Source organism: Streptomyces sp. NPDC001156 (genome assembly GCF_053598275.1).
This window is the reverse complement of the sequence record NZ_JBSFJX010000016.1, coordinates 1-56453: the sequence shown is the minus strand read 5'-3', so window position 1 is coordinate 56453 and position 56453 is coordinate 1. Positions and strand designations below refer to the sequence as shown.

The following is a 56453-nucleotide window of genomic DNA, read 5'->3' as shown; positions in this document are numbered from 1 at the left end:
GGATCTCCTTCGCCTCCTCGACGGCCGCGACCTTCGGGGCGACGTCCTTCTTGATCCGGGACTCCTTCTGGAGCCTCGGGAGGACCTTCTCGATCGTCTGGAGGTCGGCGAGGATCAGCTCGGTGTTGATCGTCTCGATGTCGTCCTTCGGCGAGACCTTGCCGTCCACATGCACGACGTTCTCGTCCTTGAAGGCGCGGATGACCTGGCAGATCGCGTCCGATTCGCGGATGTTCGCGAGGAACTTGTTGCCCAGGCCCTCGCCCTCGCTGGCGCCGCGCACGATGCCCGCGATGTCGACGAAGTCCACGGTGGCCGGAAGGACCCGCTCCGACTTGAAGATCCCGGCCAGCTTGGCGAGCCGCGCGTCGGGGACGCCGACGACACCGACGTTCGGCTCGATCGTGGCGAACGGGTAGTTGGCCGCGAGCACGTCGTTCTTGGTCAGGGCGTTGAACAGGGTCGACTTGCCGACGTTGGGCAGACCGACGATTCCGATCGTGAGCGACACGTTGCGACTTCCCGTACGTGAGGTGGAGGACTGGACTGGGGCTGTCCGGGCCCGGGTCCGTAGGAGCGTGTGCGGGCCGATCCACCAGTCTACGGTGTGCCCGACCCCGGCCCGGCGACGTATCGAACGCTTGGCCAAGGTCTCGCCAACGGCGTGTCTGTGGGGTCATTTCACACATAAACCGACCTAAGTTGGTCCAGTGGAGCAACACAGGACGCGACCTGCGCAACACGGACCGCGACGCGGCGCCCCCCTGCCCCCTCAGGGGCGGAGGGGTGCGGCCACGCCCGTACGTCCCGAGACGACGGCCCGGCCCACCCGGCCCGGCACCCCCGGCCGCCCCGAGGCACGCGGTGCTACCGCCGGGGCACGGCCGGCGAACCAAGGCAACGGCGGCCCCCAGCGCCGCCCCGCGGCCGAGCGACGGAGTGCCACAGCGCTGGTCCAGAAGGGCAGGCGGCTGCCCGCTCCCCGGCTCACGGGCCTGGGCGGTGGGCTGTTCTGCGGTGCCGTGATGCTCGCTGCCGGATTTCTCGACCAGCTGCTGTTCGACTCGTCCCTGACGGTGTACGGCGCGCTGTTCCTGCCCGTGTGCCTGCTGACCGCGCTGTGGGTGCGGCCCGGTGACCTGGTGGTCGCGCCCGTCGCGGTGCCGATCGCCTTCGCCGCCGGCCTGCTGACCATGACCGACGGCGGTGAGGGGCTCGGCGGGCGTCTGGTCGGGCTGGTCACCGCGCTGGCGACCCAGGCGGGCTGGTTGTACGGCGGCACACTCATCGCAGGCCTCATCGCGACCGTACGCAGGGTGCGGGTGATGCGACGCCGGGCGGCACAGCGCCGCCGTACCACCACCTGAGCTCTTCGGCCGTCCCTACGCCTCGGCGGCCCTCATCGCGGCGCCCACGATCCCGGCGTTGTTCTGCAACTGGGCAGGGACGATCTCGGCTCTGACGTCCTGGATCAGGGGCAGAAACTTCTCGGACTTGCGGCTCACGCCCCCGCCGACGATGAACAACTCCGGGGAGAACAGCATCTCCACATGGGCGAGGTACTTCTGCACCCGGCGGGCCCAGTGCTCCCACGTCAGGTCGTGGTCCTCCTTGGCCTTGGTGGACGCGCGCTTCTCCGCGTCGTGGCCGCTCAGCTCCAGGTGGCCCAGCTCCGTGTTCGGGACGAGAGTGCCGTCGACGAACAGGGCGCTGCCGATGCCCGTGCCGAACGTCAGCATGATGACCGTGCCCCGACGGTCACGGCCGGCGCCGAACTGCATCTCGGCGACGCCCGCCGCGTCCGCGTCGTTCAGCAGGGTGACCGGGAGCCCGTCCAGCCGCCCGCTGAGCAGGGCGCGCGCGTCCGTGCCGATCCAGCCCTTGTCGACGTTGGCCGCCGTAAGGATCGTGGAACCGTCGCTGACGACGCCGGGGAACGTTATGCCGACGGGGCCGGTCCAGCCGAAGTGGCCGACGACCTCCTTCACGCCGTCGGCCACGAGGTCGGGCGTCGCCGGATGGGGAGTGAGCACCTTGAAGCGCTCCTCCGTCAGATCGCCCCGCTCCAGGTCCACGGGTGCGCCCTTGATACCGGATCCGCCGATGTCCACACCGAAGATCTTCATGGTCACCACGGTACGGCGTCGGACCGGCAACCCTCTTGCCGACGCCGTGACGGAGGCGGACCCGTCAGCTCTCCGAAGTACGCTCCGCGATCAGCGTCGCCGCCTCCTCGCGCAGGTCGCGGCGCAGTTCCTTGGGCAGCGAGAAAGTAATGGACTCCTCGGCCGCCTTGACGATCTCGACGTCCTCGAAGCCGCGCCCCGCGAGCCACTCCAGAACCTGCTCGACCAGGACATCCGGGACGGAGGCGCCCGAGGTCACGCCGACGGTCGTCACACCCTCCAGCCAGGCCTCGTCGATCTCGTCGGCGAAGTCCACGAGGTAGGCCTCGCGCGCGCCGGCGAGCTTGGCGACCTCGACCAGCCGCTTGGAGTTCGAGGAGTTCCGGGAGCCGACCACGATGACCAGGTCCGCCTCGGCGCCCATCTGCTTCACCGCCAGCTGGCGGTTCTGCGTCGCGTAGCAGATGTCGTCGCTGGGCGGGGAGATCAGCTGGGGGAACTTCTCCTTGAGGGCGTCGACGGTCTCCATCGTCTCGTCGACCGAGAGGGTCGTCTGGGAGAGCCACACGACCTTCGACGGGTCGCGGACCTCGACCTTGGCGACGTCCTCGGGGCCGTCGACGAGCTGGATGTGGTCGGGGGCCTCACCGGACGTGCCGATGACCTCTTCGTGGCCCTCGTGCCCGATCAGGAGGATGTCGAAGTCCTCATTGGCGAAGCGGACGGCTTCCTTGTGGACCTTGGTGACCAGCGGGCAGGTCGCGTCGATGGTGGCGAGCCGGCCCTGCTTGGCCTCTTCGTGGACCGTGGGCGCGACACCATGCGCGGAGAACATGACGATGTTCCCCGGCGGGACCTCCTCCGTCCGCTCGACGAAGATGGCGCCCTTCTTCTCCAGGGTCTGCACGACGTACTTGTTGTGGACGATCTCATGGCGCACGTAGATCGGGGCCCCGTACTGCTCCAGGGCCTTCTCGACGGCGATGACGGCACGGTCGACACCCGCGCAGTAGCCCCTGGGGGCGGCGAGCAGAACACGGCGGCCAGGCGAAGCAGTCATGCGAACCATCGTAAGGCCGTGTCCCGGGTCGTAGATCGCCTCCCAGGGGGAGAGCGGGTGACGATCCGGAACAGTCGTGGGGCTCATCGGGGACCGCGAGGCGCCTGGGACGCGCGGGGCGCGCAGGCAGGCCGGGGGGTCGGTCGCGCGGAGCGGCGATGTCGGTCCCGGCCGTTACGCTCGGCGCATGGCTGTCAACACGTCCGCGGAGTCACCGATGCCCGTCGGTGAGGTGTCGCGGCTCATCGGCGGATGGATCGACCGGCTCGGGGCCGTGTGGGTCGAGGGGCAGATCACGCAGCTGTCGCGGCGCCCCGGGGCCGGCGTCGTCTTTCTGACGCTGCGCGATCCGTCGTACGACATCTCCGTCGGGGTCACCTGCTACCGCCAGGTGTTCGACGCCGTCGCCGACGTCGTGAGCGAGGGCGCCCGGGTCGTCGTCCATGCCAAGCCGGAGTGGTACGCCCCGCGCGGCCAGCTCTCCCTGCGCGCCGCCGAGATACGGCCGGTGGGCGTCGGCGAACTGCTCGCGCGGCTCGAACAGCTGAAGAAGTCGCTCGCGGCCGAGGGGCTGTTCGCCGCCGACCGCAAGAAACCGCTGCCCTTCCTGCCGCAGCTCGTCGGACTCGTCTGCGGCCGGGCCTCGGCGGCCGAGCGCGACGTGTTGGAGAATGCGCGCCACCGCTGGCCCGCCGTCCGCTTCGAGGTGCGCAACGTCGCCGTGCAGGGCGTGCACGCGGTGCCCCAGGTCGTGCAGGCCGTGAAGGAACTGGACGCGCTGGACGACGTGGATGTGATCATCGTGGCGCGCGGCGGCGGCAGCGTGGAGGACCTGCTGCCGTTCTCCGACGAGCAGCTCGTACGGGCGGTGGCGGGATGCCGTACGCCCGTCGTCTCGGCCATCGGGCACGAACCGGACAATCCGCTGCTCGACTACGTCGCGGACCTGCGGGCCTCCACTCCGACCGACGCGGCCAAGAAGGTCGTGCCGGACGTCGGCGAGGAGTTGCAGCGCGTCCAGATGCTGCGGGACCGGGCCCGGCGGTGTGTGCTGTCGCTCGTCGAACGCGAGGAGCGGGGGCTCGCGCACGCGCTGGCGCGGCCCTGCATAGAGGATCCACACCGGATGGTCGACGAGCGGGCCGAGCAGATCACCTCGCTGGTTGACCGCAGCCGCCGTACGCTCCGCCATCTGCTCGACCGTGCCGAGTCGGAGCTCACCCACACGCACGCGCGGGTGGTGGCCCTCTCGCCGGCCGCGACGCTGCAGCGGGGGTATGCCGTGCTCCAGAGGGCCGACGGGCACGTGGTGCGGGGGCCGGAGGAGGTGGCGCCGGGTGAGGCGCTGCGAGCGCGGGTCGCCGAGGGCGAGTTCACGGTACGGGCCGACAACCAGGGATCTTAGGGTGGGCGCATGACCAGCAAGACGGACGAGGCACTCGGGTACGAGCAGGCGCGGGACGAGTTGATCGAGGTCGTACGGCGTCTGGAGGCCGGGGGCACGACCCTCGAGGAGTCCCTCGCGCTGTGGGAACGCGGTGAGCGGCTGGCCAAGGTGTGCCGGACGTGGCTGGAGGGGGCCCGCAAGCGTCTCGACGCCGCGCTCGCCGAGGAGCAGGAGGACGAGGAGGGCGCGGGCGCCGCGGGTTCCGACTGATCCGGCGGCGGGCGTCGGCATCGGACGCGCGTGAGCCGTGGCGGACGCCGGTGGCGGGCCTCAGCACTCGACGCGCGTGAGCCGGAGGCGGGCCTCTGTGGCGGGCGCCGCCGGTGGGCTGTCGTCCGTGCGGTCTCGCACCCTTGAGACAGGGAAGCCGATGCCGCTTCGCCATCCCTTCCGGGGTGTGAAGCCGATCACCGCGAGCCCGCTTTAGTTGAAGATTGAACCTCCTGGGCCTACTGTCGATGCAGTCGGCCGAACCAGCCAGATCACGGCGGGCCTCGCGGCTCAGGACGTCGTCTTCGGCATTGGCTCGGCGAGGGTGGGCAGCGTGCCCCTCGTTGCCGCCCTCAAGGCCGCGCCAGGGATCTGGGTCCATCTGGCGCGACCCATGGGAAAGGCCCCCGCCAATGACGCCGGGGGCCTTTCCCGTGGACCGGTCGGCTCTCCTGAGCCGGCCCTCGCTTCTGAGCCGGTCGGCTCACGTGATCCGGGTCGTCGCACGGCACATTCATGACGGCCGACCCGGGCCCGTGTCACTGCGTCCGCAGCGCCTGCGCCATCTTCGCCAGCTGGGCGAACGACGCCGTGCCGGCCACCACGGTCGTGGAGCCCTTGTCCTTGAGCACGAGCGCGTCGTAACGGCCACCCGTGTAGCGCTGCCAGACACGGCCGCCGATCTCCTGGGTGGCCTTCGTCTCGTGCGCGCCCTGGCTCGCCTCGTCGATGAACGCGGACGGCTTCTGAGTCGACTGCTCGATCGCCACGTACTGTCCGGCGGGGTCCTGGAAGCCGAGGTGCCACGCATCGGACTCGTCACCCTGGAAGCGCACCGAGGTGGCCTTCCAGGTGTCGGGCAGGCCTTCGGGCGCCGCCACCGGGTAGCTTGCGGCCCGGCGCGCCGTGAGCAGCTCGACGCGGTAGTCCACCCGCTTGAGATCGGGAGCGTGGTCGTCGTGCGGGATGAAGAGGTAGATCACGCCCGCCATCAGACCGATCAGGCCCAGGGAGAGGATCATGTCCCGGACCGTCTTCTGCTTGCCTTTCGTACCTGCCACCCCGCTATCGTCGCAGGTGCGAGCCTCCGCTCATCCGTGGGGCCCCCTGCTCATTTTGTCTGCTCGGCGATAGAGTCTTGGGCACCACCCTCATCCGGCCGTCGTCGTATCAGAAAGGTGCGCTCCGATGACCGAGAATCATCATCTGCCGTCCGAACTCGAAGTTCCCTCCGAGGCACCGGACCGGAACCTCGCCCTGGAACTCGTCCGGGTCACCGAAGCCGCCGCCATGGCCGCGGGCCGCTGGGTCGGCCGCGGTGACAAGAACGGCGCCGACGGTGCCGCCGTGCGCGCCATGCGAAGCCTCGTCTCCACCGTGTCGATGAACGGCGTCGTCGTCATCGGCGAAGGAGAGAAGGACGAGGCGCCGATGCTCTTCAACGGAGAGCGGATCGGCGACGGGACCGGGCCCGAGTGCGACATCGCCGTCGACCCGATCGACGGCACCACGCTCACCGCCAAGGGCATGCCGAACGCCATCGCGGTACTGGCCGCCGCCGACCGCGGCACGATGTTCGACCCGTCCGCCGTCTTCTACATGGACAAGCTGGTCACCGGCCCCGAGGCCGCCGACTTCGTCGACATCGACGCGCCCGTCTCGGTCAATATCCGCCGGGTCGCCAAGGCCAAGCGGTCCACGCCCGAGGACGTCACCGTCGTCATCCTCGACCGGCCGCGCCACGAGGACCTCATCAACGAGGTCCGGGAGACCGGCGCGCGCATCAAGCTGATCTCGGACGGCGACGTGGCCGGTTCGATCCTGGCACTGAGCGAGAACACCGGCATCGATCTGTTGCTCGGCGTCGGCGGCACGCCCGAGGGCATCATCTCCGCCTGCGCCGTGAAGTGCCTCGGCGGCACCATCCAGGGCAAGCTGTGGCCCAAGGACGACGAGGAGCGACAGCGGGCCATCGACGCGGGCCACGACCTCGACCGGGTGCTGACCACGGACGACCTCGTCTCCGGCGAGAACGTCTTCTTCGTCGCCACCGGCATCACCGACGGCGAACTGCTGCGCGGGGTGCGCTACCGCTCCGAGACCGCCACCACGGCCTCGATCGTGATGCGCTCCAAGTCCGGCACTGTCCGCCGGATCGAGTCCGTGCACCGGCTGAGCAAGCTGCGTGCATACAGCGCGATCGACTTCGACCGAGCCAAGTAGCCGGAGACCGGTCCGCCTCGGGGCGTCAGCCCCTCGGCCCGGTCACCGGAACCCCGGGGCGCCCTCTGTGCGGAGAGGGCGCCCTTCTCGTGGGTCCCGTCAGCCGGCCGCGGCTATCGTCCCCCGCGCGGCCTTCTTGAGCTCCATCTCCCGGCGCCGGCGCCGGGCGAGCACCACACGGCGCTCGGCGGCCGTGAGGCCGCCCCAGACCCCGTACGGCTCGGGCTGGAGCAGCGCGTGCTCCCGGCACTCCACCATCACCGGGCAGCGCCCACAGACCCGCTTCGCCGCCTCCTCACGGGACAGCCGGGCCGCGGTGGGTTCCTTGGAGGGCGCGAAGAACAGGCCAGCCTCGTCGCGCCGGCACACCGCCTCCGTGGGCCACGGGGCGTCCTGATCCCTGTCGCGCACTGGCACCCGCTGGTGCGGAACGTCAGCGACCTGCAGGGACGAATGCGGCGGTTGCAGCACGGTCTACTCCTGACGACGGCTTCGCGAGCGAGAGACGATGCAGCAAGGCCTACCCGCTGTGCGCGCGCCTATGCACTGCGTCCCCGGCCGCCGGGCACCCAGGGAGTGCCGACGCCGCTCCAACCGGACCCTTTCGCTTCGGATGCGACAGGATTCACAAGCGTCAACGGTCCAGATGTTTGCGCAAAGCGCGGTCGACCTTGTCCGAGACACGGTCGAGAATGTCGGCCACCCGCTTGCCCCGCTTCGGCCGGGCTTCGACGTTCCCGAGGACGGCCAGGCCGTCCACGTAGACGACGGGCGCTTCCTGGTCCGCCGAATCCAGCGGGCTCACCTCGAAGTTGCCGAGCACACCGCCACCGGTGCCGCGCAGCGAGACGTTCTCCGGGACGCGGATCTGGACGTCACCGAAGACCGAGACCGCCTTGATCACGATCTGCTGGTACTCGAAGATGGCCTCGCTCAGGTCGATCTCGACGCTGCCGAAGATCGCGTACGCGTGCGTACGGCGGCCGGGGCGCCAGCGGCCCCTGCGCATGGCGGAGCTGAAGACCGCCACCACGTTCTCGTCAGGCTCGACCGGGATCGCGCCCGGGGTGGGGCGGCCCGGCGCCGGCGAGTCCGCCGCGGCGACACGGTGCGAATGGGCCGCGGGCAGATCCCGGACGAATCGGTCCAGCTCGCCGACCGTCTTGGCGTTGAGCACGCCCTCGACGCGCTCGGCGTGCTCCTCCGCCGTGAGACGGCCCTCGGCCAGGGCGTCGCGCAGGATGTCGGCGATGCGGTCACGGTCGGCGTCGGAGCAGCGCAGCTCGGCCGGGGGCACGGGCTGCCGGTCCGTCAGAACGGGGCTCTTGTGAAGGTCCACGGCAGCAGCGTACCGAAACGCGATAGATCGCGACTACCCCCCGGATCCGGACTGTGGAAAACCGCGCGCCAGGACCGGGTGCTCGAGCGCGCCCGACTGAGCCCTACCTCACAGGCTCGCCGTCGGCGCCAGGTTCTACGCTGGTGGACGCTGCCAACGGAGGCCAGCCCCGGCGAGTGAGCCGAAGGGGCGCGCCTGTGCGGGGAGACCGAGCACGATCGGCCCCCGGCACAGCATGTCGCGCCCCGGAGGTCGACGAGCCAGGAAATGACGGCCTGTCTAGTGAGGAATGGGCGAGATGCCTGAGTTCGCGTACACCGATCTGCTCCCGACAGGAGAGGACACCACCCCCTACAGGCTGGTGACCTCCGAGGGTGTCTCCACCTTCGAGGCCGACGGGCGTACGTTCCTCAAGGTCGAGCCAGAGGCGCTGCGCAAGCTCGCCGAAGAGGCGATCCACGACATCCAGCACTACCTCCGTCCCGCGCACCTCGCCCAGCTGCGGCGCATCATCGACGACCCGGAGGCCTCGGCGAACGACAAGTTCGTCGCGCTGGACCTGCTGAAGAACGCGAACATCGCGGCGGCGGGCGTGCTCCCCATGTGCCAGGACACCGGTACGGCGATCGTCATGGGCAAGCGCGGCCAGAACGTCCTCACCGAGGGCGGGGACGAGAAGGCGCTCTCCCATGGCATCTACGACGCGTACACCAAGCTGAACCTGCGCTACTCGCAGATGGCTCCGCTCACCATGTGGGAGGAGAAGAACACCGGCTCGAACCTGCCGGCGCAGATCGAGCTCTACGCGACGGACGGCGGCGCCTACAAGTTCCTGTTCATGGCGAAGGGCGGCGGCAGCGCCAACAAGTCCTTCCTCTACCAGGAGACGAAGGCCGTCCTGAACGAGGCCTCCATGATGAAGTTCCTGGAGGAGAAGATCCGTTCGCTCGGCACGGCCGCCTGCCCGCCGTACCACCTGGCGATCGTCGTCGGCGGCACGAGCGCCGAGTACGCGCTCAAGACCGCCAAGTACGCCTCCGCGCACTACCTGGACGAGCTGCCCTCTGAGGGCTCCGAGCTGGGCCACGGCTTCCGGGACAAGGAGCTGGAGGAGAAGGTCTTCGAGCTGACGCAGAAGATCGGGATCGGGGCGCAGTTCGGCGGCAAGTACTTCTGCCACGACGTCCGCGTGGTCCGCCTCCCCCGGCACGGGGCGTCCTGCCCGGTCGCCATCGCGGTCTCGTGCTCGGCCGACCGCCAGGCCGTGGCGAAGATCACCGCCGAGGGCGTGTTCCTGGAGCAGCTGGAGACGGACCCGGCGCGGTTCCTGCCGGAGACGACGGACGAGCACTTGGAGCAGGGCGGCGACGTCGTGCGCGTCGACCTGAACCAGCCCATGGACGACATCCTCGCGGAGCTGAGCAAGTACCCGGTGAAGACGCGGCTTTCGTTGTCCGGTCCGCTGGTCGTGGCGCGCGACATCGCGCACGCCAAGATCAAGGAGCGGCTGGACCGCGGCGAGGAGATGCCGCAGTACCTCAAGGACCACCCGGTCTACTACGCCGGCCCGGCCAAGACGCCCGAGGGCTACGCGTCCGGCTCCTTCGGCCCGACGACGGCGGGCCGCATGGACTCCTACGTGGAGCAGTTCCAGGCGGCGGGCGGCTCCAAGGTGATGCTGGCGAAGGGCAACCGGAGCAAGCAGGTCACGGACGCGTGCGCGTCGCACGGCGGCTTCTACCTCGGCTCGATCGGCGGCCCGGCCGCCCGTCTCGCCCAGGACTGCATCAAGAAGGTCGAGGTCGTCGAGTACGAGGAGCTCGGGATGGAGGCGGTCTGGAAGATCGAGGTCGAGGACTTCCCGGCGTTCATCGTGGTGGACGACAAGGGCAACGACTTCTTCAAGGACCCGGCACCGCAGCCGACGTTCACGTCGATTCCGGTGCGGGGGCCGGGGCTGGCGTAGCGCCTTCGGGGCGGCGGGGAGGCATCGCCCCCCCGCCCCATCCGCAGGGGCTCTGCCTCTGCACCCTGCCGGGGCTCCGCCCCGGACCCCCTTGCGACGCGACGGCCTCGTCCTCGAACGCCGGGCGGGCCGAGTTATCGCCGTCGGACCGAATGGCTCGAACGTCGGACAAATTGGTCGAGCGTCGGACGAACAAGTCGAACGACCACTTCAAAAATCCCCCCGCCGATCCGGCGCCTCAGCCGACGTTCCCGGGGCCGCTTCCCCGGCCCGGGAGCCGTCCCCCATTCGGCCCATCCTCCGGAACAACCGCACCCGCCCCCGCGCTGTACCCGGTATGAGCGAATACCGCATCGAGCACGACTCCATGGGCGAAGTGAAGGTACCCGTCGACGCCAAGTGGCGGGCGCAGACGCAGCGCGCCGTGGAGAACTTCCCCGTCTCCGGACAGCGCATCGAACGTGCGCACATCGAGGCGCTGGCGCGGATCAAGGGCGCCGCCGCCAAGGTCAACGCGGAGCTGGGGGTGCTCGACAAGGACGTCGCCCAGGCCATCCAGGAGGCCGCCGACGAGGTCGCCGAGGGACGGTGGGACGAACACTTCCCCGTGGACGTGTTCCAGACCGGGTCCGGCACCTCGTCCAACATGAACACCAACGAGGTCATCGCCACTCTCGCCAGTGAGCGGCTCGGCCGGAACGTGCACCCCAACGACCATGTGAACGCCTCCCAGTCGTCCAATGACGTCTTCCCCTCCTCCCTCCACATCGCCGCCACCGGCGCCGTCAGCCGCGACCTGATCCCCGCCCTCGAGCACCTCGCGGCCTCTCTCGAACGCAAGGCCGACGAGTTCGCGGATGTAGTGAAGGCGGGGCGGACCCACCTCATGGACGCCACGCCCGTGACCCTGGGCCAGGAGTTTGGCGGCTACGCCGCCCAGGTGCGGTACGGCGTCGAGCGGCTGAACGCCTCGCTGCCGCGGCTCGCCGAGCTGCCGCTGGGCGGTACCGCGGTCGGTACCGGCATCAACACGCCGGCCGGCTTCTCCGCCGCGGTCATCGCCGAGGTCGCCCGCACCACCGGGCTGCCGCTCACCGAGGCCCGCAACCACTTCGAGGCCCAGGGCGCCCGGGACGGCATCGTCGAGGCCAGCGGGCAGCTGAGGACCATCGCCGTCGGCCTGACGAAGATCGCCAACGATCTGCGGTGGATGGCCTCGGGGCCGAGGACCGGACTCGCCGAGATCGCCCTTCCCGATCTGCAGCCGGGATCCTCGATCATGCCCGGCAAGGTCAACCCCGTCATTCCCGAGGCCGTCCTCATGGTCGCCGCGCAGGTCATCGGGAACGACGCGACCGTCACCACCGCCGGCGCGGCCGGCAACTTCGAGCTCAACGTCATGATGCCGGTCCTCGCGAAAAACGTGCTGGAGTCGGTCCGGCTGCTCGCCAACGTCTCCCGGCTGCTCGCCGACCGGACCGTGGACGGCATCGTCGCCCACCCCGAACGCGCCCGCGAGTACGCCGAGTCGTCGCCCTCCGTCGTCACCCCGCTCAACAAGTACATCGGGTACGAAGAGGCCGCGAAGGTCGCCAAGAAGGCGCTCGCCGAGCGCAAGACGATCCGTCAGGTCGTCCTGGAATCGGGTTACGTGGAGCGCGGCGACCTCACGCTGGAGCAGCTCGACGAGGCACTCGACGTCCTGCGGATGACCCACCCGTGAGGACCGCCCCTCATGTCACCCGCCCGTGGCGAACCATGACGGGCGCCACGGCGTCGTATGCCTGGGGCACCTAATATCTGTGCATGGCAGACGGCGGAGCGGTGAGACGAGTGGAAGCGAGCAGGCCGACGACATACTGGGCGCCGGGAGAGCACATCCTCTGGCGGTACCGGGAGAACGCCGGTGAACGCTTCCACATCGTGCGCCCCGTCACCGTGGTCAGGGACGACGGCCAACTGCTCGCGGTGTGGATGGCCCCCGGCACCCAATGCGTGCGGCCCGTCCTCGCCGACGGCACGCCGCTGCACGCCGAGCCGCTGGAGTCCCGCTACACCAAGCCGCGGACGGTGCGGCTCGACCGCTGGTTCGGTGCCGGGGTGCTCAAGCTGGCGCACCCCGGTCAACCCTGGTCGGTGTGGCTGTTCTGGGAGCCGGGCTGGCGGTTCAAGAACTGGTACGTGAACCTGGAGGAGCCGCTGGTCCGGTGGGCCGGCGGCGTCGACTCGGAGGACTACTTCCTGGACATCTGCGTCTACCCGGACCACAGCTGGGGCTGGCGCGACGAGGACGAGTTCGCGCAGGCCCAGCGGGACGGCCTGATGAATCCTCGGCTGGCCGAACGGGTGCGGGAGGCGGGGTTGTCGGCGGTGGAGGCGATCCGCACCTGGCAGGCGCCGTTCTCGGACGGCTGGCAGCACTGGCGGCCCGATCCGTCCTGGTCCGTTCCGTCGCTGCCTGAGGACTGGGACCGTACTCCTGCGTATGTGACCTCATGAGACCCTTGTCGCGCCCCCGCGGTGTAACCGTAGGATCGTCCTCCGCAAGGGCACACCACAGCAACTCCCGCAATATGTGCTGAGCTTGACCGAACGTCACCGAGGGGCGGCAGGACGTGAGCGAGGGGTACGAGGACCAGACCGGGACGGCGCGTCCGACCCGTGGGTCATGCACGGCGGGTGACAGCGCCGGAATTCTGTTCCTGGGACACGTATTCCGGGTATCGGCATTTCTGCGGGACGAACTGCACGGACGGCGCGCAGCCCCGGACGGATGGATTCGACACGCGTGACGGAGCACCCGACCTCTCACGAGCGCCCGCAGCAGGGCGTCGGCCCCGCGGACCCCCGCGGGGCGCTCCTGCGTACCCCGGAGCCGCTGCCCGTGTCCCCCGCCCCGGCCTTGCCCGCACAGACCCGGGCCGGCGAGCCGTCCGCGTCCTCCGCCGGTCCACTGCCAGGCGCGAAGCACGGACCGTCAGGCCCGCAGGGTGGCGCCTCCTCCGCCATGCCCGCGACGGGCGGCGGTGAGCACTCCCAGCCGGCCGCCGACGAGCCCGGCACGCACCGGCCGCGACCCGCTCCCGAGGGCATCCCGGTCCAGCCCGGCGGCGAACAGGACCGTGCCGCAGGCCTGCCCGGCGGCACGGAGCGGCGTACCGGCCAGGCCCCGCCGCCGCACGGCCCCATGCCCATGCGCCGCGACGGCGACCGGCTGCGTTTCGTGGGCGCCGCGACCCGGCGGATCGCCCGCGGTATCGATCTCGACGAGATCGTGATGGGTCTGTGCCGGGCCACTGTGCCGACGTTCTCGGACGCGATCCTGGTCTATCTGCGCGACCCGCTGCCAGTGGGTGACGAGCGGCCGACCGGGCCGCTGGTGCTGCGGCTGCGGCGCACCGACCGGATCCCGCAGGAGCGGGACCTGGAGGACGGGATCCTGCCGGTTCCGGTGCCGGAGAGCCCTGGCCTCGTGGCACTGAGCAACGAGCTGTGCGAGGTGCGGCCCGGAGGTGCGCTCGCCGAGGTGCTGCGCGGGGTACGGCCGGTGTTCGCGGACGCGCCGTCCGCCCGCGCCGCGCTGCCCGAACTGCTGGGCGACGACCTCACGGTTCCCCCTGGCCAGCGGGCGATCCTCGCCCCGCTGCGCGGCCGGCGCCGGGTCATCGGCGCCGTGCTGTTCCTGCGCCGCGCGGAGCGCCTGGCGTTCGAGGCGGACGACCTGCTGGTCGCCGCGCAGCTGGCGACGCACAGCGCGCTCGGCATCGACAAGGCGGTGCTGTACGGCCGCGAGGCGTACATCGCCGACGAGCTGCAGCGCACGATGCTGCCGGAGACCCTGCCGAACCCGACGGGCGTCCGGCTCGCGTCCCGCTATCTGCCGGCCGCCGAGACGGCACGGGTGGGTGGCGACTGGTACGACGCCATTCCGCTGCCCGGCAGCCGGGTGGCCCTGGTCGTGGGCGACGTGATGGGCCACTCCATGACCTCCGCGGCGATCATGGGGCAGCTGCGGACCACGGCCCAGACGCTCGCCGGGCTCGACCTGCCGCCGCAGGAGGTGCTGCACCACCTCGACGAGCAGGCCCAGCGACTGGGCACCGACCGCATGGCGACCTGCCTGTACGCGGTGTACGACCCGGTCGCGCACCGGATCACCATCGCCAACGCCGGCCACCCTCCGCCGGTCCTGCTGCATCTGGGCGGCCGGGCCGAGGTGCTGCGGGTGCCCGCGGGCGCGCCCATCGGCGTGGGCGGAGTGGACTTCGAGGCGGTCGAGCTGGACGCCCCGGCCGGGGCGACCCTTCTGCTGTACACCGACGGTCTCGTCGAGTCGCGGCTGCGTGACGTGTGGACGGGCATAGAACAGCTGCGGGAGAAGCTCGCCGCCACCGCCCAGCTCACCGGCGCGGATCATCCGCCGCCGCTCGAGGCGCTGTGCGACGAGGTGCTCGACATGCTCGGCCCCGGCGACCGGGACGACGACATCGCCCTGCTCGCCGCCCGTTTCGACGGGATCGCGCCAAGTGATGTCGCCTACTGGTACCTGGAACCGGAGGACGCGGCCCCGAGCCGGGCCCGGCGCCTGGCCCGCCGTGCGCTGGCGCGCTGGGGCATGGAGGAGCTGACGGACTCGGTGGAGCTACTGGTGAGCGAGGTCGTGACCAATGCCGTGCGCTATGCGTCACGGCCGGTCACGCTGCGTCTGCTGCGTACCGATGTACTGCGCTGCGAGGTCGGCGACGACGTGCCGCAGCTGCCGCGGCTGAGGCAGGCGCGCGCCACGGACGAGGGCGGCCGGGGGCTCTACCTGGTGAACCGGCTGGCCCGGCGGTGGGGTGCGACCCGGCTGAGCACCGGGAAGGTGGTCTGGTTCGAGCTGAACCGGGGCTGAGCGGCCGGCGCGCCCGTACGGCAATCAGAACCGGACCGAAACTGGACCCCGTCCAAAAGTTGCCGACATCCCATCGGCGGAGTTGACTGCTGAGGTGAGCGAAGCGACCTGACCGACCCCTCTGTACGACGGGAGGACGCTCGTGACGCAGGCACCCCAGTCGGTTCCTTTCACCACCAGCAACTCGGGCATCCCGGTGGAGAGCGACGAGCACTCGCTGACCATCGGCCCCGACGGCCCGATCCTGCTCCAGGACCACTACCTCATCGAGAAGATGGCCCAGTTCAACCGGGAGCGAGTTCCGGAACGGGTGGTACACGCCAAGGGCAGTGGCGCGTACGGAACCTTCGAAGTCACCAACGATGTCAGCCAGTTCACCAAGGCCGACCTGCTCCAGCCGGGGAAGCGCACCGAGATGCTCGCACGTTTCTCCACCGTCGCGGGTGAGCTCGGCTCCCCGGACACCTGGCGCGACCCGCGCGGTTTCGCGCTGAAGTTCTACACCCAGCACGGCAACTACGACCTGGTCGGCAACAACACGCCGATCTTCTTCGTCCGTGACTCGCAGAAGTTCCAGGACTTCATCCGCTCCCAGAAGCGCCACCCGGTGACCGGGTTGCGCAACAACGACATGCAGTGGGACTTCTGGACCCTGTCCCCCGAGTCCGCGCACATGGTGACGTGGCTCATGGGCGACCGGGGCATCCCGAAGACGTACCGCAACATGAACGGGTACTCCTCCCACACCTATATGTGGATCAACGGCGGCGGCGAGAAGTTCTGGGTCAAGTACCACATGAAGACCGACCAGGGCATCGACTTCCTCACCCAGGAGGCGGCCGACGAATTGGCGGGCAAGGACGCCGACGTCCACCGCCGCGATCTGTACGAGGCGATCGAGCGCGGCGATCACCCGTCCTGGACGATGTACGTCCAGGTGATGCCCTTCGACGACGCGCCGGACTACCGGTTCAACCCGTTCGACCTGACCAAGGTGTGGCCGCACGGCGACTACCCGCTGATCGAGGTCGGCCGGATGACGCTGAACAAGAACCCGGAGGACTACTTCATCCACATCGAGCAGGCCGCGTTCGAGCCGTCCAACATGGTGCCGGGCATCGGCCCGTCGCCGGACAAGATGCTGCTCGGCCGGCTCTTCTCGTACCCGGACACGCACCGCTACCGCATCGGCCCCAACTACGCCCAGCTGCCGCCCAACCGGCCGCGCGTGGACGTGCACTCCTACGCCAAGGACGGCCCGATGCGCTACGAGCCCGCGCGCACCGCGCGGCCGTACGCACCCAACTCCTACGGCGGACCGGCCGCGGACGTCCAGCAGTTCGGCGACCCGGCCGGCTGGCACACGGCGGGCGAGATGGTGCGGGAGGCCTATCGGCTGCACCGTGAGGACGACGACTTCGGCCAGGCCCACACGATGGTCCGCCAGGTCCTGGACGAGGCGGCCCGCGACCGGCTGGTCTCCAATGTCACCAAGCACCTGCTGCAGGGCGTGAGCCGCCCGGTGCTGGACCGCGCGCTGCAGTACTGGCGCAACATCGACAAGGAGATCGGCGACCGCATCGCCCACAACGTCAACGGCGGCTGACAGCACAACGCGAAGGGCGCCCGGTGGCCGGTCCACCGGGCGCCCTCCCGCTACTGCTGCTTGTCCGGCTTCTGCTACCCGTTCGGATTCAGCGGGAGCTGCGGCGTCGCCGGCGGTGTCGTGGGCGGAGCCGTCGGCTGGTTCGTCGTCGGCGTCTGGGTGGGCGTCTGCGTCGGGCTCGCAGGAGCCGTGGTCGTCGGCGCCTGCGTCGTCGGCTGCTGCGTGGTCGGCGTGGACGACGGGGTCGACGTCGGCGACTGCGTGAGGCTGGGCGTCTCGCTCGGCTGGACCGCCGCGCCCTGCGTGGTGTCCAGGTCGAACTTGCTGACCGTGCCCATCGCCTGGAAGGTGTACGCGGCCCAGATCTGCGCCGGGTAGCCGCCACCATTGATACGGCCGGGGGCCGGGAGGAGACCGGTGGCGCCCGAAAGGGTGACCTGGGCGCCGTTCTTGGCGTTCTCGCCGAACAGGCCGACGGAGGTGACCAGATCCGGCGTGTACCCGGTGAACCAGGCCGACTTGTTGTTGTCGGACGTACCCGTCTTGCCCGCGACCTGCTGGCCGTCACGCGACGGGTTGTCCCGGACGGACGTCTTGGCCGTACCGTCGTCGACCACACCGGTGAGCACCGAGGTGACCGTGTCGGCGGCCGTACGGTCGATGACCTGGTCGCCGATCGGGTCCGGCAGGGTGACCGTGCGGTCCTTGTGCTCCACCGACTTGATGATCGCCGGGGTGACCTTCTTGCCGTGGTTGTCGAGGGTCGCGTAGGCGCCGGCCATCTCGAGCGGGCTCGCGCCCATGGAGCCGAGTGTCTGCGCGGGCACCGCCTGCAGGCCCTTGGTGTCCAGGCCGAGCTGGCCCGCCACCTTCAGCACGTCCTCCATGCCGACGTCGACGCCCATCTGCGCGAAGACCGAGTTGACAGACTTGTTCATCGCTGTCTGCACGGTGATGTTGCCGTAGTTCTGGTCGTCCTCGTTCGGCGGAGCGAAGCCGATCGCGCTGCCCTTGACCGGCCGGCGGCTGGTGCCGTCGTAGATCGTGTTCGCGGTGATCGCCCGGCCGTCCTGCGTCTTGGCCTGCCTCTCCAGGGCGGCCGCGAGGATCAGCGGCTTGAAGGTGGAGGCCGGCTGGTAGTCACGGCGCGTGGCGTTGTTGCGGAAGTGCTTGAAGTAGTCGACGCCGCCGTACATCGCGAGCACGCGGCCCGTCTTCGGGTCGACCGACACGGCACCTGGCTGGACGTCGCCGTCCACGGAGCGCTTCTTCGCGTTGAGCTTGCTGGTCAACTGTGCCTTGACGGCCTGCTCCAGCTGGGACTGCTTCTTCTTGTCGATGTTGACCGTGACGGTCCAGCCGCCGGCCTTCACCATGGCCTCGGCGTCACCGAGCGAGGAGGCGGTGCCCTGGGCGACGAGCTGCTTCTCCAGCTCCGCGTTGGCCGCGTCCACCAGATAGCCGGTCTGTCCCTGCATACCGGGCGCCCCCTTGGGCGCCTTCGGTACCTGGAACTTCATGGACTGGCGCTTGCCCGCGTCCAGCCAGTGCATCTGGACCATGTTGTTCAGGACGTAGTTCCAGCGCGCCTGCACCAGCTTCTTGCCGGTGTCGCTCGCGATCGCCCAGTCGTACTGGTTCGGTGCCTGGAGCAGGGAGGCCAGGTACGCGCCCTCCTCGACCGTGAGGTCCTTGGCGTCCTTGCGGTAGTACGCCTGCGCGGCGGCCTGGATGCCGTAGGCGCCGCGGCCGTAGTAGCTGGTGTTGATGTAGCCCGCCAGGATGTAGTCCTTGGACTTCTGGCGGTCCAGCTTCAACGAGATGACCAGTTCCTTCAGCTTCCGCGTGACGGTCTGGTTCTGGTTCAGGTAGTAGTTCTTGACGTACTGCTGGGTGATCGTCGAACCACCCTGCGCGCCCTTGCCGGAGACGGTGTTGAGCAGACCGCGGGCCGTGCCCTTCAGGTCGATGCCGGCGTCCTGGTAGAAGGTCTTGTTCTCGGCGGCCACGAAGGTGTGCTGGACGTCCTTGGGCACCTCGGCCAGATCGACGTTCTCGCGGTTGATGTCACCGGTGCGGGCCAGGATCGAGCCGTCGCCGTACTTGTAGATGTTGCTCTGCAGCTTGGCGGCGGCGTTCCCCGCGGGGATGGGCGTCATCATGTACAGCAGGGCGAACGCACCCATGGCCAGCAGCACGAAGCCGAACAGCGAGCCGAGCAGGGTCTTCCAGGTGAAGAGCCTGCGTATGCCGCTCTTTTTCTTACCCGCCCTGCCACGCGCGGCGGCCCTGCCCGTGGTCGGCGCACCGCCCATACCGACCGACGCGGAGCTGGTCGCCCTGGTCGAGCGCTGGGGCGCCGCGCGGCGGCCACCGCGCTGCCGCGCTCGTCTCTCTTCCGCTCGTCCCATCGGTCGATGTGCTCCGCTTCCTTCTCGGCTGTCACACAGGTGCTTGGCTCAGGTCAGCTCAGAAAACTAACACCGCCCGGTAAGACAAAGGGGCGGCGATCCCCCCTTTTGCGGACGTGACAATCAGCACCCGTCCCAATGGAACCGACGTTCGAGAGGCATGGAAGGTTGTCGCACCGGGTAATGTGATATCACTTAGCTAGACAATGGCTATGATTCGAAACGGGGGACACCACCCATGTCGACACAAGACGCTTCCTCCGCCGGCGACATACCGGAGATGCCCGCGCCCCGGGTCCGGGAGTTCTCCGCGCACAGCATCGGCGGCGGTCTGGCGCTGGCGCTCGGACTGGCCGGACTCGCGCTCGGCGCCTGCCTGGTCGCGGCCGGCTCGACGGTCACCGCGGACGGCGCGAAGGCGGCACTGATCGTCGTCGGCGTCCTCGTCGGCCTCGCCGCGCTCATCGCCATGTCCGGCCTGAACACGGTGGCACCGGGCGAGGCCCGGGTCGTCCAGCTCTTCGGGCGCTACCGCGGCACGATCCGGCAGGACGGCCTGCGCTGGGTGAACCCCTTCACCTCCCGTACGAAGATCTCGACACGGGTCCGCAACCACGAGACCGCCGTCCTCAAGGTCAACGACGCCTACGGCAACCCGATCGAACTGGCCGCGGTGGTGGTCTGGCGGGTCGAGGACACCGCGCAGGCCACCTTCGAGGTCGACGACTTCCTGGAGTTCGTCGCCACGCAGACCGAGGCGGCCGTGCGGCACATCGCCATCGAGTACCCGTACGACGCACACGAGGAGGGCGGGCTCTCACTGCGCGGCAACGCCGAGGAGATCACCGAGAAACTCGCCGCCGAGCTGCACGTGCGCGTGGACGCCGCCGGGGTGCAGATCATCGAGTCGCGCTTCACGCATCTCGCATACGCTCCGGAGATCGCGTCCGCGATGCTCCAGCGGCAGCAGGCGGGCGCGGTGGTCGCGGCACGGCGGCAGATCGTGGACGGCGCGGTCGGGATGGTCGAGGCGGCACTGGCCCGCATCGCCGAGCGCGACATCGTGGAGCTGGACGACGAGCGGAAGGCGGCGATGGTGTCGAACCTGATGGTGGTGCTCTGCGGAGACCGGGCGCCGCAGCCCATCCTCAACACTGGGTCCCTCTACCAGTGACGGCGCCTTCCGGGGGTCCGGCCCCCCAGCGTCGGCCGCAGCAGCGCAAGCAGGTGCTGCTGCGGCTGGACCCGCTGGTCTACGACGCACTGGCCAGGTGGGCCTCGGACGAGCTGCGCTCGGCCAACGCGCAGATCGAGTTCGTGCTGCGGCGCGCCCTCGCGGAGGCCGGCCGCCTGCCCCGGGGGACCGGACCGATCCCCCGCAGGGGCCGGCCGCCCGCTTCCGAGGAGCCCGAGGCGTGAGTGCCCGCCGCGTAGCAGAACCGTGACAAACGGCCCTCACCTGCGCTGACGCCCTCTGGACCAAGATCTATACGCGCCGTGTATACGTCATGTGTATACGCGCTATGTACAGTGCTCCCATGTCCATCGGTCACACCCTCCTAGGACTCCTGGAGTCCGGGCCCCGCCACGGCTACGACCTCAAGCGGGCCTTCGACGAGAAGTTCGGTCACGACCGGCCGCTGCACTACGGCCAGGTCTACTCGACGATGTCCCGCCTGCTGAAGAACGGGCTCGTCGAAGTCGACGGCATCGAGGCCGGCGGCGGGCCCGAGCGCAAGCGGTACGCCATCACCGACGCCGGGATCACCGACGTACAGCAGTGGCTCGCGACCCCCGAAAAGCCCGAGCCGTATCTGCAGTCGACGCTCTACACGAAGGTCGTCCTCGCGCTGCTCACGCACCGCGACGCGGCCGACATACTCGACACGCAGCGCTCCGAGCACCTGCGCATGATGCGGATCCTGACCGACCGCAAGCGCAAGGGCGATCTGGCCGACCAGCTGATCTGCGATCACGCCTTGTTCCACCTCGAGGCCGACCTGCGCTGGCTGGAGCTGACCGCCGCACGTCTCGACCGGCTCGCCGAGGCGGTGGCCAAGTGACTCCTCCTCCCGGTTCCCTGCTGGCCGCCGAAAACCTGCGCAAGGCCTACGGCCCGACCGTCGCCCTCGACGGCGCCGACTTCTCCGTCCACCCCGGCGAGATCGTCGCCGTGATGGGTCCCTCCGGTTCCGGCAAGTCGACCCTGCTGCACTGTCTCGCCGGGATCGTGCCGCCCGACTCCGGCTCGATCCTGTACGACGGCCGCGAGATGGCCGGCATGAGCGACGCCCAGCGCAGCCGCCTCAGGCGTTCGGAGTTCGGGTTCGTCTTCCAGTTCGGACAGCTCGTACCCGAACTGACCTGCGTCGAGAACGTGGCCCTTCCGCTGCGGCTGAGCGGCGCCTCGCGCAAGGCGGCCGAGCGCACCGCCCTGTCCTGGATGGAGCGCCTGGAGGTCGACGACCTCGCGGGCAAGCGGCCCGGGGAGATATCCGGCGGTCAGGGACAGCGCGTCGCCGTCGCCCGCGCCCTGGTCACCAGCCCGCGCGTGCTGTTCGCCGACGAGCCCACCGGCGCGCTCGACTCCCTCAACGGCGAGCGCGTGATGGAGCTGCTCACCGAGGCGGCCCGGTCCACCAACGCGGCCGTCGTGCTGGTCACGCACGAGGCGCGGGTGGCCGCCTACTCCGATCGCGAGATCGTCGTGCGGGACGGTAAGTCCAGGGACATGGAGCGCGTCGTATGAGCCAGTGGGCCCGGGATCTGGCCATGGGCGTCCGGTTCGCCTTCACCGGCGGGCGCGAGGGGTGGGCCCGGCTCCTGCTGACGGCTGTCGGTGTCGGTCTCGGGGTGGCTCTGCTGCTGCTCACCACCGCGCTGCCGAACACGCTGGTGGTGCGGCACGAGCGTGAGGAGGCGCGCCTGGACTACACGTACAGCCAGACGACCATGCCCAGGTCCGACCGCACCCTCGTGATCGCGGACATCGACACGACGTTCCACGAGAAGGACGTACGCGGGCGGCTGATGGAGCCCGAAGGGGCGCGGGCGCCGCTTCCACCGGGGCTGGACACGTTCCCGGCCGTCGGGGACATGGTCGTCTCCCCCGCGCTGAAGGAACTCCTCGGCTCCGACGGCGGGAGGCTGCTGCGGGAGCGGCTGCCGTACCGGATCGTCGGGACCATCGGGGAGAGCGGGCTGATCGGCTCGCACGAACTCGCCTACTACGCGGGGGCGAACGGCCTCGCGGCGAAGATCAACGGTTCCTCGGTGGCCCGTATCGACCGCTTCGGGCACCCGACCGCGACCTCCGAGAAGTCGGACCCGGTACTGGTCCTGCTGGCGCTCGTCGTCTTCGTGGTGCTGCTGATGCCGGTCGCCGTGTTCATCGCCGCGGCCGTGCGGTTCGGCGGCGAGCGGCGCGACCGCAGGCTGGCGGCGCTCAGGCTGGTCGGCTCCGACGGCGGGATGACCCGGCGGATCGCCGCGGGCGAGGCGCTCGCGGGAGCCCTGGCGGGGCTCGTCCTCGGCACCCTGTTCTTCTTCGTCGGACGTCAGGTCGCGGGCACCGCGGAGATCCTCGATGTCAGCGTGTTCCCCAGCTATCTCAACCCCTCTCCGGTCCTCGCCGTGCTCGTCGCGGTGGCGGTGCCGGCGGCCGCGGTGCTGGTGACTCTGTTCGCCCTGCGCCAGGTCGTCATCGAGCCGCTCGGCGTGGTCCGTGCGGCGCGCCCCAGACGTCGCCGGCTGTGGTGGCGGCTGCTGCTGCCGCTGGGCGGGCTCGCGATGCTCTACCCGATGATCGGCCAGGGCCACGACAACGGGAACTTCAACCAGTACCTCGTCACCAGCGGCGTCATCCTGCTGCTCGTCGGGGTGACCGCGCTGCTGCCGTGGATCGTGGAGACGGTCGTGGCCCGGCTCGGACGGGGCGGCGTCGCCTGGCAACTGGCCGTGCGCAGGCTGCAGCTGAGCAGCGGCACAGCGGCCCGTATGGTGAACGGCATCGCGGTGGCGGTGGCCGGGGCGATCGCACTGCAGATGCTGTTCGCCGGGGTCGAGAGCGACTACACCAAGGCGAGCCAGAACGACCTCTCGCGGGCGCAGATGCAGGTGAACCTACCGAAGGGGGTGCCGCTCGACCCGGCCGCCCGGCAGTTCGCCGCCACCAAGGGCGTCCGCAAGGTCACGGCGCTCTCCTCCGCCAGCATCGGTGACCGGCGCAAGGACCCCGAGGCGAGCATGGAGCTCAATGTCGGCGACTGCGCCGCCCTGCGCGAGCTGGCGTCGCTGCCCTCGTGCCACGACGGGGACGTGTTCGCCCTGACCGGTGCCGAGTGGGACACCGACACGCCGAAGCTGGCCAAGCCGGGCCGGACCCTCTACATCGACCCGTCCTACGCCACCGAGCGCCACAGCGAGGTCGTCTGGAAGGTCCCGGCGCAGCTGAAGCAGGCTCGGACGATCAAGGACCCGACGGGTTCGCAGCGCGGCGGCATCCTGATGACACCGGGCGCGCTGCCCGACCGGGCCGCGGAGCCGGTCACCGGTGAGATCTACCTGTCGATCGACCGGTCCGTACCGGACGTGCGCGAGTACGTGCGGAACACGGCGGTGCGGGTCGATGTACAGGCGGACGCCATGACGTGGGCGGCCTCGGAGCAGTCCAACAGGTTCACCTCCATCCGCACGGGGCTGTTCGTCGGCGCCGCCTGTGTGCTGGCGCTGATCGGCGCGAGCCTTCTGGTGTCCCAGCTGGAGCAGCTGCGCGAGCGCAAGAAGCTGCTGTCGTCGCTGGTCGCCTTCGGCACCCGGCGCCGCACGCTGAGCCTGTCGGTGCTGTGGCAGACGGCGATCCCGATCGGGCTGGGGCTGGTGCTGGCGTCGACGGTCGGTCTGGTGCTGGGTGCGGTGCTGCTGAAGATGACCGGCCAGACCGTCCGCGTGGACTGGCCGAGCGTGCTGTCGATGACCGGCTTCGGCGCCGCGGTCGTCTTCCTGGTGACGCTGCTCAGCCTGCCGCCGCTGCTGCGGCTGATGCGGCCGGACGGGTTGCGCACGGAGTAGCCGGCGGACCGTCGTGCGGGCCCCCTCCCCCGACCGGGAGGGGCCCGCACGCGTTCACACGCAGGACCCGCAGTTCGGCCGGACCGGCGCCGGACCGGCCGGAACGCGTGAGTAGCGTTCCGGGACCGGGGGCGCCGGGGCTCGCGACGGCGACCACGAGACCGTCGCGCAGATGGACGACTCCCCCGGGCTGCCCCGAAACCCGGAGGCCGCCGTCGCCCTTTTCCCGCGCATGCCGGGTCAGCGCATGCGACAGCAGGTCGTATCCGGCCCGCCCAAGGGAATCCCGTATGCCCGCCACAACTCCCCTTGGAATGTCGCACACACGCCTGACGTGTCACGCTGAGGGGTTATGTGTATCAGCCGGGCCGCATATTCCTGCGAAATCCGCACTACCTGACGGAAGTTGAATTCTCTCGCCGTTCCGGGTGCGTCATCGGACACGTGAGGGATCGAGTATGTGTGCGCGGCTGCGCGGAGATTCTTCAGGCCCCCGGCCCAAGTACCCGTACGGGCAAGGGCCGCAGTGCCTCGCGCATGGCCTCGGCCAGCTGTTCGTACTCGGCGCCCCGGGCGGCACCCGCACGCATCGCGAAGGCGACGCGCCGGGTCGGCGCCGGGTCGGCGAAGTAGCCGGTGAGGAGCTGGTTGTTGCGGGTGGTCTCCACCTTGAGCGCGGTGCGCGGCAGCAGGGTGACACCGAGGCCGCCGGCGACGAGCTGGACGAGGGTGGACAGTCCGGCGGCGGTCGTGGTCACGGGCGCGCCCTCCCGCCCTTCGGCCGAAGGCCTCCGCCCAGCCCCACTGATCTCACGGCCGGCCTCCCGGCAGATGTCGAGGGCCTGGTCGCGCAGGCAGTGGCCCTCGTCGAGCAGCAGCAGGTTCAGCTCGCGCAGCGCCTGACGGGGGATGCCCTCCCGTCCCCCGAGCCAGTGGTCGAGCGGAGTGACGAGCACGAAGTCCTCGTCGAAGAGGGGGAGTTCGACGACACCGGGCACGCCGAGGGGGACGGCGAGCAGCAGCAGGTCGAGACGGCCGGTGGTGAGTCCGTCGAGCAGGTTGGCGGTCTGCTCCTCGTGGACCTGCAGGTCGAGGTGCGGGTAGCGGTCGTGGACGAGATTGAGGACGGTCGGCAGCAGGTACGGTGCGACCGTCGGGATCACCCCGAGCCGCAGCACCCCGGTGAAGGGCGCCCGGACGGCCTCGGCCTCCTCCATGAGGGCGCCGACCTCCACCAGCACCGCCTTGGCCCGTACGGCGAGGCGCTCACCGGCGGGCGAAAGGAGCACCTTGCGAGTGGTCCGCTCCAGCAGCGTCACCCCGAGGACCTCCTCCAGCGCGGAGACGGCGCCGGACAGCGCGGGCTGGCTCATGCCGATCGCGGCGGCCGCGTCCCGGAAGTGGAGATGCTCGGCGACGGCGGCGAAGGCGCGCAACTGGGCGAGACTGGGCTGACGACGCCCGTTGCTCCTGGTCCCACCCATCCGTCGCGCTCCTCACCATTGGTCACTGATAAGTGATGCCGATCAACCTGACCGAGTGTAGCTATTACTCGTATCAATGCACCTTGTGCCAGGATCGGCATTGTCCAACCCCTGAGAAGCACCTTGTGTAGGCGGTGCTTCTGTGCTGCAAGGAGAGCGCGTGCTCACTGTCGGTGACAAGTTCCCCGAGTTCGAACTGACCGCCTGCGTCTCGCTGGAGAAGGGCCAGGAGTTCGAGCAGATCAACCACAAGACCTACGAGGGCAAGTGGAAGATCGTCTTCGCATGGCCCAAGGACTTCACCTTCGTGTGCCCGACCGAGATCGCGGCCTTCGGCAAGCTGAACGACGAGTTCGCCGACCGTGACGCCCAGATCCTCGGCTTCTCCGGTGACTCCGAGTTCGTCCACCACGCCTGGCGCAAGGACCACCCGGACCTGCGCGAGCTGCCGTTCCCGATGATGGCCGACTCGAAGCACGAGCTGATGCGCGACCTGGGCATCGAGGGCGAGGACGGCTTCGCGCAGCGCGCCGTCTTCATCGTGGACCAGAACAACGAGATCCAGTTCACCATGGTGACCGCGGGTTCCGTCGGCCGTAACCCCAAGGAGGTCCTGCGGGTCCTGGACGCCCTGCAGACCGACGAGCTGTGCCCGTGCAACTGGAGCAAGGGCGAGGACACCCTCGACCCGGTGAAGCTCCTGGCCGGTGAGTGAGCGATGTCCCTCGACTCCCTCAAGTCCGCCATCCCGGACTACGCCAAGGACCTGAAGCTCAACCTCGGTTCGGTCATCGGCAACTCCGACCTGCCGGCCCAGCAGCTGTGGGGCACGGTGCTGGCCACGGCGATCGCCTCCCGGTCGGCGATCGTGCTGCGCGAGCTGGCGCCCGAGGCGAAGGCGAACCTGACGCCCGAGGCGTACACCGCGGCCAAGTCCGCGGCCGCCGTCATGGCGATGAACAACGTGTTCTACCGCACCCGGCATCTGCTCTCGGACCACGAGTACGGCACGCTGCGCGCGGGTCTGCGGATGAACGTCATCGGCAACCCCGGTGTCGAGAAGGTCGACTTCGAGCTGTGGTCGTTCGCGGTTTCGGCGATCAACGGCTGCGGAACGTGCCTGGACTCGCACGAGCAGGTGCTCCGCAAGGCGGGAGTGGACCGTGAGGTCGTCCAGGAAGCCTTCAAGATCGCTTCGGTGATCCAGGCGGTCGGCGTGACGCTGGACGCGGAGGCCGTGCTCTCCGAGTGAGCGAACGGCAAAGAGGGCCTCTTCCACTTCGGTGGGAGAGGCCCTCTTCGTTCGTTCTGGCCGTCCCCGGGGGCTCCGCCCCGGGCCTCCTCCGGCCTCAACGGCCCGGTCCTGGAAGGCCGGACGCGAGCCGAGGGGCCACGCCATACGGCCCCAGCCCGGCAGTACCCCGGCCCGGGGTCGTCCCGGCTCGTTCCCGGTCAGGCGTCGGTCGGGCCGCTTCCTGACACCGACGTCTCCGGCTGCCGCGCGGCCGCCGGCTGGAGGGTCTGGTGTGTCGCTCCCGAACTCGCGTATGAGCGCAGATAGCCCACCACCGTGTTCGTCACCGCCACCAGCGGCACCGCCACCACCGCGCCGCCGATCCCCGCGACGATCCCGCCGGCCGTCACCGACAGGACGACCGCCAGCGGGTGGACCCGCACCGCCCGGCCCAGGATGAACGGTTGCAGGATGTGGCCCTCGATCTGCTGCACGGTCAGGACCACGACCAGCGTCATGATGGCCGTGAAGACCCCCTGCGTCACCAGCGCCACCACCACCGCCAGCGCGCCCGACGCGACCGCGCCCACCAGGGGGATGAAGGAGAAGAGGAAGATGAAGACGGCGAGCGGCACGGCCATGGGCACGTTCAGGATGTAGATGCCCAGGCCGATGAAGATCGCGTCGATCAGGGCCACTATCACCGTGCCGCGGACGTAGGCCGTCAGCGTGCGCCAGGCCCGGGGACCGGCGCCCGCCACACCCGGCCGCGCCGCGGCCGGCACCAGCTTGAGCGTCCACTCCCAGATGCGCCGGCCGTCGTACAGCAGGAAGAGGGTCGAGAAGACCGTCAGCAGGATGCCGGTCAGGGCCTCGACGATGACCTGCACGCCCTCCAGGCCGGTCGAGGTGATCTGGTCGGCGTTCGCGCCGATCGCCTCGCGCAGGTTCTTGGCTATCTGGTTGATCTGCTTGTCCGTCACGTGGAAGGGGCTGTTGAGCAGCCACTTGCGCAACTCGTCGATGCCGTCCTGGATCTGGTTGGAGAGCGAGTCGATGTTCTCCATGACCTGCCAGGTCACGAACCAGCCGATGAGGCCCATGATGACGAAGCCGAGGATCGCGGTCAGCGCGGTCGCCGGGCCCCGCGGCACACCGTGACGCCTCAGCCGCGCCACGGTCGGCTGCAGCAGCGCCGTGATGAGCAACGCGCACACGAACGCCAGCACCACCAACTGGACGGCACTGATGACCCGCATCAGCACCCAGAGGGTGCCGGCCAGGACGAGCACCCGCCAGCCGGCTTCGGCGGCGACCCGTACTCCCCACGGCACCGCCTCGACGGGATTCGGACGCGCCTGGACCGTGGGCGCGTACGCCGGACGCGGGGGTACGCCGTCCGGCACCGGGGGCGGCGCGGGCTCGGCGTGTTCCTTCTCGACCTCGGCGCGGCGCTCGTCCAGCCGCTCGCCCACCTGGCTCAGCCCGGCGCCCAGCCGGGAGAGCCACCCTGGCACTTGAGACATGATCCGTCCTCTTCCCCCGTGTCCCCGGGTGCTCCCCACCACTCCCCCCTGGAGTCGTCGGTTCCGACCGTACAGGGCAGGACCCGACGGCCGTAAACGGCCTGAGCCCCTCACCCAAAGACGGTGAGGGGCTCCGCAAGGTTGAGCGACCGCGCGTGCGCGGACAAGCGGCTCAGTACCAGTGGTTGGCCTGCCAGAACGACCAGGCCCCACAGGGGCTGCCGTACCGGCCGTTCATGTAGTTGAGGCCCCACTTGATCTGCGTGGCCGGGTTGGTCTGCCAGTCGGCGCCGACAGACGACATCTTGGAGCCGGGCAGGGCCTGGAAGAGACCGTAGGCACCGGAGGAGGCGTTGACCGCACGGTAGTTCCAGCTGGACTCGTGGTCCACGATGTTGCTGAAGCACTGGAACTGGTCGGCTGCCACCAGCTGACGTGCCATCGCCTGGATCTGCGCGACGGAGTAGGAGCTCTGGACCGGGAAGCTGGAGGCGTCACGGCTCGCGCGGCTGGCCGCGGCTGCGGCCTCCTTGCGTGCCTTGGCTTCCTCTTCGGCCTTCTGCGCGGCCTTCTGCTTGGCGATCGCGTCCGCGGCCGCCTGCTTACGGGCCGTCTCCTCGGCGTCCTTCTTGGCGCTGACGTCCGCGGCGATGGCCTGGGCGTCAGCCTGCTGCGTCAGGGACGCGGTCTGCACCTGTGCCTGCTGACCCGCGGGTATATCCGCCAGGAGGGTCGTCTCGTTGGCCGTCGCCTCGGCGTCGCTCGACGAGGGCTGCCCAGTGCTGCCCGAGGCAACACCGGTGACGGCGCCGACAGCGGTGACCGCCGTGGCCGAAGCCACTGCGAATCCCCGGACCGAAATCCGGCTCACACGGTTTCCTTCCAGCATCGCCCGCTTCGGTGACCCTGGCGGACGCAATCGTGCCCCTGACGCTGGCCTCCCAACTGCGGGGTCACGGGAGGCGCGGGCCCGGTAGGCAACTTCCTGACGGAAGCGGCCGCGTGGTGCTCGGGCGGCATACGACGGCGCTATGAAGTTCTGATGTTGCTGTGTTGCCGTACCGCTGGGGGTACAGGTGTGTCGTATGCGGGGCCTGACAGGAGTGAGACTCTGCCGTAACCGGACGCCGGGTGGCAATTCTGCGTTGAGTGTGAAAGCTCACATCCCGTTTGGCCCAGCGGATTACCGGAACTCCCACACGCGAAGGCGCCGCCCGGCTAGGCTCTGGAGCCTTTGCCGAACGGCGCCAACCGACGGGTAACTACCTCGGGTTGTGCACTCGGGTCAGATCTGCCCGTCCTCGAGCATTTCGGTCACAAGGGCCGCGATCTGGGACCTCTCGGACCGCGTGAGCGTGACATGGGCGAAGAGCGGATGCCCCTTCAGCTTCTCCACGACGGCGACGACTCCGTCGTACCGGCCCACCCGGAGGTTGTCCCGCTGGGCCACGTCGTGGGTCAGAACCACCCGTGAATTCGAGCCGATCCGGGACAGAACGGTCAGAAGGACGTTCCGTTCCAGCGACTGGGCCTCATCCACGATGACGAAGGCGTCGTGCAGCGAGCGGCCGCGGATGTGGGTGAGCGGGAGGACCTCCAGCATCCCGCGCGCGGTGACCTCTTCGATGACCTCGCGGCTGGTGACCGCGGACAGGGTGTCGAAGACCGCCTGCGCCCAGGGGCTCATCTTCTCGGCCTCGGTGCCCGGCAGGTATCCGAGTTCCTGCCCGCCGACCGCGTACAGCGGCCGGAACACCATCACCTTCTGGTGCTGCCGGCGCTCGAGCACCGCCTCCAGGCCCGCGCACAGCGCCAGCGCCGACTTTCCGGTGCCGGCCCGTCCGCCCATCGACACGATCCCGACGTCCGGGTCGAGCAGCAGGTCGAGCGCGATCCGCTGCTCCGCGCTGCGGCCCTTGATGCCGAACGCCTCCCGGTCCCCGCGCACCAGCCGGACGTTACCCTCCGACGTGACACGCCCGAGCGCCTTGCCCCGCTCCGACTGGATCGTCAGACCCGTGTGCACCGGCAGGTCGGCGGCCTCGGGGACATAGACGTGGCCCTCTTCGAACAGGATGTCCACCTGCTCGCCAGAAAGGGTCAGTTCGGACATTCCGGTCCAGCCGGTGGAGTCCGTGATGGCCAGCTCCGCGCGGTACTCCTCAGCGAGAAGACCGACGGAGGATGCCTTGATGCGCAGCGGCAGGTCCTTCGACACGACCGTGACGTCGAACCCCTCGGCCTGCAGATTGCGGGCGACCGCGAGGATGCGGGAGTCGTTGTCCCCCAGGCGGTAGCCCATGGGGAGCACGCTCGGGTCCGAGTGGTTGAGCTCGACCCGGACGGTTCCGCCGAGGTCCCCGATCGGGATCGGGGCGTCCAGACGGCCGTACCGGACCCGGTAGTCGTCGAGCAGGCGCAGGGCCTGGCGGGCGAAGTAACCGAGTTCCGGATGGTGCCGCTTGGCCTCGAGTTCCGTGACCACGACGATGGGGAGCACGACTTCGTGCTCGTCGAAGCGGGTCACGGCGTTCGGGTCGGCCAGCAGGACGCTGGTGTCGAGAACATAGGTGCGCCGGTCTGGCTTGGGGCGCTTTGTGCTGGTCACCACGGAAGGACGTACCCCCTCGGATGAGGTCGGGGAGCGACGGAGTGGAATGCCGGGTCGGGCTGGGCGGGAGGAATCCCGACCGGTCGACGGCCGCGATGCACGGGCCGAGAACCGGCCCTCCACTGCTTCTTCCGTGCCGTGACCGCACGGTGGGGCTGGTGCAAAGGGCCTCCCGGGCGGACGGCCCCGAGCCGTCCGCTGAGATCCGACACCCGTGGTTCGGGTGTCGACCTGTCTGGCTTATGCCCTCGAACATGCGCTGCCATGCCACGGCATATGACGGCGCCCCGATGAACTCCTTGTTACTTTTACGCCCTGACGGGTGAAGGCCTCTTCCGTCGCCCAGGGGCGAGTCGGCGCCCTGACGAGGAGGTTGTTCAGCCGCCGTAACGGCGGTGTCGCGCCGCGTAGTCACGGAGCGCGCGCAGGAAGTCCACCTTGCGGAAGGCCGGCCAGAACACTTCGCAGAAGTAGTACTCCGAATGGGCCGTCTGCCAGAGCATGAATCCGGACAGCCGCTGTTCACCGCTCGTTCGAATCACCAGATCGGGGTCGGGCTGGTCACTCGTATAGAGGTGCCTGCCGATCAGGTCGACGTCCACGGAGTCGGCGAGGGCCTCCATCGAGGTGCCCTTCTCCCGGGCGTCGAGGAGCATCGAGCGGACGGCGTCGGCGATCTCCTGGCGCCCGCCGTAGCCGATGGCGACGTTGACGAGTATCCCCTCGACATGCGCGGTGGCCTCTTCGGCCTCCTTGAGGACACCCTGCATCTGCCCGGGCAGCAGATCGCGGGCGCCCACATGGTGCACCCGCCAGCGGCCGTCGGCGGCAAGGGAGCGGACGACGTCCTCGATGATCCCGAGGAGCGGGACGAGCTCCTCCTTCGGCCGGTCGAAGTTGTCCGTCGACAGCAGCCAGAGGGTGACGACCTCGACGTCCGTCTCGGCGCACCAGCCGAGGAACTCCTCGATCTTGTCGGCCCCGGCCCGGTGGCCCTGCGCGGTGGTCGAACCCGCGGCCTTCGCCCAGCGCCGGTTGCCGTCCATGATGACGCCGATGTGCTTGGGCACCTGAGCGTGGTCCAGGTGACCCTCCACCCGGCGTGCGTACAGCCTGACCAGCAGGCCGCGCAGCTTGTCGCGCAGGTTCACGTGATTGTCAGCCCCTCCGTGCGGATCAGACAGGTTCGGGCGTGCGCGATCCCCGTCAGATGGCGGTCCCCGGGGGCGAAGCCTACCCCTGGAAATCCATGGCCCCACCAAGGGGTGTAGTGCTCCGTCCTGGGTGCGTACCCCCGAACAGGGGCCGTATGGCCCGCAATTCCGGGCCGGATCACCCGCCACCGGCCGCGCCGGGAACCGGTGCGCACGGCGGGCGGTTCGGACGCCCATGGGCCCGCGACGGGGGAAAGGAAAACGGGCCGGTCCGTGGGGGGGGAGACGGACCGGCCCGGGGGGGGGTTTCCACCATAACCCTTCGTAAGTGCTGCTGGCTGCATCGGCGTGCCACAACTACTCTCCGAATTCGCCCGGCGACGCCGTGATGACCCCGGAATCACTCCTTCACAGCGTGATCATGGCCGGATCACAGTGGATTCCAAGGGAATCCGGCCGAATCCAGAGGTATCCGAGGGATGTGTCCTGCCCTTTGGGGCACATGGATGACGCTTCCGGGCATACTCCGGCCGGGTGACTCGCGGCGCGAGCGCCCACTTGACGCCATCGATAGCTTCGCGGTCATGGCCATGCTCACGACGGCCGGCCTGCCCGGCCCGGTACCCCTGGAGGTCGCCCGCTCGGCCCGGTCCCGGCGGCGCGGACTGCTCGGGCGCGACGGGATCGAGGGGGCTCTGCTGCTGAGCCCGGCGAGCTCGGTGCACACCCTGGGGATGCGGTTCGCGATCGACGTCGCCTACCTGGACCGTGAGTTGCGGGTGGTGGCGGTACGGACGATGCCGCCGGGGCGGATCGGCCTGCCCCGCCTACGTGCGCGCCATGTCCTGGAGGCCGAGGCCGGGGCGATGGAGCGGTGGGGCATAGGGCGCGGGGCGCAGGTGACGGTGTACGACGCCTGACGGCACGCGGATGCAGGTACGGCGCCGCGCAGCCCCCTCCCACTGCGCGGTGCCGTGCCGCGCAGCTTTGCTGACGCGAATTGCCTTGGTCTGAACTTACGTGAGCGGCGGACCCGATTCGAAGCGGATCCGATAACGATGTGACAACCTCAGGTGAACAGTCCCGGTATATGGACACCCGTCTCACTTTTAGGACGCCCAAGTCCCGTCGGCTCGGACGGCCCCCCGGTCTCACCTGCCCGGCTTGCGGACCTCTATCAGGAATCGCGTGCTGTGCGCGACGAAGGGCCCCTCGGACTCGATCCGTGCGTGCAGGGACCTCAGGTGGGGCTCGTACCGGTCCACGGTGAAGTCCGGGACCATCCAGATCACCTTGCGCAGGAAGTGGACCACGGCCCCGATGTCATGGAACTCCATGCGCAGCCGGGCCTCCTGAAGGCCGGTGACCTCGAGGCCGGCCTCTTCGGCCCGGGCCCGTGCCCGCTCGGGGTCGCGCGCGTCGCGGACCTCCGGCGGCTGCGGCCCGAGGAAGTACTCGACGACCTCGACGGCGCTCGCCGGGCCGACCTGCTGGGAGAAATACGTACCGCCGGGACGCAGCACACGGGCGATCTCGGGCCAGTACGTGCGCACCGGGTGCCGGCTGGTGAGGAGGTCGAAGGCGCCTTCGGCGAAAGGAAGCGGCGCGTCCTCGGGCGAGGCGACGACCACGGCGCCGCGCGGATGGAGCAGAGCGGTTGCCCTGGCGACGTTGGGCGGCCATCCCTCGGTAGCCGCGGTCAGCGGCGGCAGCGAACTAGTGGAGGCCAGGACCCGCCGCCTCCGGTCTGGACGTCGAGCGCGGCCGAGGCCACGGCGAGCCGCTCCGCCATCGAACGCGCGTACCCCCACGGAGGCCGCTCCTCCGTGGCCCGGCCCTCGAACCAGGAGAAGTCCCAGCCGTCGACGGACGCGTCGACGGCTTCCTTGACGAGGTCTTCGTAGGTACGGCTGGTCGTCATGCGGCGATCGTCCCAGCGCCCGGGAAGGGACCGCGACCGAATTTCCCGGGCCGGCCGACCGCACGGACGGACAGCCGGGCCCGGCCACGGGCCCGCGGTCACGACACCAGCGGGCGCACCTCGTGGGCCGCGAACCGAATGAACGCCTCCGGGTCCGGCTCGTCCGCGGTCGGCTGGAGGACGACGGTGTCAGCGCCCGCGTCGGCAAGTCGCCGGACAGCCTCGGCGACCGCGGCCGCGTCCCCGGCCACCCCGTGCTCCGGTACCGGGTCCTCCCCGCCCGCCTCGATTTCGGCGCGCAGCCGGGCGGCGGCGTCCGGGCCGGTGGCGGTGCGCAGGTAGACGACGATGTGGTGGGGGTCGGTGCGGTCCGCCGACTCGCGCCCCTCATCGATGAGCTGACGGGCCCTCCGTACGCCCTCGGGTGCCGTGGTGGCGGTGAGGACGGTCCCGTCGGCCGCCGCGCCGGACAGGCGCAGGGTGCGCGGTCCTGTGGCACCGGCGAGGACGCGGACCGCCTGCGCGGGCGGCCAGTCCAGCGCCACGCCGTCCAGTCTCACGTACCGCCCGTCGGTGGTGACACTCTCCCCGCGCAGCAGGGCCCGCAGCGCGTCGAGATACTCGCCCAGCAGCGTCACCGGCGACTCGGGGCGTGCGCCGACCTGCCCCATCCAGCTCTGCACGCCGTGCCCCACACCGAGGATCGCCCGCCCGGGGAACATCCGTTCAAGGGTGGCGGCCTCCATCGCGGTCACCGCGACGTTCCGCAGCGGCACGGGCAGCAATCCGATGCCGACCCGCAGCCGCTCGGTCCAGGCGAGCGCGGCGGACGCGGCGGAGATCCCTCCCTCCAGGAAGCAGTCCTCCCACAGCCACAGCTCCTCAAGGCCCGCCTCGTCCGCAAGCCGCGCGATCGCGCGCAGCCGCTCGGGCGGCAGTTGGGGCCGGAACACAGCACCGATTCCAGTCATGCGGCCTTCCTATCGAGCGGACCCGGGCGGGACAACAGGTTTACCGTTCGTCCGGCTGCGGGCGCTCGTAATGCAGGAGCACGACACCGTTGCCGAACCGGCGCGAGTCGATCAGGCGCAGGGCCGTCAGCGCGTCGGTCTCGGGGAAGAGACGCTGACCGCGGCCGACAAGGATCGGGTGGACGTAGATCCTGAACTCGTCCACCAAGTCGTGCCGCAGGAACTCGGCGGCGAGGGCGGCGCCGCCGAGCGCGAGGTCGCCTCCGTCCTGCGCCTTGAGCGCGAGGATGTCGTCCACGACGACGTCCCGGACGACGGTGGTGTGCCAGGCGGCGTGCTCGAGGGTCCGGGAGAACACGATCTTCGGCATGTTCCGCCAGATCCGGGCGTACTCGACCATGGGCCCCGAGCGGTGCGGATCGGAGTCGGCGGTGGGCCAGAAGTCGGCCATGAGCTGGTAGGTCACGCGGCCGTTGAGAAAGGCCCCCATGTCCTTGAGCACATCGTTGAAGTGCTGGTGCAGCTCGTCGTCGACCAGGTGCCAGTCGATCTCGCGGTTCGGGCCCTCGATGTAGCCGTCCAGGGACACGGACATCATCAGGACGATCTTTCGCATGGGCAACTCCCGGTTCCGACGGCCACCGACTGGACGGCACGAGCATCGCGCAGCAGCGCCGCGTGGGCGCGGAGGCTGCTCCGGCGGAATCCGCGCATGCCTACGAAGCCGTGTCCCCCCTTGGGAACGACACTTCCACGCGACGGTTCTTGCGCCTGCCCTCCTCGGAGGAGTTGTCGGCGATCGGGTAGTCCTCGCTGTAGCCGCGCACCTCGAAGGTGACGTCGCCGCCGAGGCTCGCGGCCAGCCGGTCGTGCACCGCCTCCGCGCGCTGCTTGGACAGGACCAGGCCGTGGGCGTAGCTGCCGAGGTTGTCGGTGAAGCCGAAGACACGGACGTTCGTCGCGTTCTGCTTCTTGACCTCGTCCGCGATGGCGTCGATGCGGGAGCGGGCCTCCGGGTTCAGCTTGGCACTGTCCTTGGGGAACAGCACCTCCGCCTGCAGCGCGAAGGTGACGTTCTCATTGGTGTCCTCACGCCGCTCCTCGCCGCCGAGGTCCTCCACGACGGACTTGATGTCCAGCACCTTGGCGGGCGCGAGCGTGGCCCCGTCGGCGAGCTTCAGCCCCGGGCTGGTGGGGTCGACGGACGGGGGCGGGGAGGTGGTGACACTGCCGGGGGGTGCGCTGGGGTTGTCATCGGCGGTGGCCGGGGGGGCTCCGGTCAGGGTGAGGAGCGTGAGAGCGGCCGCGAGGACGGGCGCGGCGGAGCGCGGGACGGGGGCCACGGCAGGTCACCCCTCGGAGATCTGGATGGAGGCGGGGGGCATGGCACCGACCTGGAAGTCGACGTCGGTGGTGCCTTCGGGCGGGGCGGGGAACTGGGCGAACCAGTCCGTCGACTGCCCCGCGTTCACGCCTCCGCCGTCGAACTTGGTGCAGAGACAGCGACCTTGGGTGTCACGCAGAACTAGATACTTCTTCTTGCCCTTGCTGTCGACGAGGGACGCACCGGCCAGTGAGGCGCCGTTCCTGCTCAGCTCGCGCTCGTCGCCGCGCCAGTTCGACGCGATCCAGAACTGTCCGCCGTTGTTGGTGACCGTCCCGCTCACGGTCACGAAGCCGCCCTGGTCACGCTCCGCGGAGGTGACGGTGAGCGTGATGTCGCCGCTCTTCACCTCAGCGAGCACATTGTCCGCGGTCTGCGCGGAAGACTGCTTGCTCTGGCCACCGCCCTTCGCCGTGGACTCAGCCGACGGCGAGGACGCGCCGGGCTTGTCGTCACCCCCGCTACCGCAGCCGACCACCGTGAGGAGCAGCCCGGTCGTGATCGCCACCGCGGACAGCGCCCTGCGGCCCGTCATGGTGTGCCGGATATCCATCGGTGCGGCTTCCTCTCACTCGGCCAGATGCACAGAGAACAGCACGGACGCGTCGGGGAGGTCGTCCGAACGGAAATCTTGGGGGTCGATGTCGACAAGCCGGCCGTCACAGTCCAGCTCCACGGCCTTCTTGGAGTCGGCGTCCGCTGTGAACGTGCAGCGCGGCTCGATCACCGCGGTGGCTTCAGCCCTGGCGTGCTGCGTCTCCGTGCCCGGAATGATGGACTCACCGACCGTGTAGCGCGTCTCGATCGCCACCCGGTATCCGCGATAGCCGTTCACTGTGGTCGGTACGGCACCGCCCTGGACCGTCGAGTCGTTCGCAGCGGCCAGCCGCTCGGCCGCTGCCGTCGCTCCCGCCCCCTGGAAGCCGTTGCCCTGGAGCCAGTCCAGCCAGTCGTCGTCATGGCCGATCGCTTCTTGCAGGCCGGTCATCAGTTCGTCGCGGGAGTCCTGCGCGGCTGCCAATGCGGCAGCGTCCGCCGCAGATTGAGCACCGTTGCGGGCGGACGCTGCCTGAGCGAAGACGAAGAATGCGAACGCGACGAACAGCAGGATCCCCGTCAGCCAGATGTAGAGGGGGAGGGTCTGCCCCCGGTCGCCGAAGGGGTTCGGCCGCGTCAGCCGCCACCCGTCACCGAAGTGACGGCGGTCCTGATCGCCCCGGAGATCATTCCGTCCAGGCCGATCTGGTCGATCAGCGTGAAGATCCCCGCAATGATGATCATCAGTCCGGCATACTCCACGAACCCCGCCCCGGCATCCCCTCGCATCCGGGACGCCACGGTCCGCCCCCACGCGCCGATCCTGTGTCTGGCTCTGGTCATCACGGTCCGTCCCCTCCCGCCCGATGCGGATGCCGTCAACCAACGCACCGTACGTGAAAGAGCCCTCACTCCGAGTGGGTCCAGGGGCCCAACTTCCCCGTCTTCCGGCGGTCATCGGGCCCACCCCTCCCCCGCCGTCCCCAGCCACCGGGCGATCGCCTCGCTGCGCGACGTACTGTGCAGCTTTGCGAAGATGCGATTGATGTGGTTCTTGACCGTCTTCTCACTGATGAAGCAAGTGGCGGCGATCTGCCGGTTGTTCATTCCGGACGCTATGAGATCCATGACCTCCACCTCCCTCGTGCTCAGACCGAAGTCCAGCCACCCCGCGGCCCGGCGCCGCAGGCTCGCCCTGCGGACGGGCCGGGCCTTCGACGACTGTGCCACAACTGGTTGCATCTGCGAAGAAATTTCCCCCGGTTGGTACGAAGCACCGAGCGAAGACGAGACAGGGCAGCGACGGCCCTCCCTCAGCCTCCGTACCGCCTCGATCAGCTCGGACGCCGTGAACTCGCCGTGCACCAGATAGCCGGAGGCCCCGCGGCGCAGCGCCTCGGCCACCACCTCGGGCTCCCTGCTGTACGTCAGCATCATCACGGCTCCCAGACGGGCCAGTTCGGGCAGTGCCTTCAGGCCGTCCGTGCCGGGCATGCGGACGTCCAGGAGGACGACCTGGGGGCGATGGCGGCCGGCGAGCGTGAGGGCCTGTTCGCCATCTGCCGCCTCCGCGACCACCTCGATGTCGGGATGGACGGACAGCAGGGCGGTCAGTCCCGCGCGGACGACCGGGTTGTCGTCGGCCACGAGGACACGCAGGGGCGGGCCGGGAATCGCCTGGTCAGGCATGTGCGGCCTCCTCTTGGGGGGTGGGGGGAAAGGTGGCGCGGAGGGGGATGTGCAGATGGATCTCGGCGCCCCCGAGCGGGGAACGGCCCAGGCAGAGGCGGCCGCCCAGGGACGTGGCGCGCTCCGACATGCCGAGCAGACCGAAGTGGCCGGTTTTCGCCAGGTCCTCGGGTGCGGTCGCCGGGGGCGGGCCGACGCCGTCGTCCTGCACGCGGAGGTCCAGGGCGGCCTCGTCGTCGGCGGTGGTGAGCTCGACCCGTACGCGGGTCGCGCGGGCATGGCGGTGCGTGTTCTCGAGGGCCTCCGAGACGATCGCCAGCACGTGGTGTGCCGTCGCGTACGGGAGCGGGAGGGGGGACTGGGGCGCCGAAAGTTCGACTTCGGTCGTCGTACGTGCGGTGAACTCCGCGATGGCGCACTTGAGTTCGACTGCCAGGTCCGGGTGCGTCGTCGTGAGGTCCGTACGGCGCCGCAGGTCCGACAGCAGGTCCCGGGACTCCGCCGCCGCCCTGCGTGCCGCGCCCGCCACCAGGTTCGCCTGGCGCTTGAGCGTGTCGGGGTCGCAGTGGTCGGCGGAGGCCGCGAGGGCGTCCGCCGCCAGCGCCAGGCCGTGCAGGGTCTTCGCCACCGAGTCGTGCATCTCCCGGGCGAGCCGGGCCCTCTCGGACTCGACGGCCTCCGCCGCCGCCAGGCGCGCGTCCGCCTCGGACAGCGCCTCGCCGGCCGCGCCGAAGCGGAACAGCAGATTGCGCAGGGTCACACCGATGATGCCCGCGGCCACGCAGAATCCGGCGATGAGGAGGGTGCTGACACCGGCGCCGGGACGGGCCTCCCAGGCGCGGAACGCGGAGAGCACCACGACCAGTTGGAGGCCGGTGAAGACGCCCGCGCCGCGCCAGCCGTACAGCAGGCCGGACAGGAGCGGAGTGCAGACGGTGGCGTACGCGAGCGGCGAGGCCGGAGAGGCGGTCACCAGGAGCGTGGCGACGAAGAGGAGGTCCAGCGCCATCAGCGTCGGGTGGGCCAGCAGGCGCGGGCCGACCCTCTCCCAGTCGCGCAGCAGGGCGTAGGAGGTCATGACGCCGAGGACGGCGGAGGCGAGGACGGCGTATCGCGGCACGCCGTCGGGGGTGTTGGCCAGGGCGAAGGGGGTGCCGATCACGACCATCGCGAGGCGTACCGCCACGGTCTGGCGGCACAGGGACTGCAGCGCGTTCAGCTGGAGACGGACGCTGGCCGGGGGCGGGGCGTCGTCCTCCAGGTACCCGGGTGTGGGGCGCGGGGTGCGGCTGCTCATCATCGGCCCAGAATCGATCCGAAGTCCGTGCCGGAGCCCAGGAACATGCCTGTGGCGATGAGGATCATCGTCGCCGGGAGCATGAAGACCAGGGTGACCAGCGTGGCCTTGGGGATCGTCTTCGCGGCGCGGCGGCGGGCGTTCTGGGCGTCCGTGCGCCGCATGTCCGTGGCCAGCTGGATCAGGGTCTCCGCGATCGGGGAGCCGAGTTCCTCCCCTTGTTGCAGGGCCGACACGAATTGGGCGACCTGCTCGGAGGAGTTGCGCCGGCGCAGTTCGTCGAAGGCCTGGCGGCGGCTGACCCCCATGTCCATCTGGCGCAGGGTGATGCACAGTTCGTCCGCCCACGGCCCCTCGTACTTGTCCGCCACCCGGTCCAGGGCCTGGCGGAAGCCGAGCCCCGCCGAGACGACGACCGCGAGGACGTCCAGGAAGTCCGGCAGCGTGCGGTCGATGACGTCCTTGCGCTCGCGGACGGCCTGCCAGATCAGCGCGTCGGCGGCGAGCAGCCCGAAGGCGAAGGTGCCGACGGCGAGCAGCAGATGGCCGTTGGTGAGGAAGATCAGGCCCATCAGGAGGCCGAAGATGCCGTACACCGCCCGGCGGGCGGCGTACCGGTGCAGGGTGAGGCCGCCGGGATTGCCGGCCATGTCGATGCGCCGGCGTTTCTCGTCGATGCGGCGCGGGCCCATCAGCCGTAGGACGAGGGGGGCGAAGCGCATCCCGAGCCGGTCGACCGCCGATCCCGCCCGGGACACACGGGTGGCGCCCACTTCAAGGGCCAGCGCGAGATCGCTGGGCAGTTTGGCGTCGGCGCGGATCATACGGACGCCGAGGAGGATCCCGGCGACCGAGACGGCCATCAGCAGGGCGAGGAACAGCGGCAGCATCGCGCCCCCCTCACACTTCGATCTTGCCGAGGCGGCGGATGACGAAGAAGCCGACCGTGTAGAGGCCGAGCGCCAGCAGGACCAGGCCCTGGCCGATGGGGGAGCCGGTGACACGGGCGAGGGCGCCCTCGTTCGAGGAGTTGACCAGGACGAGCGAGCCGAGGCCCAGCAGCGGGACCGTGAAGGCCGTGGCGTTGACCTCGGAGAGCATCGTGCGGACCTCGCGCCGGGTCTCCTTGCGGTCCTCCAGGGTCTGGGTGAGGTTGCGCAGCGAGTTCACCACCGAGCCGCCCGCCTTGTTGGCCAGGACGAGCGTGGTCACGAGGACGATCAGCTCCCGGGAGGGGAGTCGCTCGGCCAGTTCGTTCAGGGCGTCGTCGACCGAGCGGCCCAGCGTCAGCTGGTCGGCGACCCGCGCGAGCTCCTCGCCGGCGGGGGCCTCGAGTTCCTCGGCCGCCATGGCGAGGGCCGTGCGCAGGGCGAGTCCGGCGGCCGTGGCGTTGGCCAGGAGGCGCGCCACGTCCGGGAGCTGGTTGATGAAGGCCTCGATGCGTTTTTGCCGCTGCCAGTTGAGGAAGACGGCCGCACTCCACACCCCTACCAGGGCGGCGATCGGGCCGAAGAAGGGGGCCAGGGTCGTCGCGGCGATCAGCCAGAGCGCGACGACGACGGCGGTGACGTAGGTGACGAACTCCCCCGCTGTCAGGTCGAGCCCAGTCGAAGAGAGGCGCGGCTGGACGGCGCGGCCTAGGCGGGTGCGGCGCAGCCTGCGGTCGATGGCGGTGAACCGCCGTACCCGGCCACTCGCCGTGCGCAGGGGGCCCGCCGCGTCGCCGGAGAGCCGGTCGACGAGCGCCTGGCGCTGGGCGCGGCCGGAGGCGTACGCGTGTACGCCGGCCACGGCGAGCGTTCCGGTGAGGACGGTGGCGCCGAGGGCGAGGAGAGCGGGGTCGGTCATGGCTCGCTCCTGAGGTGGACGGGATTCATCCGATGGCCTGCCTCGTGTTCCGTGCGTCGATGGCCTCCGCCACGCCGAAGGCCGGCGGGAGCGGCTCATTGGCGACGTACAGCTTCTCCGCGACCGCCCGGGGCAGCGGTAGATGCTCGAAGCGGCCGCGGACGATCCGGTCGGTGGCGAGGGGCTGGGGCACGAAACGGGACACGGTGGCCACCCGGAACTGCTCGCGGCCGTGGGAGACGACGAGCGCGATCTCCACCACCTTGCGGGAGCCGTCGGCGTACCGGGCGAGCTGTACGATCACGTCGACAGCCGCGTTGATCTGGTCCTTGAGCGCCTCGAAGGGGATCAGCACCTCGGACATCGAGCCAAGGGTCTGCAGCCGCATCAGCGCGTCCTCGGCCGAGTTGGCGTGGACGGTGGCCAGCGACCCGTCGTGGCCCGTGGACATCGCCTGGAGCATGTCGAGCGTCTCGCCGCCGCGGACCTCACCGACGATGATCCGGTCGGGGCGCATCCGGAGACTGTTGCGGACCAGGTCGCGGATGGTGATCCGGCCCTTGCCCTCGACGTTCGGGGGGCGGGACTCCAGACGGATCACGTGCTCCTGCTGGAGCTGGAGTTCGGCCGAGTCCTCGATGGTGATGATGCGCTCGTGGGCCGGGATCAGCCCGGACAGGGCGTTGAGCAGGGTGGTCTTCCCGGTGCCCGTACCGCCGCTGACGATGAGGTTGAAGCGGGCGCGGACGAAGGCGGCGAGCAGCATCAGCATCTGCTCGTCGAGGGAGCCGAGGCCGATGAGTTCGGGAAGCGTGTAGGCGCGTGGGAAGCGGCGGATGGTGAGGGTGGGTCCGGTCAGGGCGAGCGGCGGGATGATGACGTTGACGCGTTCACCGGTGGGCAGGCGGGCGTCGACCATCGGGTTGGACTCGTCGACCCGGCGGTTGACCGTGGAGACGATGCGCTCGATCGTCTGCATCAGCTGCTCGGTGGAGGCGAAGCGCAGCGGGAGCTGCTCCACACGGCCGGCTCGCTCCACGAAGATCGAGTCCGGGCCGTTGACCATGATTTCGGTGATGGACGCGTCGGCGAGGAGCGGTTCGAGGACGCCCAGGCCGAGGGCCTCGTCGACGACCCGCCGGATCAGCTGGGAGCGCTCGGCGGAGGAGAGGACCGGCCCCTCCCGGCTGATGATGTGCCCGAGGACACGCTCCAGGCGGACCCTGCGTTCGGCTGCCGCGAGGCCCGACATCTCGGCGAGGTCGATCTCTTCGAGGAGTTTGGCGCGGTAGACCGCGACGAGGTGTCCGTCCTCGCGGTCGGCCCCGCCGTCGTCGGGGGCGGCAATACGGGAGCGCAGGCTCATGTCCTTCGTCAGCTCCTCTCCGGGGTACCGGGGTCGGGGTCGTTGGGCATGGTGGCGTGGCGGGTCACGGTCCAGCCGCCGAAGAGGGGGATGACGGCGGGCACGCGGACGGTGACGGTGGCGGTGGTGGTGCCGGCGCCTTTGGGGGCGTCCACGCGGGGACTGAGCCAGCCGCTGACGGCCGCCGTGCCCGCCGTTTGACCGTCGCCGTTCTGCGAGGCGACGCGGGCCGCGGCCCGGGCGGCGGTGCCGGCCTGGCTGATGCCGTAGCCGATGAGCCCGAGCTGGACGGCGGCCATGCCGATGACGAGGAGGATGGGCAGGAATCCGGCGAACTCCAGCATCGAGACGCCCCGGTCGTCGCGGAGACGAGCCCTCGGCGGCATCCTCATGGCCGGTTCCCCTCGAGCGCCGCACCCGCGCTGCCGTCCACCCGCCAGCCCGGGTTGACGCCCGGGAAGAACAGGGGGACGTCCGCCTCGACCGTTGCCCTCATCACCGAGCCGCCCGGGTCCGGCGTGCAGCGGATCTGTGCCCCGCTCCACGCGCCCGGCAGATGCCTGGCGCCCGCCGACGCGCACGCCCCGGTCCAGTCGCCGTCCACCGCGTACGCCGCCGTGGCCGCCCGTGCCGCCTCGTCCGCCGCGTTGCCCGCGAGCGAGTACGTGTAGCCGTACAGGGCGCACTCCCACAGGAGCGCCATCACGACGAGGACGAGCGGGAACATGCCGGCGAACTCCAGGGTCACCGAGCCCCGGTCGCCGCCTTTGCGCCACAGGCTCAGCGCTCCCCGGTCCGAGGACACCTTGCGCCTCCGGCCGCCTCCGCCCTCGTGCGCCGTGACCAGGTCCAGCTCTCCTGCCAGCGACCACAGCGCCTGCTTCACGGCGGAGCGGGCGTCGAGGTCCTGGAGCCGTCCGGCGTCGACGACGGGCTGGAGTTCCTTGAAGGACGCCGGGACCGAGGCGCGGGCCACCTTCGTGCCGGTGACGCGTTCGACGAGGGCGGGCTGGATCTCCGTACCGCGTGAGTGACGGTTGACGACGGTGACGGTCTCCTCAGCCTTGCGGATCTGGAGCCGGTCCCACAGGCGCACCATCCGTTTCGCGGCGCGGACCGCGATCACGTCCGGGGTCACGAGCAGCAGCGCCTGGTCGGCGACCTCGACGGCCGCGGCGGTGGCGGAGTTCATCTGGGAGCCGCAGTCGATGACCACGACGTCGTGGCGGGAGCGCAGGGTGCCGAGGATCTGGCGGGTCACCCGGTCCGTGACCTCCTCGCCTCGCTCCCCCTCGGCAGGGGCGAGGAGCAGCCCGATGCCGCTGTCGTGGGTGTAGAGCGCGTCCTGGAGGACCCGGGGGTTGATGTCCGTGATCCCGGCGAGGTCCGCCACCGAGCGGCGGAACTGGACGTCCAGGTAGGAGGCGACGTCCCCGGACTGCAGGTCGAGGTCGACCAGCGCGACCGTGCGGCCCGAGGCCCGTGCGGCGAGCGCCAGCTGGACGGCCGTGACCGTCGCTCCCACACCGCCCTTGGCCCCGGTCACCGTGACCACCGTCCCGCCCGCGCCGGCGTACAGCTCCGGTGTGCCGCTGCCCAGGTGGCGCCGCATGCCCACCGACCAGGCGGCGGCGGCCTGGACGCGTTCGGCGAGGGCGTCGTAGCCGAGGGGCAGGGTGACGATGCCGCGGGCGCCGGAGTCCATCGCGGCGGTGAGCACGCCCGTGCTCGTGTCGGCGGTGATGAGAACGACCCCGACCGCGGGGAACCGCAGCACCAGATCGCGGATGAGTTCGAGCGCGGGGACCGGACCGATCCGCTCGTGCACGAGCACGACCTCGGGCAGTTCGTCGAGGGACTCGCCGGCCAGCCGGGCCAGGGTGTCGAGCAGGGCCGTGGAGTCGTGGACCGGCGGTGCGGGTTCGGCGTCGTCGAGCCGGCTCAGCAGGGTGGTGAGCGAGCGGGCCGTGTCCAGGTCGCCGACGGCGGAGAGGATACGGATGGTCATCGGCGCCACCTCAGGGCGACAGGCCCGCTGGGCACGGGGACGGACCTCATGCGCGGCCTCCTACTTGTCCTGGTCGAGGGTGTAGGTGCGGTCGCCCGGGGCGACCGCGGTCTGGGTACCGCCCGCGACCAGGGCGAGCCGTACGTGTTCGGCGAACGACTCGGCGTAGGCCACCCGCTGGGCGTCGGCCGTGTCGAGCGCGAAGGTGATGGGGACGGCCTCGGTGGCGTTGCGCCGCCGTTCGTCGCTGGACTGGCCCGGGTCGAGCGCGGTGAGCTTGCCGACGTCAAGGACACGGGCGTTGGTCACGATGACCTTGGACTCGTCCTTGCTCTTCTCGTTGGCGGCCTTGAAGGTGGCGTAGATGTTGACCCGGGAGCCGGGGTCGATCTTGCCGGCCACACCGGTCGAGGCGTCGATCATGATGGCGATCTCCTGCTGTCCGGGCTGGAGTTCGGGCCGGTCGACGATCATGTCGGTCTGGAGCAGGGAGCCCTTCTCCAGCCGGGTCACCGCGATCTTGCCGCGGATCTGCGTGAGGCTGGTGACGGCGGTCGCGGACAGCCAGCGTCTGGGCATGGCTATCTGCTCGAACTGGTCGGCCGTGAGCTCCTTGTACGGCGCGATGTCGCTCTTGAGGCGGTACGCCGTGACCTCGGGGCCGACCTTCGAGTTCACGTCGCGGATCACCGACAGCACTCCGGCGAAGGCGCCGACGGCGGCGAGGGCCGAGAGGACCAGCAGGATGACGCCACGGCGCTGGCGTGAGTTCATGACGCGGACAACCTCGATCGGAGCGGTGGGGGACGGGCGGTCGAGCGGTCGTGCGGTCGTGCTGTGGAGTTGTGCCTTCGGGGTTACGTGCCGCCCCGTGGCAGGGCGCGGGCAGCGGTGACCGGCTGCTGTGCGGACGGCGGGGGCAGGGGCGCCGCGCAGAACCCGCAGCGGTCGCCGATGAGCTCCAGCCCGCACCAGTGGCAGACCTCGCGTCGTACCGATGAGACGAGGTGGTAGAGCACGGACACGTCATGCAGGCCCGCCGCGAACTCGACGAGCCGGCCGGTCCCCCACCACCGCCCGGACATCTCCGGCAGCGGCACGGTCGCGACACCCTGGACGCGCCAGGCGGGCGCGAGGTGGGCGGTGACCCAGTCCGAGGGCGGCTGACCGGCGGCGACGAACATCCGGGTACAGAACTCGGGGCCGGGCAACTCCTCCTGCCCGGCCCGTACGAGCAGCGGCCGGGGATGGGCGAGCACACCGAACTGGGCGCCCGGCACCCAAGACTTGGCGTGCGAGGCCAGCGGGACGGGGACGTGGTCGAGCTTGGCGACCGAACCGAGGAGGGCGCCCGCGTAGATGTAGTGGGCGAGCAGCCGCGCGGACGAGGCCAGCACCCCAGGACTGAAGTCGCAGACGGACAGCTGCCGCAACTGCTGGGCGAGCAGGGCGAGTCCGAGGGGAGGCAGGTCCACTCCGAGGACGGCGATGCGGTCGCTCTCCAGGACGGAGCGCACCATACGCAGCCGCTGCACGGCCTGGGCGTCGCCGGAGGCGGGGTGCAGAGCGATCACATAGCCGTGCTGCTCGACCAGTGCGTGCATACCGGTCAGGGACTGTTCGAGAGTGGGCTGAGGCTGGACCGCGGCGGGCGGCGTCTGCCGGTCGAGCGGCGGCAGCACCAGGTCGGAACTGGTGACGGCTATCGCGGTCGGCACGGCTGCACACCACCCCGTTCACTGCGGCGGGGTGGTCGACCACCGCCTCAGATCGCCCCTGTGACGTCCCATTGCATCGTCCTGCACCAGCACCATATCCACGGCATGCCCCGCTCAACACCGAATCCGGAAGATCATCTCACCGAAGGTGCGAGCGTGATCGACACAGAGTAGGCGTGCAGACGCCAACTCGGCTCTCGTTCTGGGCCCTTGGTATCACCAGGGGCCTTGACAACCCAATTGGTCTGGACCAAATTCTTTCGTCAGGCGGTGGCCACCGTTCCGCAATGCCCTCCTGCCCCCCATACCCCCCTCGGAGGCCCAAGTGGACCGCATATCAGGCATACCCCGCCCCAGACGAACCCTCGCCGGGACCGCCGTCGCAGCGCTCGCTCTCTCCTTCCTGGCCGCCGGTCCCGCGGCCGCGGCGGACGTGAACAACGCCAGGAACGCCGGCTTCGAGTCGGGCCTCGCCAACTGGACCTGTGCGGCGGGCAGCGGCACGACGGTGTCGTCGCCGGCGCACGGCGGGTCTGCCGCGCTGAAGGCCACGCCCACGGGCCAGGACTACGCGCAGTGCTCGCAGACGGTCGCGGTCAAGCCCAACTCGACGTACACGCTGAGCGCCTGGGTGCAGGGCGGGTACACGTTCCTTGGGACCACGGGCACCGGCACCACGGATGTGTCGACCTGGACACCGGACTCGACGAGCTGGAAACAGCTGTCGACGACCTTCACCACCGGCGCCTCGACCTCGTCGGTGACGGTGTATCTGCACGGCTGGTACGGACAGGCGGCGTACTACGCGGACGACGTGTCGGTGTTCGGCCCGGACGGGGGCGGCGGCGGTGACCCGGCCCCGACCGTGCCCGCGACCCCCACGGGCCTCGCGGTCTCCTCCACCACCTCCTCGTCGGTCTCCCTGGCCTGGAACGCGGTGTCGGGCGCGACGGGCTACAACGTGTACCGCAGCGGCACGAAGGTGGCCGCCGTCACCGGCACCTCCGCGACCGTGACGGGGCTGTCACCGTCGACGTCGTACTCGTTCCAGGTGACGGCGACCAACGCGGCGGGCGAGTCGGCCAAGTCGTCGCCGGTGACCGCCACGACCGCGGCCACCGGCGGGGGCGGCGGCGGGACACTCCCCAAGCACGCGGTCACGGGGTACTGGCAGAACTTCAACAACGGCGCGACGGTCCAGAAGATCTCGGACGTCCCGTCGCAGTACGACATCATCGCGGTGGCCTTCGCCGACGCCACGGGCACACCGGGCGCCGTGACCTTCAACCTGGACTCGGCCGGTCTCGGCGGCTACACCGTGGACCAGTTCAAGGCGGACATCAGGGCGAAGCAGGCGGCCGGCAAGAAGGTCGTCGTCTCGGTGGGCGGCCAGAACGGCACGGTGTCGGTGAACGACGCCACCTCCGCGGCGAACTTCGCCAACTCGCTCTACTCCCTGATGCAGACCTACGGCTTCGACGGCGTGGACATCGACCTGGAGAACGGCCTGAACGCGACCTACATGTCGCAGGCCCTGCGGCAGCTGTCCTCGAAGGCGGGCTCCTCGCTGGTCATCACGATGGCCCCGCAGACGATCGACATGCAGTCGACGTCGAACGGGTACTTCCAGACGGCGCTGAACATCAAGGACATCCTGACCGTCGTCAACACCCAGTACTACAACAGCGGTTCGATGCTGGGCTGCGACGGCAAGGTCTACAGCCAGGGCTCGGTGGACTTCCTGACCGCCCTGGCCTGCATCCAGCTCGAGGGCGGTCTGTCCCCGTCGCAGGTGGGCCTCGGCGTCCCGGCCTCACCAAGCGGGGCGGGCAGCGGCTATGTCTCCCCCACGGTGGTGAACAACGCCCTGGACTGCCTGACGAAGACCACGAACTGCGGTTCCTTCCGGCCGTCGAAGACGTACCCCGACCTGCGGGGCGCGATGACATGGTCGACCAACTGGGACGCGGCCTCCGGCAACGCCTGGTCGAACGCGGTGGGACCGCACGTGCACGCGCTGCCGTGACGGTGGAATGACAGACGCCTCGGGGGCGGGACGGCTTGCCGTGAGCAGGCCGTCCCGCCCCTCCCGTCTGCGCCGGAAGGTCGCCCCATGGCGGCCGCGAGGCGGACGGATCGCGGGGCCGGTGTCCCCTCCCGCACAGGTCTGTTGAAACATTTCTCCGGGTCCACCGCATCAATGAGGTGAAGGCGGTCGGAAGAAACCGAGAGACCGGGGGAACAGATGCGGCAGGGCCGGAGCGAGGGATACCCGGAGTTCGCGGCGGCACGTGCCGGCCATCTGTACCGGTCCGCCTGCCTCCTCACCGGCGGCGACACCCATCTCGCCGAGGACCTCGTCCAGGAGACCCTCGGCCGGGTGTACCTCCGCTGGGGCCGGATCTCCCGCGTCGACAACCCCGCCGGCTACGCCCAGACCATCCTCACCCGTACCTTCCTCGCCCACCAGCGGCGGCACAGCAGCCGCAAGGAGCGTGCCACCGACGTGCTCCCCGACGTCCCCGTGCAGGACACGCCCGGTGACATGCCGCTGCGGCTCACCCTGCTCGAGGCGCTCGGCCGGCTGCCCGCCAAGGACCGGGCCGTGGTCGTCCTGCGCTACTGGGAGGACCGCAGCATCGAGGAGACCGCGGCCGTGATGAACACCAGTTCGGCCGCAGTGCGCACACGCTGCGTCCGCGCACTCGCCCGGCTGCGCTCCCTCCTCGGCGGCGCCATCAGCGAGTACGCGACCCCCTGACCACCCCGCCCGCCCCTGCCCCACAACCCTCACCCGCAGAAAAGGCGGTTCGCCATGCCCGTAGAAGACCACGACCTCTTCGAGGACCAGCTCGCCTCGGCCCTGCGGCAGGCCGGCGACACCTTCGAGCCCGACCGGCACGCCCTGGTCGTCGGCGGCGAGGAGCGCGCCCGGCGGATCCGGCGCGGCCGGGCCGCCGTCGTGGGCGGCGCGACCGGTGTCGCGCTCGTGGGGCTCGGCGCGGCCATGCTCCTGCCCACCGGTCACGGCGCGGACGGACAGCAGCGGTCCGTGGCCGCCGGTCCGTCCACCCACGCCGCCTCGGCCGCGCCGCGGACCACCGTGTCGGGCGGCCAACTGGTCCGCACCCTCCAGAAGCTGCTGCCCGAGGGGCGGTTCAGCCAGGAGGCGGGGAACGGTACGGACGGCCGGCTGCCGCCGTTCGCCCGGCTCGTGTACGACGACGGCAGGGGCAAGGCCGGCATCGCCGTCGGCCTCACCCGAGTCCAGCCCGGCGGCCAGGAGGCCGTTCAGAGCACCCAGTGCCCCGACAAGGTGTTCATCGCGTACGACGCCTGCACCAGCACCACGCTGTCCGACGGATCCCGGCTCATGGTCCTGCAGGGGTACGAGTACCCGGACCGCCGCGTCGACACGAAGCTGTGGAACGCGGAACTCGTCACGCCGTCCGGGCAGCACATCAGCGTGCAGGAGTGGAACTCCCCCGCCGAGAAGGACGCGCCCATCACCCGGGACGAGCCCCCGCTGTCCCCCTCCCAGCTCAGGACGCTCGTCACCGCACCCGAGTGGCGCGCGGCCGCCGACACCATCCCCGTGAGTACCGGGAAGCCGTCGGCCAAGCCGAGCACCACACAGGGCGTCCCCCACGGCTCCGTCTCCAAGACGCTGGTCTCGCTGCTGCCCAAGGAGCTCGAGGTCGTCTCGAAGAGCCGTGCGGACGGGGAGTTCGGATATGTGGTCCTCGACGACGGAAAGGGCGCGAGCCTCGTCCAGGTCAACGTTCAGCCCGACATGTCGGACGCGGAGGGCCAGCTCTTCGGCGACGGCGCCACGACCCTGTCCGACGGCACCAAGGTCGCCACGCGCCAGGGGCCCGGTGAGAAGGGCGGCCAGGGGGTCGTCATGTGGACCGTGGACACCATTCGTCCCGGCGGCTTCCGGGTGGTGATCAGTGCCTTCAACTCCGGCGCCCAGTACACGTCCGCGACGCGTACGGCCCCGGTGCTCACCATGAAGCAGCTGGAAGCCATCGCCACCAGCGCGAAGTGGCGCACGCTCGGCTGACGTACGGCAGTCGAAAGGGCCCCGGCGGATGAACGCCGGGGCCTTTCACCATCCGACGGCCGCGAAGACGCCCCGAACCATGCCGGATCGGTGGGAGGCGCCGCCCGCGCATCCTCACGTCGAGTTCCGGGGGCGGCTTCTACCCGCCCGACGAGATCATCGAGCGGGAGACGTCGCGGAACCGGGACGCGGTGCTCCAACTGCTGGAGAACGCCGACTGCATGTACCGCTCCATCGGGAAGACGGCGCAGTACTGCAGTTGACGGCCCGGATCAGTCCTCTGCCTTCTCGAGGACGGCGGCCTTGTCCTCGCCGTCCTCGAAGTAGGTGTCCAGGACCTCGTCGAGCCGTGCCTCCCACTCCTGGAAACGCGAGCGGGAATCGGCCTCGATCTCGATCGGGTACCAGCGGCGCTCCGGCGTGTGCACGGTCACCGTGAACCGCTTGCCGAAGCGCGAGGTCTCCGTCTCCAAGGCGCCGATCTCGTCCCACCGGAACTCGCACTCCTGGTCGTCCAGGCGGAGTTGTACGCCGCTGTGGTCCGCGACGATCCGGGCGCGGCGGTCGGAGGCCTCGAAGACGGGGCCCTCCGGCTCGGACTCCGCCGGGGACTCCTCCTCGGGCTCCTCGGCGGGCTCCTTCTCCCCGGCCGGCTTCTCCTCGGCGGCCGGGGCGTCGGAGACCGCGCCGTCGGAGGCGGTCTCCTGGGTCACGCCCCCGGACTCCGGGTCCTCCGGCTTGGCGTCCCCGGGTTCGCCGGACACGGGTGAGATGAGCCCGGGAATGAAGGCCGGGTCCATACCGGCGCCGTCCAGGGGCTGGCTGCTCGAACCAATGCGCTGCTCCACAGCGGGCAGTATGGTCGAAGATCCTGTGCCGGACACAGCCAGCCCCGGCATCGTTATACGAATCTTCGCTATACGAAGACACTCACCACGGCGGCCGCCGCGAATCCGGCCACCGACAGCACCGACTCCAGCACCGTCCATGTCCGCAGCGTGTCGCGCTCGCTGATGCCGAAGTACTTCGCCACCATCCAGAAGCCCCCGTCGTTGACGTGCGAAGCGAAGATGGAACCGGCCGAGATGGCCATGATGACCAGGGCGACGAAGGCCTGGGAGTGGTGGCCCTCCGACAGCAGCGGGGCGACGATGCCCGCCGTCGTGACGATCGCCACCGTCGCCGAGCCCTGGGCCACCCGCAGGACGAGCGAGATCATGCGCATGGCAGGAAGACCTCTTGCTTCTCGTAAGGCCGTGGAGCTTTCGGGCAAGGAGGATCGCGGCACGGCACCCCGGAGGTGGGGGGGCGCCGCACCGTGACGACGTACGGAGGCGCGGGGGGCGGCCGCCGCGTCAGCCGAGGACGGCCAGCGCGTCGATCTCGATGAGGAGGCCGGCCGGGAGACCCACGTAGACGGTGGTCCGGGCGGCGGGCGGCTGGGTGAGGCCCTGCTCCTCGAAGTAGGAGTTGTAGATCTCGTTCATCTCGGCGAAGTGGTCCACGTCGGTCAGATAGACGCGGATCATCATCACGTCGTCCCAGGAGGCTCCGCCCTCCTGAAGGATCGACTTGACGTTGGCGAGGGTCTGGAGGGTCTGCTCGCGCAGCGTCGGGCCCGCGGGCGTGGGGGGCTTGCCCTCCTCGGCGGGCAGGAAGCCGACCTGGCCGGCGACCTGGAGGATGTTCCCCTTCTTCACTCCGTGCGAGAACCTGGCGGGCGGCGAGGTGTGGGTCTTCGGCGTCAGGGCGATCTTGTCCGTCATACGGCGTCCTTTGCTGGTGTGTTGCCGGAGTACTCCCGGGTGATGGCGGCCGCGGTACGGCGCACCAGCGGAAGCAGGGTGAGGAGTTCGTCGGCGGTGACGACGACATTGGGCGCGGAGACCGACATGGCCGCGACGGCCCGCCCGTCGGCGCCGCGGATGGGGGCGGCGACGCAGTTGATGGACTCCTCGTGGCCGCCGAGGTCGGTGGCCCAGCCCTGTTCGCGCACGATCGCCAGTTCCTTCAGGAAGGCGGCCGGGTTCGGCGTCGAACGGGCCGTGTACAGGGGGTAGTCGAGCTTCTCCACGACCGCGCGGCGCTCGGGCTCGGGCAGATCGGCCAGCAGCAGCTTGGCGACGGCCGCGACCGTGAGCGCCACCGGCTTCCCGATCCGCGAGTACATCCGCACGGGGTAACGGCTCTCCACCTTGTCGATGTAGAGGACCTCGTTCTCCTCGTAGACGGCGAGGTGGACGGTGTGCCCGCACTCCTCGTTCAGGCGGACGAGGTGGGGATGAGCGATCTCGCGGACGTCGAGGTTCTCCACTGCCTCCTGGGCGAGGGCGAAGAGGCGGGCGCCGAGGCGGTAGCGCTGGTCGGACTGGCGATACACCAGGCCGTGCTCGTGCAGGGTGCGCAGGAGCCGCAGGGCGGTGGACTTGTGCACCCCGAGCCGGTCCGCGACCTGTCCGAGATCGGCGGGTCCCTCGGCGAGCAGCGGCAGAATGCTCAGCGCCCGGTCGACGGTCTGGCTCATGGTGTCCGTACCTCCTCCTCGGCCCGTGCGTCGGCTTCGGTCCAGCCGGGGCCGAGTCGAAGTGTCCCCCACCCGGCATCGTCGAGTGCGGCCAGACGGTCGGCGTGGTCGCGCGCGGGAGGGGCGGCGAGATCACCGGGGACGGTGAGGGCTGCGGCGGCCATGAGATGGCCGTGGCGGAGGCGGTCGCGGACGGGCAGGCCGCGCAGGGTGGCGGAGAGGAAGCCGGCGGCGAAGGCGTCCCCGGCACCGACGGCGGCCACGACGTCGACGTTCAGGGCGGGTACGAAGGTGGCGGTACCCGTGGCGTCCTCGCACAGGCCCTCGGTGTCCTTGTCGAGCGCCGTCGCCCCGCCCCTGCCCTGCTTGACGACCACGATCTCCGGTTCGGGGAGCGCCTCCCGGATCGAGTGGGCGCCGTGCAGCCCCCACGCCTGCCGGGCCTCGTCGTCCCCCACGAACACGATGTCGGCTCCGCGGGCCAGTTCCAGCAGCACCCGGGGCCCGTCGGCGTCACGCCACAGCCCGGGGCGGTGGTTGACGTCGAAGGAGACGAGCGGACGCCCCGCCCGGGGCGCCGTCAGCTCCCGCAGCAGATCCAGGCAGCCACCGGAGAGCACGGCCGTGATCCCGGACAGGTGCAGCACCCGGCCGGACCGTGCCGCGTCCAGGTCGACGTTCTCCACCGTCATCGCCGAGGCCGCCGATCCCGCCCGGTAGTACGCCACCTCGTGTGCGTCGGTCGCCCGGTCCCCCGCCGTGCGGAAGTAGATGCCGGTGCGCCGCGCCGGATCACGCCGTACGGACGCGACGTCGACGCCGTACGCCCCGATGGCCTCGACCAGATGGTCCCCGAAGCCGTCCGCCCCGACCCGGCTGACCCACCGCGCCGAGTGCCCGGCGGCCGCCAGCACACACGCGACGTTGGACTCCGCGCCGCCGATCCCCCGCTCGAAGGACGGCACGTCGGCGAGGCGCCCCGGCCGGGACGGCAGGAACGTGACCATGGACTCGCCGAGCGCGACGACGTCCACGGTGTCCATGACATCCGGGGCGGTGGGCAGGCCGTTGGCGGTCACGATGGTGGTGGCTCCTCGTGGGACGGGGGTGCCCCTGCTCGAGCGTGGGCACAAGCTCGGGAACGGTCACGGCGACTCCGTTGACCGCGTGTTGGCCGGGATGTTAGACAGCAGCAAGCGAGATACGCAACGACCGTTGCACATGTTGCAATGGTCGACCTCAAGGAGGCCCCATGGACGCAGCCACCGCCGCAGAACGCCTCGCCGCCCTCGGGGCGGAACGCGTCGACCACCGCTTCAAGGGACTCCCGCCGGACGCCCAGGGCCTGACACTCGCCGAACTCGCGGCCGAGCGCCGCAATCTCTTCACCGGCGGCTTCACCACCCCGGTCCTCGCCCTGTCCGCCGAGCGGCTGGACCACAACGTCCGCCTCATGGAGACGTACGCGGCCCACCACGGCCTCGCCTTCGCCCCGCACGGCAAGACGTCCATGGCACCCCAGCTCTTCCACCGCCAGATCGAACACGGCGCCTGGGGCATCACCCTCGCGGTACCCCACCAGGTGCGTGTGGCACGGGAGTTCGGCATCCAGCGGGTCTTCCTCGCCAATGAGCTCGTGGACCCGGCGGCCCTTCGCGGGCTCGCCGCGGACCTCGCCGCGGACGAGGAGTTCCACTTCATCTGCTACGTCGACTCGGTACGCGGCGTAGACCTGATGGACGCGGCGCTGCAGGGGACGGCGCGCCGGATCGACGTGGTCGTGGAGCTGGCGGCCGGTGACGGTGCCAGGACCGGCGTCCGCACGGAGGAGGAGTGCGCGGTGGTCGCGGACGCCGTGGCGGCGACGCGGACCCTTCGGCTGGTGGGCGTGGCGGGGTATGAGGGCGAGGTGCCGCAGGCGGACCCGGACCGGGTACGCGCCTGGCTGCGCCGGCTCACCGCGCTGGCCGGGGAGTTCGACAAGGCGGGCCGCTTCGCCGGTCTCGGCGAGATCGTGGTGAGCGCGGGCGGCAGCGCGTGGTTCGACGCGGTGGCGGACGTCTTCGCGGACATCCCGGAACTCTCCGCACCAGTGCTGAAGCTGCTGCGCTCGGGCGCCTATGTGTCGCACGACGACGGTCACTACCGCAAGCTCACCCCGTTCACCCGCGTCCCGCAGGAGGGCGGGCTGGAGCCGGCGTTCCGCCTGTGGGCCCAGGTGGTCTCCCGCCCCTCCCCGGAGCAGGCCTTCGCCAACGCGGGCAAGCGGGACGCGGCCTACGACCTGGACCTGCCCTTCGCCCAGGTGCTGCGCCGGGACGGCGAGGAGCGGCCGGCCACGGGCGTCTCGGTGACCGCCCTCTCCGACCAGCACGCCTGGCTCCGTACGGCCCCCGAAGCGGACGTCGAGGTCGGCGACTGGATCGGGCTCGGCCTGTCCCATCCGTGCACGTCATTCGACAAGTGGCAGCTGATCCCGGTGGCCGAGGCGGACGGCACGGTCGTCGACTACATCCGTACGTTCTTCTAAGAGTCATCACGTAGTGCTGTGATGCCCGTCCGGTGTCTGTGCGGAGCTGGCGCGGCTGGGCGGCGCTTGTCCGTGCAGCCGGCTGTTTCGACGTGGGCCTTGTACCGCATGGTTGCGGGTCGGGTCTCATTCGGGGTCTGTCCGGTACCGGGCGGTGGTGTTGTGTCGAGCAGAGGCCCTTGGCCGCCGGGATGTCCCGGCTTGTGGGCTGCCGCGTGGGTGCGGCCCCGGGT

Annotated in this window: 52 protein-coding genes and 3 pseudogenes (1 of these 55 running past the window's edge); 22 read left to right on the top strand and 33 right to left on the bottom strand. The window is 70.2% G+C overall.

What is annotated here, in order from left to right:
* Positions 1-511, bottom strand: partial view of a redox-regulated ATPase YchF gene (ychF, locus tag ACWDA7_RS11430; protein ID WP_450603893.1) — the beginning only. 578 nt of this gene lie to the left of the window's left edge; the window shows 511 of its 1089 coding nt (coding positions 1-511); the start codon lies at positions 509-511; the stop codon falls past the left edge of the window.
* 199 nt (positions 512-710) lie between these two features.
* On the opposite strand from ychF, the gene ACWDA7_RS11425 reads away from it, so the two are divergent.
* Positions 711-1367, top strand: a complete 657-nt coding sequence (locus ACWDA7_RS11425) for a DUF6542 domain-containing protein (RefSeq protein WP_450603892.1) — start codon at positions 711-713, stop codon at positions 1365-1367.
* A gap of 15 nt (positions 1368-1382) precedes the next feature.
* On the opposite strand, the gene ppgK is transcribed toward ACWDA7_RS11425, so the two are convergent.
* Together ppgK and ACWDA7_RS11415 are read right to left on the bottom strand one after the other, a co-directional pair.
* On the bottom strand, positions 1383-2126 hold the full coding sequence (ppgK, locus tag ACWDA7_RS11420) for a polyphosphate--glucose phosphotransferase (RefSeq protein ID WP_450603891.1): 744 nt from the start codon (positions 2124-2126) through the stop codon (positions 1383-1385).
* A 64-nt stretch (positions 2127-2190) separates the two neighbouring features.
* Positions 2191-3195, bottom strand: a complete 1005-nt coding sequence (locus ACWDA7_RS11415) for a 4-hydroxy-3-methylbut-2-enyl diphosphate reductase (RefSeq protein WP_450603890.1) — start codon at positions 3193-3195, stop codon at positions 2191-2193.
* A 178-nt stretch (positions 3196-3373) separates the two neighbouring features.
* Between ACWDA7_RS11415 and xseA the strand changes: the two genes are divergently transcribed.
* Together xseA and ACWDA7_RS11405 are read left to right on the top strand one after the other, a co-directional pair.
* Positions 3374-4591, top strand: coding sequence for an exodeoxyribonuclease VII large subunit (xseA, locus tag ACWDA7_RS11410; protein ID WP_450603889.1), 1218 nt, complete (start codon positions 3374-3376; stop codon positions 4589-4591).
* A gap of 9 nt (positions 4592-4600) precedes the next feature.
* Positions 4601-4843, top strand: coding sequence for an exodeoxyribonuclease VII small subunit (locus tag ACWDA7_RS11405; protein ID WP_450603888.1), 243 nt, complete (start codon positions 4601-4603; stop codon positions 4841-4843).
* A gap of 539 nt (positions 4844-5382) precedes the next feature.
* Here the strand turns inward: ACWDA7_RS11405 and ACWDA7_RS11400 are convergent.
* Positions 5383-5904 (bottom strand): DUF4245 domain-containing protein, encoded by a 522-nt coding sequence (locus tag ACWDA7_RS11400; protein ID WP_450603887.1) that lies wholly within the window; start codon positions 5902-5904, stop codon positions 5383-5385.
* Between the two features lie 127 nt (positions 5905-6031).
* Here ACWDA7_RS11400 and glpX point away from each other — a divergent pair, with 127 nt between their 5' ends.
* Positions 6032-7066, top strand: coding sequence for a class II fructose-bisphosphatase (gene glpX / locus ACWDA7_RS11395; RefSeq protein ID WP_450603886.1), 1035 nt, complete (start codon positions 6032-6034; stop codon positions 7064-7066).
* A 99-nt stretch (positions 7067-7165) separates the two neighbouring features.
* Here glpX and ACWDA7_RS11390 read toward each other — a convergent pair whose 3' ends face one another.
* Together ACWDA7_RS11390 and ACWDA7_RS11385 are read right to left on the bottom strand one after the other, a co-directional pair.
* The gene (locus ACWDA7_RS11390; protein ID WP_450603884.1) at positions 7166-7537 is read right to left on the bottom strand and encodes a WhiB family transcriptional regulator; all 372 of its coding nucleotides are present in this window, start codon (positions 7535-7537) and stop codon (positions 7166-7168) included.
* Between the two features lie 163 nt (positions 7538-7700).
* On the bottom strand, positions 7701-8405 hold the full coding sequence (locus ACWDA7_RS11385) for a DUF1707 SHOCT-like domain-containing protein (protein ID WP_450603883.1): 705 nt from the start codon (positions 8403-8405) through the stop codon (positions 7701-7703).
* Positions 8406-8703: 298 nt separating this feature from the next.
* On the opposite strand from ACWDA7_RS11385, the gene ACWDA7_RS11380 reads away from it, so the two are divergent.
* The 5 genes from ACWDA7_RS11380 (at position 8704) to ACWDA7_RS11360 (ending at position 16871) form a co-directional block, all read left to right on the top strand.
* Entirely contained in the window at positions 8704-10371 is a 1668-nt protein-coding gene (locus tag ACWDA7_RS11380) for a fumarate hydratase (RefSeq protein ID WP_450603882.1), read from the top strand.
* A gap of 337 nt (positions 10372-10708) precedes the next feature.
* Complete coding sequence (locus tag ACWDA7_RS11375) at positions 10709-12094, top strand: class II fumarate hydratase (protein ID WP_450603881.1); 1386 nt, start codon at positions 10709-10711, stop codon at positions 12092-12094.
* A gap of 83 nt (positions 12095-12177) precedes the next feature.
* Positions 12178-12870, top strand: coding sequence for a cytidylyl-2-hydroxypropylphosphonate hydrolase (gene fomD, locus ACWDA7_RS11370; protein ID WP_450603880.1), 693 nt, complete (start codon positions 12178-12180; stop codon positions 12868-12870).
* Positions 12871-13144: 274 nt separating this feature from the next.
* Positions 13145-15265 (top strand): SpoIIE family protein phosphatase, encoded by a 2121-nt coding sequence (locus ACWDA7_RS11365; RefSeq protein ID WP_450603879.1) that lies wholly within the window; start codon positions 13145-13147, stop codon positions 15263-15265.
* A gap of 142 nt (positions 15266-15407) precedes the next feature.
* The gene (locus ACWDA7_RS11360; protein WP_359392136.1) at positions 15408-16871 is read left to right on the top strand and encodes a catalase; all 1464 of its coding nucleotides are present in this window, start codon (positions 15408-15410) and stop codon (positions 16869-16871) included.
* A 74-nt stretch (positions 16872-16945) separates the two neighbouring features.
* Here ACWDA7_RS11360 and ACWDA7_RS11355 read toward each other — a convergent pair whose 3' ends face one another.
* Positions 16946-19282, bottom strand: coding sequence for a transglycosylase domain-containing protein (locus tag ACWDA7_RS11355; protein ID WP_450603877.1), 2337 nt, complete (start codon positions 19280-19282; stop codon positions 16946-16948).
* Positions 19283-19520: 238 nt separating this feature from the next.
* Here ACWDA7_RS11355 and ACWDA7_RS11350 point away from each other — a divergent pair, with 238 nt between their 5' ends.
* From ACWDA7_RS11350 to ACWDA7_RS11330, 5 genes are all read left to right on the top strand, one after another.
* Positions 19521-20456 carry an SPFH domain-containing protein gene (locus tag ACWDA7_RS11350; RefSeq protein WP_360995854.1) on the top strand — a complete coding sequence of 312 codons (936 nt, stop codon included), beginning with the start codon at positions 19521-19523 and terminating at the stop codon, positions 20454-20456.
* The gene (locus ACWDA7_RS11345; protein WP_450603939.1) at positions 20402-20701 is read left to right on the top strand and encodes a hypothetical protein; all 300 of its coding nucleotides are present in this window, start codon (positions 20402-20404) and stop codon (positions 20699-20701) included. The genes ACWDA7_RS11350 and ACWDA7_RS11345 overlap by 55 nt, the downstream gene beginning before the upstream one ends.
* A 119-nt stretch (positions 20702-20820) precedes the next feature.
* Positions 20821-21345, top strand: coding sequence for a PadR family transcriptional regulator (locus ACWDA7_RS11340; RefSeq protein WP_450603876.1), 525 nt, complete (start codon positions 20821-20823; stop codon positions 21343-21345).
* On the top strand, positions 21342-22031 hold the full coding sequence (locus tag ACWDA7_RS11335; protein ID WP_450603875.1) for an ABC transporter ATP-binding protein: 690 nt from the start codon (positions 21342-21344) through the stop codon (positions 22029-22031). The genes ACWDA7_RS11340 and ACWDA7_RS11335 overlap by 4 nt, the downstream gene beginning before the upstream one ends.
* Entirely contained in the window at positions 22028-24352 is a 2325-nt protein-coding gene (locus tag ACWDA7_RS11330; protein WP_450603874.1) for an ABC transporter permease, read from the top strand. The genes ACWDA7_RS11335 and ACWDA7_RS11330 overlap by 4 nt, the downstream gene beginning before the upstream one ends.
* Positions 24353-24837: 485 nt before the next feature.
* On the opposite strand, the gene ACWDA7_RS11325 is transcribed toward ACWDA7_RS11330, so the two are convergent.
* A complete protein-coding gene (locus tag ACWDA7_RS11325; protein WP_450603873.1) occupies positions 24838-25836 on the bottom strand; it encodes a LysR substrate-binding domain-containing protein in 999 nt (332 codons plus the stop codon).
* A gap of 160 nt (positions 25837-25996) precedes the next feature.
* Here ACWDA7_RS11325 and ACWDA7_RS11320 point away from each other — a divergent pair, with 160 nt between their 5' ends.
* Both ACWDA7_RS11320 and ACWDA7_RS11315 read left to right on the top strand, forming a co-directional pair.
* Complete coding sequence (locus ACWDA7_RS11320; RefSeq protein WP_450603872.1) at positions 25997-26551, top strand: peroxiredoxin; 555 nt, start codon at positions 25997-25999, stop codon at positions 26549-26551.
* Between the two features lie 3 nt (positions 26552-26554).
* Positions 26555-27088 carry an alkyl hydroperoxide reductase gene (locus tag ACWDA7_RS11315; RefSeq protein WP_450603871.1) on the top strand — a complete coding sequence of 178 codons (534 nt, stop codon included), beginning with the start codon at positions 26555-26557 and terminating at the stop codon, positions 27086-27088.
* A gap of 200 nt (positions 27089-27288) precedes the next feature.
* Here the strand turns inward: ACWDA7_RS11315 and ACWDA7_RS11310 are convergent, their stop codons facing one another.
* The 4 genes from ACWDA7_RS11310 to ACWDA7_RS11295 all read right to left on the bottom strand — a co-directional run bounded on the left by ACWDA7_RS11310 (position 27289) and on the right by ACWDA7_RS11295 (position 32358).
* Positions 27289-28596, bottom strand: coding sequence for an AI-2E family transporter (locus ACWDA7_RS11310; protein WP_450603870.1), 1308 nt, complete (start codon positions 28594-28596; stop codon positions 27289-27291).
* A 172-nt stretch (positions 28597-28768) separates the two neighbouring features.
* Entirely contained in the window at positions 28769-29467 is a 699-nt protein-coding gene (locus ACWDA7_RS11305) for an aggregation-promoting factor C-terminal-like domain-containing protein (protein ID WP_450603869.1), read from the bottom strand.
* Between the two features lie 414 nt (positions 29468-29881).
* Positions 29882-31207 carry a PhoH family protein gene (locus tag ACWDA7_RS11300; RefSeq protein ID WP_360995839.1) on the bottom strand — a complete coding sequence of 442 codons (1326 nt, stop codon included), beginning with the start codon at positions 31205-31207 and terminating at the stop codon, positions 29882-29884.
* A gap of 377 nt (positions 31208-31584) precedes the next feature.
* Complete coding sequence (locus ACWDA7_RS11295) at positions 31585-32358, bottom strand: isoprenyl transferase (RefSeq protein ID WP_432931986.1); 774 nt, start codon at positions 32356-32358, stop codon at positions 31585-31587.
* 587 nt (positions 32359-32945) lie between these two features.
* On the opposite strand from ACWDA7_RS11295, the gene ACWDA7_RS11290 reads away from it, so the two are divergent.
* A complete protein-coding gene (locus ACWDA7_RS11290) occupies positions 32946-33281 on the top strand; it encodes a DUF192 domain-containing protein (RefSeq protein ID WP_450603868.1) in 336 nt (111 codons plus the stop codon).
* A gap of 231 nt (positions 33282-33512) precedes the next feature.
* On the opposite strand, the pseudogene ACWDA7_RS11285 reads toward ACWDA7_RS11290, so the two are convergent.
* The 16 genes and pseudogenes from ACWDA7_RS11285 to ACWDA7_RS11210 form a co-directional block, all read right to left on the bottom strand.
* Positions 33513-34282: pseudogene (locus tag ACWDA7_RS11285) on the bottom strand (class I SAM-dependent methyltransferase).
* Between the two features lie 98 nt (positions 34283-34380).
* Positions 34381-35253 (bottom strand): LLM class flavin-dependent oxidoreductase, encoded by an 873-nt coding sequence (locus tag ACWDA7_RS11280; RefSeq protein WP_450603867.1) that lies wholly within the window; start codon positions 35251-35253, stop codon positions 34381-34383.
* Positions 35254-35293: 40 nt separating this feature from the next.
* Positions 35294-35869 carry a dihydrofolate reductase family protein gene (locus ACWDA7_RS11275; RefSeq protein ID WP_359392170.1) on the bottom strand — a complete coding sequence of 192 codons (576 nt, stop codon included), beginning with the start codon at positions 35867-35869 and terminating at the stop codon, positions 35294-35296.
* Positions 35870-35969: 100 nt separating this feature from the next.
* Positions 35970-36596 (bottom strand): OmpA family protein, encoded by a 627-nt coding sequence (locus tag ACWDA7_RS11270; protein ID WP_450603866.1) that lies wholly within the window; start codon positions 36594-36596, stop codon positions 35970-35972.
* 6 nt (positions 36597-36602) lie between these two features.
* A complete protein-coding gene (locus ACWDA7_RS11265) occupies positions 36603-37190 on the bottom strand; it encodes a hypothetical protein (protein WP_450603865.1) in 588 nt (195 codons plus the stop codon).
* Positions 37191-37205: 15 nt separating this feature from the next.
* Entirely contained in the window at positions 37206-37814 is a 609-nt protein-coding gene (locus ACWDA7_RS11260) for a pilus assembly protein TadG-related protein (RefSeq protein WP_450603938.1), read from the bottom strand.
* Positions 37811-38017: a hypothetical protein gene (locus tag ACWDA7_RS11255; RefSeq protein ID WP_361824800.1), complete on the bottom strand. Its 207-nt coding sequence runs from the start codon at positions 38015-38017 to the stop codon at positions 37811-37813. Before ACWDA7_RS11255 ends, ACWDA7_RS11260 begins: the two co-directional genes overlap by 4 nt.
* Positions 38018-38128: 111 nt before the next feature.
* On the bottom strand, positions 38129-38863 hold the full coding sequence (locus tag ACWDA7_RS11250; RefSeq protein ID WP_450603863.1) for a response regulator: 735 nt from the start codon (positions 38861-38863) through the stop codon (positions 38129-38131).
* Positions 38856-40163, bottom strand: a complete 1308-nt coding sequence (locus ACWDA7_RS11245) for a sensor histidine kinase (RefSeq protein ID WP_450603862.1) — start codon at positions 40161-40163, stop codon at positions 38856-38858. Before ACWDA7_RS11245 ends, ACWDA7_RS11250 begins: the two co-directional genes overlap by 8 nt.
* Positions 40160-41050, bottom strand: a complete 891-nt coding sequence (locus tag ACWDA7_RS11240) for a DUF5936 domain-containing protein (RefSeq protein WP_450603860.1) — start codon at positions 41048-41050, stop codon at positions 40160-40162. Before ACWDA7_RS11240 ends, ACWDA7_RS11245 begins: the two co-directional genes overlap by 4 nt.
* 10 nt (positions 41051-41060) lie before the next feature.
* The gene (locus ACWDA7_RS11235) at positions 41061-42008 is read right to left on the bottom strand and encodes a type II secretion system F family protein (protein WP_450603859.1); all 948 of its coding nucleotides are present in this window, start codon (positions 42006-42008) and stop codon (positions 41061-41063) included.
* Positions 42009-42033: 25 nt separating this feature from the next.
* Positions 42034-43374 (bottom strand): CpaF family protein, encoded by a 1341-nt coding sequence (locus ACWDA7_RS11230; RefSeq protein WP_450603858.1) that lies wholly within the window; start codon positions 43372-43374, stop codon positions 42034-42036.
* An 8-nt stretch (positions 43375-43382) separates the two neighbouring features.
* Positions 43383-43766 (bottom strand): TadE/TadG family type IV pilus assembly protein, encoded by a 384-nt coding sequence (locus ACWDA7_RS11225; protein ID WP_450603857.1) that lies wholly within the window; start codon positions 43764-43766, stop codon positions 43383-43385.
* Positions 43763-45382, bottom strand: coding sequence for an AAA family ATPase (locus ACWDA7_RS11220; protein ID WP_450603855.1), 1620 nt, complete (start codon positions 45380-45382; stop codon positions 43763-43765). Before ACWDA7_RS11220 ends, ACWDA7_RS11225 begins: the two co-directional genes overlap by 4 nt.
* Before the next feature lie 60 nt (positions 45383-45442).
* Positions 45443-46156 (bottom strand): Flp pilus assembly protein CpaB, encoded by a 714-nt coding sequence (gene cpaB, locus ACWDA7_RS11215; protein WP_432931962.1) that lies wholly within the window; start codon positions 46154-46156, stop codon positions 45443-45445.
* 83 nt (positions 46157-46239) lie between these two features.
* Complete coding sequence (locus ACWDA7_RS11210) at positions 46240-47100, bottom strand: hypothetical protein (protein ID WP_450603854.1); 861 nt, start codon at positions 47098-47100, stop codon at positions 46240-46242.
* A gap of 325 nt (positions 47101-47425) precedes the next feature.
* On the opposite strand from ACWDA7_RS11210, the gene ACWDA7_RS11205 reads away from it, so the two are divergent.
* From ACWDA7_RS11205 to ACWDA7_RS11190, 4 genes and pseudogenes are all read left to right on the top strand, one after another.
* A complete protein-coding gene (locus ACWDA7_RS11205; protein WP_450603853.1) occupies positions 47426-49126 on the top strand; it encodes a chitinase in 1701 nt (566 codons plus the stop codon).
* 219 nt (positions 49127-49345) lie between these two features.
* Positions 49346-49861, top strand: coding sequence for a SigE family RNA polymerase sigma factor (locus ACWDA7_RS11200; RefSeq protein ID WP_432931956.1), 516 nt, complete (start codon positions 49346-49348; stop codon positions 49859-49861).
* Between the two features lie 54 nt (positions 49862-49915).
* Complete coding sequence (locus ACWDA7_RS11195) at positions 49916-51166, top strand: hypothetical protein (protein ID WP_450603851.1); 1251 nt, start codon at positions 49916-49918, stop codon at positions 51164-51166.
* Positions 51167-51285: 119 nt separating this feature from the next.
* Positions 51286-51429 (top strand): annotated as a pseudogene (locus tag ACWDA7_RS11190) (zinc carboxypeptidase); the annotation flags it as partial.
* A gap of 9 nt (positions 51430-51438) precedes the next feature.
* Here ACWDA7_RS11190 and ACWDA7_RS11185 read toward each other — a convergent pair.
* From ACWDA7_RS11185 to ACWDA7_RS11165, 5 genes and pseudogenes are all read right to left on the bottom strand, one after another.
* A complete protein-coding gene (locus ACWDA7_RS11185) occupies positions 51439-52014 on the bottom strand; it encodes a hypothetical protein (protein ID WP_450603850.1) in 576 nt (191 codons plus the stop codon).
* A gap of 68 nt (positions 52015-52082) precedes the next feature.
* A pseudogene (locus tag ACWDA7_RS11180) lies at positions 52083-52385 on the bottom strand (GntT/GntP/DsdX family permease); the annotation flags it as partial.
* A 136-nt stretch (positions 52386-52521) separates the two neighbouring features.
* Positions 52522-52932 (bottom strand): RidA family protein, encoded by a 411-nt coding sequence (locus ACWDA7_RS11175; protein WP_450603849.1) that lies wholly within the window; start codon positions 52930-52932, stop codon positions 52522-52524.
* Positions 52929-53690 (bottom strand): IclR family transcriptional regulator, encoded by a 762-nt coding sequence (locus tag ACWDA7_RS11170; RefSeq protein ID WP_450603847.1) that lies wholly within the window; start codon positions 53688-53690, stop codon positions 52929-52931. The genes ACWDA7_RS11175 and ACWDA7_RS11170 overlap by 4 nt, the downstream gene beginning before the upstream one ends.
* Complete coding sequence (locus tag ACWDA7_RS11165) at positions 53687-54733, bottom strand: sugar kinase (protein ID WP_450603937.1); 1047 nt, start codon at positions 54731-54733, stop codon at positions 53687-53689. The genes ACWDA7_RS11170 and ACWDA7_RS11165 overlap by 4 nt, the downstream gene beginning before the upstream one ends.
* A 209-nt stretch (positions 54734-54942) precedes the next feature.
* Here ACWDA7_RS11165 and ACWDA7_RS11160 point away from each other — a divergent pair, with 209 nt between their 5' ends.
* Entirely contained in the window at positions 54943-56220 is a 1278-nt protein-coding gene (locus ACWDA7_RS11160) for an amino acid deaminase (protein ID WP_450603846.1), read from the top strand.
* The last annotated feature ends 233 nt before the right edge of the window (positions 56221-56453 follow it).

Excerpts from the sequence above, each read along its gene's own strand:
- ppgK (WP_450603891.1), bottom strand. The coding sequence starts at position 2,126 with ATGAAGATCTTCGGTGTGGACATCGGCGGATCCGGTATCAAGGGCGCA.
- ACWDA7_RS11415 (WP_450603890.1), bottom strand. The coding sequence starts at position 3,195 with ATGGTTCGCATGACTGCTTCGCCTGGCCGCCGTGTTCTGCTCGCCGCC.
- xseA (WP_450603889.1), top strand. The coding sequence starts at position 3,374 with ATGGCTGTCAACACGTCCGCGGAGTCACCGATGCCCGTCGGTGAGGTG.
- ACWDA7_RS11405 (WP_450603888.1), top strand. The coding sequence starts at position 4,601 with ATGACCAGCAAGACGGACGAGGCACTCGGGTACGAGCAGGCGCGGGAC.
- glpX (WP_450603886.1), top strand. The coding sequence starts at position 6,032 with ATGACCGAGAATCATCATCTGCCGTCCGAACTCGAAGTTCCCTCCGAG.
- ACWDA7_RS11380 (WP_450603882.1), top strand. The coding sequence starts at position 8,704 with ATGCCTGAGTTCGCGTACACCGATCTGCTCCCGACAGGAGAGGACACC.
- ACWDA7_RS11375 (WP_450603881.1), top strand. The coding sequence starts at position 10,709 with ATGAGCGAATACCGCATCGAGCACGACTCCATGGGCGAAGTGAAGGTA.
- fomD (WP_450603880.1), top strand. The coding sequence starts at position 12,178 with ATGGCAGACGGCGGAGCGGTGAGACGAGTGGAAGCGAGCAGGCCGACG.
- ACWDA7_RS11365 (WP_450603879.1), top strand. The coding sequence starts at position 13,145 with ATGGATTCGACACGCGTGACGGAGCACCCGACCTCTCACGAGCGCCCG.
- ACWDA7_RS11355 (WP_450603877.1), bottom strand. The coding sequence starts at position 19,282 with ATGGGACGAGCGGAAGAGAGACGAGCGCGGCAGCGCGGTGGCCGCCGC.
- ACWDA7_RS11350 (WP_360995854.1), top strand. The coding sequence starts at position 19,521 with ATGTCGACACAAGACGCTTCCTCCGCCGGCGACATACCGGAGATGCCC.
- ACWDA7_RS11340 (WP_450603876.1), top strand. The coding sequence starts at position 20,821 with ATGTCCATCGGTCACACCCTCCTAGGACTCCTGGAGTCCGGGCCCCGC.
- ACWDA7_RS11330 (WP_450603874.1), top strand. The coding sequence starts at position 22,028 with ATGAGCCAGTGGGCCCGGGATCTGGCCATGGGCGTCCGGTTCGCCTTC.
- ACWDA7_RS11325 (WP_450603873.1), bottom strand. The coding sequence starts at position 25,836 with ATGGGTGGGACCAGGAGCAACGGGCGTCGTCAGCCCAGTCTCGCCCAG.
- ACWDA7_RS11315 (WP_450603871.1), top strand. The coding sequence starts at position 26,555 with ATGTCCCTCGACTCCCTCAAGTCCGCCATCCCGGACTACGCCAAGGAC.
- ACWDA7_RS11310 (WP_450603870.1), bottom strand. The coding sequence starts at position 28,596 with ATGTCTCAAGTGCCAGGGTGGCTCTCCCGGCTGGGCGCCGGGCTGAGC.
- ACWDA7_RS11290 (WP_450603868.1), top strand. The coding sequence starts at position 32,946 with ATGGCCATGCTCACGACGGCCGGCCTGCCCGGCCCGGTACCCCTGGAG.
- ACWDA7_RS11280 (WP_450603867.1), bottom strand. The coding sequence starts at position 35,253 with ATGACTGGAATCGGTGCTGTGTTCCGGCCCCAACTGCCGCCCGAGCGG.
- ACWDA7_RS11275 (WP_359392170.1), bottom strand. The coding sequence starts at position 35,869 with ATGCGAAAGATCGTCCTGATGATGTCCGTGTCCCTGGACGGCTACATC.
- ACWDA7_RS11265 (WP_450603865.1), bottom strand. The coding sequence starts at position 37,190 with ATGGATATCCGGCACACCATGACGGGCCGCAGGGCGCTGTCCGCGGTG.
- ACWDA7_RS11255 (WP_361824800.1), bottom strand. The coding sequence starts at position 38,017 with ATGACCAGAGCCAGACACAGGATCGGCGCGTGGGGGCGGACCGTGGCG.
- ACWDA7_RS11250 (WP_450603863.1), bottom strand. The coding sequence starts at position 38,863 with ATGCCTGACCAGGCGATTCCCGGCCCGCCCCTGCGTGTCCTCGTGGCC.
- ACWDA7_RS11245 (WP_450603862.1), bottom strand. The coding sequence starts at position 40,163 with ATGATGAGCAGCCGCACCCCGCGCCCCACACCCGGGTACCTGGAGGAC.
- ACWDA7_RS11240 (WP_450603860.1), bottom strand. The coding sequence starts at position 41,050 with ATGCTGCCGCTGTTCCTCGCCCTGCTGATGGCCGTCTCGGTCGCCGGG.
- ACWDA7_RS11235 (WP_450603859.1), bottom strand. The coding sequence starts at position 42,008 with ATGACCGACCCCGCTCTCCTCGCCCTCGGCGCCACCGTCCTCACCGGA.
- ACWDA7_RS11230 (WP_450603858.1), bottom strand. The coding sequence starts at position 43,374 with ATGAGCCTGCGCTCCCGTATTGCCGCCCCCGACGACGGCGGGGCCGAC.
- ACWDA7_RS11225 (WP_450603857.1), bottom strand. The coding sequence starts at position 43,766 with ATGAGGATGCCGCCGAGGGCTCGTCTCCGCGACGACCGGGGCGTCTCG.
- ACWDA7_RS11220 (WP_450603855.1), bottom strand. The coding sequence starts at position 45,382 with ATGACCATCCGTATCCTCTCCGCCGTCGGCGACCTGGACACGGCCCGC.
- cpaB (WP_432931962.1), bottom strand. The coding sequence starts at position 46,156 with ATGAACTCACGCCAGCGCCGTGGCGTCATCCTGCTGGTCCTCTCGGCC.
- ACWDA7_RS11200 (WP_432931956.1), top strand. The coding sequence starts at position 49,346 with ATGCGGCAGGGCCGGAGCGAGGGATACCCGGAGTTCGCGGCGGCACGT.
- ACWDA7_RS11195 (WP_450603851.1), top strand. The coding sequence starts at position 49,916 with ATGCCCGTAGAAGACCACGACCTCTTCGAGGACCAGCTCGCCTCGGCC.
- ACWDA7_RS11175 (WP_450603849.1), bottom strand. The coding sequence starts at position 52,932 with ATGACGGACAAGATCGCCCTGACGCCGAAGACCCACACCTCGCCGCCC.
- ACWDA7_RS11170 (WP_450603847.1), bottom strand. The coding sequence starts at position 53,690 with ATGAGCCAGACCGTCGACCGGGCGCTGAGCATTCTGCCGCTGCTCGCC.
- ACWDA7_RS11165 (WP_450603937.1), bottom strand. The coding sequence starts at position 54,733 with ATGGACACCGTGGACGTCGTCGCGCTCGGCGAGTCCATGGTCACGTTC.
- ACWDA7_RS11160 (WP_450603846.1), top strand. The coding sequence starts at position 54,943 with ATGGACGCAGCCACCGCCGCAGAACGCCTCGCCGCCCTCGGGGCGGAA.